The sequence below is a fragment of the Kitasatospora sp. NPDC048286 genome, assembly GCF_043201735.1.
Classification (GTDB): domain Bacteria; phylum Actinomycetota; class Actinomycetes; order Streptomycetales; family Streptomycetaceae; genus Kitasatospora.
Genome location: NZ_JBICZE010000009.1, coordinates 1 through 54,730, shown reverse-complemented (window position 1 = coordinate 54,730; position 54,730 = coordinate 1). Strand labels below are relative to the sequence as shown.

The window sequence follows — 54,730 nt, the reverse complement described above, 5'->3', positions numbered from 1 at the left end:
GTCGGGCGCCCGGTGGAGCCGGACGCGGTGGTCCGCGCTGAGCGGCACCAGCAGCGTGCCGAGGACACGCGCGAGGCGGGCGCGTTCCCGACGGTGCTGCCGGAAGGCATCGGCCGGGGAGTCGGGGGTGGATCGGGGCCGGCGCCGCTCGGCGCGGCGGCGCATGGCGTGCAGGAGGCGCAGTGCGCCGGGGTAGGTGCCCTGCCAGAGCAGGGCGGTGCCCTCGCACGCCAGGCTGTAGGCGGCCCCGGTGGACAGGGTGTCGTCGGCGACGATCAGGCGCCGCGGCGGGGGTGCTCCGTTCTCGCTGTGCCAGGGTGCGGGCAGGGCGGAAGAGGTGGGCAGGGTGACGATGCCGGGCCGGTGGGTGTCGGACACCGGGACTCCTCGTGGTCGATCGCGCAGGGGACACGAAGAGCGCTTCGACGAGGAGGTGAGCAGCAGGCGCGCCGGGCGATGGCGCCGCCGGGATGGCGGGCGCGGGGCGTCAGGCCGGGTGCGGCTCACGCGTCGAAGCGCGAGCCGAGGTGTCACCGAGTACGAGGCCCGGCACGACGGCGGGCCGTATACCACTGACCATCTGCGGGCCTCCCTTCCGAATGTCCGAACCAGCTGGTCCTGTGCGGATGTTCGTACGCTTTCACACAGAGTGGTTGGATCGCAACCGATTTATCACCGGCCCGACGGCCAGTCGTGCGGCACGCGCTCCAGCACGCCCGCGCCGAACAGCTCGTACAGCGGCAGGGTCTCCAGATGGACGTAGCCGATGTGGCAGTCGCAGACCGGCAGGGGGCAGGCGCGCGGCCGCAGTCGGGAGCGGTAGCTGCCGTCGTAGAGGTTGCCGAGGACGTCCCGGACGAAGTGGCAGCGGCGCACGGTGCCGTCGCCGTCGACCGACAGTACGGACTCCCCGGTGCGGCACGGCAGCCCGGCGCTGGGGTGGGCGTGCCGGCTGTAGCCGAAGTGCGGGTCCACCGCTGCCCACTGGGCGGCCTCGGCGTCGGTGTAGGCGAGGCCCTCGGCGGCGTTGACCCACAGGTAGACGCCGTCGGACAGTTCGGCGCGCAGCCGACGGGCCTCGGCGAGGTGCTCGGGTTGGCCGACCACGCCGACGCTGTAGCGCACGCCGAGTGCGTCCAGCTCGCGACACTTGGCGAGGAAGCGCTCGCGGGTGACCTGGCCGGGGTGGAAGGTGACCCAGAGGGCGAGGGCGTCGAGGTCCGCCTCGGCGAGCCAGCCCGTGCGGCAGCTGAGGTTGGTCTGGATCGCGACGCGGCGGACGTGCGGCAGGTGGCTCAGCTCGACCAGCGCGCGGCGGTACCAGGACCGCACCAGCCCCTCGCCCCAGGGGGTGAACAGCAGCGACAGGGTGTCGCCGGTGTCCGCGCGCCCGGCGGCCCAGCCGGTGAAGCGCTCCAACGCGGCCCGGTCGGCCCGAAGTTGCTCGGGGCTGTCGCGCCGCTTGGCGAACGGGCAGTACGGGCAGTCGTAGTCGCAGGAGGCGAGCGGACCGCGGTAGAGCAGCGTGAGGCTCCGCGCGCCGGCCTCCGGCAACGGTGGGGCGGAGGGCATGCCGAGGAAGGTCATTTCGCCTCGTAACCGGCCATCCGGGCCCGGACCTCGGGCGAGAACAGCATCGGCCCGACGGCGTCCGAGTGCGCCAGCCCCTCCGGACTGAGCCGCAGGCACGCCGGATCGCCCTCGGCGAGCCAGCCGCGCTCGGCGAACCCGGCCAGCTCCGCCGGGAAGTCCTCGGCCGGTGAACTGTCGAACCGGGCACGGTAGTCCGCCAGCGCCATGCCCTCGGCCTGGAGCAGCGACTGCACCAGGTGCCGCCGGCGGGGCTCCTCGCCGCCCATCCAGTGGCCGACCTCGGCCCGGTGGAAGTCCTCGGTGGCGACGTAGTCGTCGATGATGCCGCGCACCGCGGTGGCGTTCACCGCGTAGTCGAAGGAGTAGTGCAGCCGCGAGGTGTAGGAGCGGGCGCCGCAGCCCAGCCCGACCATGCCGTCGGTCTGGCAGGCGTACTCGCTCGCTCCGGCCTGCGGGGAGGCGGCGCGGCGGAACATCCGCATCGACACCTGCTGGTAGCCGTGGGCGAGCAGGTGGTCGCGGCCGGCCCGGTAGAGCGCGAGCCGGCGCGCGTCCCAGGCGGCCTGGCTCTCCTGCTCGCCGCGCCGGGCCAGGCCGGTCAGCGGGCGGACGTACAGCGGGTAGAGGTACAGCTCCTCGGGCTCCCAGGCGAGCGCGGTGTCCAGCGAGCGGAGCCAACTCGCCTCGGTCTGGCCGTCGATGCCGTAGATGAGGTCGATGTTGAGCACCGGGAAGCCGGCCGCGCGGATCCGGCCGAGGGCGGCCTCCACCTCGGCCCGCTTCTGCGGGCGGACCGCGGAGCGCGCCTCGGCGTCGTCGAAGGACTGCACGCCCAGGCTCAGCCGGGTGGTGCCCCGGGCGGCCAGCACCTCCAGCCGGTCGGCGGTCGCGGTGGCGGGTGAGGCCTCCACCGAGAGCGGTACCGCCCTCAGGTCGGCGCCCATCCGCTGCTCGGCTATGTCACACAGCCGCTCCAGCTCACCGGCCGTCAGATAGGTGGGGGTGCCGCCGCCGAACGCGGCCAGCGCGAACCGGGCCCCGTCGTCCAGTGCCGAGCGCACCGCCGTGGCCTGGCGTTCCAGGGCGTCCAGGTACGCCGTGGTCAGGCCCTCGGGGCTGCCGATCCGGGTGAACAGGTTGCAGAAGCCGCAACGGACCTCGCAGAACGGTATGTGGAGGTAGAGCGAGAGCGCGTGCTGTGCCTCGCCGGCCCACAGCTCGCGCAGCGGGGGACGCCCGGGCAGCGGGCGGTAGGCCGTCTTGTGCGGGTACGCGTAGACGTACGACTGGTACGGCGAGTCCGGGCGCGGGGGTGCGGTGGTCATGCGCGCTCCTCGGAGGTCGCGGTGGGGTGCGCCGCCCGGGCGGGGAGGGTGAAGTGCGCGTACGGGACCGTCCAGACCACCTCGTGGCCGATCCGGTGCCCGGTGTAGCCGTCCTCGCCGTAGGCGGTGCCGTGGTCGGAGCAGACCATCGCGAAGCAGGGGCGGCGGGCGCTCATCGCGGTGAACAGGCGGCCGATGTGCGCGTCCACGTACTCCAGGGCGGCGGCGTGGCTGTCCCGGGAGTCCCCGTGCTCGCGAGTGGCGCCGGGCAGGTGGAACCAGTTCGGCTGGTGCAGCGCCGAGACGTTCAGGAAGAGGAACAGCGGCTGGTCGGAGGGCTGTTCGGCGGCGACCCGCTCGGCCCGGGCGACCTGCTCCTCGAAGGACGTCGGCGACGCCACGCCCAACTCGGGTGCCCAGTGGCTCTCCTGGAAGAGGCCGGGCAGCACCGAGCCCAGCGGGCCCTGCTTGTTGAAGAATCCGACGCCGCCGATGCACACCGTGCGGTACCCGGAGGCGGCCAGGGCCGTCGGCAGGTCAGGGGCGTCGAACACCCAGGTGCGCGGGGCGGTGCTCTCCGAGCCGGCGAAGCGGGCGGCGAACAGGCGCGGGTGCGGGCCGTCTGGAGAGGCCGGTGTCGGCAGGAAGCCGGCCAGGATCGCCTGGTGGGAGGCGTAGGTGAAGCTGCCCGGCGCGTGCCGGCGCTCCCAGCGGCCGCCGGGGAGGACGGCGGCGAGGTTCGGGATGCGGCCGGCGGCGGCCAGCTCCTCGGCGACGTCGAAGCGGAGCGTGTCGAGGGTGACGAGCAGCAGGTCGTGGGTGCCCACGACGGCGTTCATGTCGGGAGCGGGAGCGGGAGCGGGAGCGGGGACGGGGGTGGTGTTCTGGTGGTTCATCGAGCGGGTTCCGTGATCTGGTGGTCCGTCGCCACGGGGGACGACGGGGAGGGGGCGGTGAGTGCGGCCAGCTGGGCGCCGTAGGTGTCCAGACCCTCGGCGGGGCCGCCGGGCAGGCCGGTGAGGTTGGGGAGCAGGTCGCCGAAGGCGTTCACCTCGCCGACCAGGGCGCGCCGCCAGCCGGCCGTGGGCAGGACGTCGACACCGACCATCGGTGAGCCGGGGAAGCAGGCCGCCGCGCGTTCGGCCGTCTCCAGCAGGGCCGGCCAGGCCGGCCCCGCCGTCTCCCGGACCTGCTCGATGCTGCCGCGGGCCCCGCCGAGGTGCAGGTTGGTCATCGGCTGGGTGCTGGTGCGCACCACGGCGTGGGTGGCCCGGCCGGCGACCACCACGACCCGCAGGTCCGCGGAGCGGCCGGACTGCGAGGCCTTCGGGATCCACTGCTCGACGTGCAGCCCGTCCGGTGCCAGGGCGTCGACGATCGCGGCGACCTCCCGCTCGTCGCGGTAGCGGCGCACCCGCAGCGAGTTGTGCAGCCGGCCGTCGGCCAGCTCCACCGAGGTGGTGGCCTGCAGTTGCCCGCGCGGCCCGAACTCCAGGGCCATCACCCCGGAGGCGGAGGAACCGTGCGCGGGCTTGACGAAGACCCGGCGCAGGCCGGCCTCGGCGAGGCGCTCGCGCAGGTGCTCCCAACCGGTGACCTCGCCGCCGAGCGCCCTGGGCACCGGCACCCCGCCCGCGGCGAGCAGGGCGTGCGCCCGGCGCTTGTCGAACATCACGGCGATCTCCTCCGGATCGCCGAGCAGCCGTACGCCGGGCCGGGCGGCCAGCCCGCGCAGCGCGGCCATGACGCCCTCGTACCAGACGGCCGTGCCCTCGACCCTGGTCGGCGCGTAGCCGGAGCCCAGCGCCGGGCCGCGCAGCAGCCGGTCGACCTCCGGCTCCTCGCCGGGTGACTCGACGCGCAGCAGACCGCCCTCGGGCAGCCGGTACCGGCCGCGCAGCACGTCCAGCCAGGGCAGGACGGCGGGCTCGGGCAGCCCGGCGGCCCGGGCGGCGGCCGCGAACAGCGTCACCCGTCGGTGCCCCGGATTGCCGAGGACGGTCAGCCACATGGTCATCGCCTCCGCACCCGCCTACTCGGCGACCGAGACGTAGCGGTCGTCCTCGTCGTCCATCTCGTCGCCCTCGGCCTCGCCGAGGTCGACCTCGACCCCGGGCAGGGCCTCCCGCAGGCGCTCCTGCAGCGCGTCGCTCAGGTAGTGGTGGTGCAGGTCGAGGGCGCGCAGGTGGGTGAGCGGCTGGCCCTCCAGCAGGGCCGTGGCACCGTCGTCGGAGAGCACACCCATGGAGAGGTCGAGCGACTCCAGCCGGGCGACCACGGGGGCGTGCGCCACCGCGGCGGCGATCTCGTCCTGGAACTCGCTGTTGGCCAGCCCGAGGTGGCGCAGCCTCGGCAGCCGGGTGCCGTCCAGGAACGGCGCCAGGTCGTCCGGCGTCGTGTCACCGCCGTACTCGTCCACACCGAGCCAGAGGTCCAGGCGCTCCAGCGCGGGCAGTTCGGAGCCGGCCACCGCGCGCACCACGGTGGCCGGAAGGCCGCCGGACTCGAATCGCAGGCTGGTCAGCCGGTCGTGCCGGACCGGCTCCAGGGTGAGGTCCATGCCGCCGCGCACGGCCAGCGACCGCAGCCCGGGGAAGGCGTTCAGCAGCGGGGTGACGTCGTCCATCTCGAGCCAGGAGATCTCGCACTCGTCGTACGTCACCTCACCGAGGAACAGCGCCTCCAGGGCGGGCAGGCGCCGAGCGTCGGCGGTGACGGCCTCGACCGCGGGGCCCACGGAGGTGTAGCCGTCCTGCCACCAGGCGCCGATCACCACGGCGCGCACACCGGCCGGATCGACCTTCTCCAGGAAGGACCGCCAGAGGTGGGCGAAGTCCTGCTTGGAACCGTATTCGAGGGACAGCCGCCAGGCGACGGCGCCGGCGGCGGGCCGCGGCCGGGCGTCGTCGGGCGTGAACTCGTGGATCGGCAGCTCGTGGAAGCGTTCGATGTGGCGGGAGACGGCCATGTCGGATCCTGGTGGGTCGAGTGGTCGGACGGATGGTCGGGCGCGTGCGGGAGGTCGGTCGGTGCGCGCGGGAGGTGACGGCTACTCGGCCACGGCCACGTAGCGCCACCGGTCATCGGGCTTGCCGGCCTCGGAGAGGTCGATCTCGACCCCGGCCAGGGCCTGGCGCAGGCGCTGCTGCATCTCCTCGGTGAGGTAGTGGTGGTGCAGGTCGAGGGCGCGCAGGTGGGTGAGCGGCTGGCCCTCCAGCAGGGCGGTGGCGCCCTGGTCCGTCAGCACGCCCATGGAGAGGTCGAGCGACTCCAGCCGGGCGACGACGGGCGCGTGCGCCACCGCGGCCGCGATGTCGTCCTGGAACTCGCTGTTCTGGAGGCCGAGGTGGCGCAGCGCCGGGAAGCGGGTGCCGTCCAGGAACGGAGCGAGGTCGTCCATCGTCGCGTCGCCGCCGTAGTTGTCCACGCCCAGCCAGAACTCCAGCCGCGCCAGGGCCGGGAAGTCGCAGCCGGCCACCGCGCGCACGACCGAGCCCGGCAGGCCGCCGGCCTCGAAGCGCAGCGCCTCGAGCGCCTCGTGCCGCAGCGGCTCCAGAGCCAGCCCGCCCTTGCCGTCCCAGTCCTGCGAGGCGCCGCGCACCACCAGCTCGGCCAGCCGCGGGAAGGCCGTCAGCAGCGGTGTGATGTCGCACTGCTGGATCCAGGAGATCTCGCACTCCTCGGCGGTGATGTCGCCGACGAACAGCGCGCGCAGGGCGGGCAGCCGGCCGGCGGCGGCGACGATCGCCTCCATCGGCTCCCGGAAGCCGTCCGGTTCGTCCGGCGACCACTGGCCGATCACCACCGCGGTGACCCGCTCGGTGTCGACGGTGGCGAGGAACTGCTCCCAGCGCTCGACGAACATCGCGTCGGACTCGTAGTCGAGCCTGATCCGCCAGGCAGCCGAGGCCGCGTCCGGCAGCCGGACGGCGCCGGAGCCGCCCTTCTCCTCGGCCTCCGCCAAGGCCTCCACGAAGTCGAAGACGGGGAGACCGTGGAACCGTTCGATGTGGTCGTTGACAGTCATGCGCCGCTCCTCGGGATCTGGGCCGAACAACTGTCTACCAGCCGGGACTGACAATCCGGCGGCCGGGTCACCGCCCGGGCGCGTTGTCAGACCCTTGCTCTATGTTCGGGTCCTGGCTCCGGAGAGTGACCGCGGCGGACGCGGCGGAGCCATGGCTTCCGGCGTCCGCCGGAGTCCGGCCGTACGGCGAGGGAGGACTGATGTACCGCCAGGGCGATGTGCTGATCGTGCCGGTCGAGGAGGATGCGGTGCCGCCGCGGGTGGCCGAGCTGGCCGTGCGGGCCCGGGACGCCCGGGGTCGGATGGTGCTCGCGCTCGGCGAGGTCACCGGGCACGCGCACGCCGTGGTCGGCCCCGGCGCGCTGCGGCGCGAGAGCGGGCCGTTCGGCGCGAGCTGGCTCCACCTGCCCGAGGGCGGCCGGGTGGTGCACGAGGAGCACGCGGCGATACCGCTACCCAAGGGGTGGTACCGGGTGGTCCGCCAGCGCGAGTACGTGCCGGGCGCCGTGCGGATGGTCGCGGACTGACGATCGCTCCGCCCGCCGCACGGGGGTCGGCGGGCGGGTGAGCGCGGGGCGGGGCACGAGGGCGGAGCGCGCGGCCGGGGCCGCGGCACGGAACGGGAACGGACGGCCGGGCGGGGAGCCCGGCCGGGAACGGAGCAGGGATGGACACGGTGATCCACGACGAGGTCCACGGCGGCGCCGCGCAGGTGGTGTCCGGGCCGGCCGAGGTGACGGCCCGCTGGCGGGCGGCCGCGGCGGCCACCGGGGCGGGCGACCGGGCGGCGGCCGAGCACGCCGTCCGGGCCGCCTACCGGGCGGCCGGGCTGCCCGAGCCCGAGGCGGTCCGCTGGTTCGGGTCGCCGCTCGCCGCGACGGAGGCGGCGCTGGAGCTGCGGGCCGCCGGCGCGCAGAGCGTGCGCGAGGCCGTGCGCACCCGGCCCTGGGAGGAGGCCCGGCGGCGGGCCGTCGAGCAGGTCGGCACCGCCGGGTGGGCGGGCCACTGGGCGCTCACCGGCGGTGAGCTCGGCCCGGTCACCACCCCGCTCGCCGACCGGCTGCGCAACGCCGTGCTCGACCGGCTCGCCCCCGAGGCCGACCGGGAGGCCGACGCCGCCGTGGCCGAGGAGGCCCGGGCCCGTCGCACCACCGTCCGGCTCGCCCTGCTGGACGCCGTGCGGGGCCAGCACGACGCGCCGTGGTTCGCCGCCTTCGAAGCCGCCGGGGCGGGCGCCGACGCCGTCGCCCCGCTCGCCGAGCTGGCCCGACGAACCGGCTGGTGGTGGCCGTACCGGGACGTGGCACTGATCAGCGAGCGGCCCACTGCCCTGCACCGCGACGAGGCCGGCCGGATCGACCGCGCGGACGGGCCCGCCCTGGAGTACGCCGACGGCTTCGCCCTGCACGCCTGGCGCGGCATGCCCGTCCCGCCGGAGTTCCTGGCCGGCCTGGCCGGGGTGACGGTCGAGCGGATCCGCACCGAGGAGAACGCCGAACTGCGCCGCGTCCTGCTGGAGCACTACGGCTACGAGCGTTACCTGGCCGACTCCGGGGCCGAGCCCGTCCACCGGGACGAGACCGGTGTGCTCTGGCGGATCGTCCTGCCCGACGACGAGCCGGTGGTGATGGTCGAGGTGGTCAACTCCACCCCCGAGCCGGACGGCACCCACCGCACCTACTGGCTGCGCGTCCCCCCGAGCACCCGCACCGCGCGCGCCGGGGTCGCCTGGACCTTCGGCATACCCGAGAGCGCCTACCACCCGCAGCGCGAGACCTGACTGAGGGCGCTTCCCGGCATCCGGAGCAGGCCCCTGAGCTGCGCGTGTTGACCCTTACCCCACGTCAGGCCGCACGGTGGGGGCGCAGCAGAACGCACGGATGATCGGAGGGACGCATGAGCTGGTCGGTGGGCCAGGTCTCCGGCTTCGCCGGGGTCACGATCCGGACCCTGCACTACTACGACCGGTCCGGGCTGCTCTCGCCCAGTGAGCGCAGCCCGGCCGGCTACCGGCTCTACAGCGGCGCGGACCTCGCCAGGCTCCAGCAGATCCTCTTCTACCGGGAACTCGGCTTCCCGCTCGACGAGATCGCCGACATCCTGGCGGACCCGCAGGCCAACGCGCTCGACCACCTGCTGGCGAGACGCCAGGCCCTCACCGAGCAGATCGGCCGCCTGCAGAAGCTGGTCGACGTCGCCGAGCGGGCCATCGAGGTCCAGCGCACCGGGGTCGAACTGACGCCCCAGGAGCGCTTCGAGGTCTTCGGGGACGTGGTCTTCGACCTCAGCTACGCGGCCGACGCCCACCTCAAGTGGGGCGAGCGGGACAGCCACCAGGAGGCCCTGGCCCGCGCCGCCACCCACTCCAAGGAGGACTGGCAGCAGCTGATGGCGGAGGCCGCCGAATGGCGCGGCCGGCTCCTGGACGCCTTCGACGAGGGGCTGCCGGTCGACCACCGGACGGTGCTGGACCTCGCCGAGCAGCACCGGCAGCACATCACCCGGTGGTTCACGCCCTGCCCGCCGGAGATGCACTGCCGGATCGCCGACGACTACGAGGCGGACGCCCGCGCCTTCGCCCTCGTCGTCCCGCCGGCCGAACAGCGCCCCGGCCTGGCCGGCTACCTCCGGTCGGCGATCGGCGCCAACGCCGAACGGCGCGACGGCAGCGGCCACCAGGAGGCGGCCCGATGAGGATCCTCGTGATGGCCGCCGGATCGTACGGCGACGTCGCCCCCTACACCGGTCTCGGGGCGCACCTGCGCGGCGCGGGGCACGAGGTCGTGCTCGCGGCGCCCGAAACCTTCCGCGAGCTGGTGGCCGGCAGCGGCCTCGACTTCCGCCCGCTCCCGGTCGATCCGCGCGGGGCCGGCACCGAGTCGCGCGGCGGGCGCTCCGAACTCCTCGCACGGGCCGCCGGGTTCATCGGGCAGCTGGGGGGAGCGCTCGCGGACGCCGCCGCGCCGGGCGCCGATCTGCTCCTGCTCGCCACCACCACCGCGCCACTGGGCTGGCACCTCGCGGAGGCGATGGGCGTCCCCAGCCTGGGGGTCTACCTCCAACCCACGCTGCCGACCCGAGAGTTCCCGCCGGTCGTCGGGGGCGGCCGCTCGCTGGGCGGTTGGGGCAACCGGGCGGCAGGGGCGCTCGGCCAGCGGGTCGTCGACCGCCTGCACACCGAGGCCGCACGCAGCCTGCGGTCGCGGCTGGGCCTCCCGGCGCTCTCCCAGACCGCGTGCCGACAGGTCATGGAGCGGGCGAACTGGCCGGTGCTGCACGGCTTCAGCCCGACCGTCATACCGCGCCCGGCCGACTGGCGGGAGGGGCTGCGGGTGGTCGGCAACTGGTGGCCGCACGTGGCGGAGGACTACCGCCTCCCGGCCGAGGTCGAGGACTTCCTGCGGGCCGGGCCGCCGCCGGTGTTCATCGGCTTCGGCAGCATGGCGGCGGGGCAGGGGGAGCGCCTGAGCACCCTCGCGGTGGAGGCCCTGCGGCGGGCGGGCGCCCGGGGCGTGGTGCAGGCCGGCTGGGCCGGGATCGCCGGGCACGGCGACGACGTGCTGACGGTCGGCGAACTCCCGCACGCGCGGCTGTTCCCGCACATGGCGGCCGTGGTGCACCACGCGGGTGCGGGCACGGCGGCCGCGACGCTGCGCGCGGGCGTGCCGAGCGTCCCCGTCCCGGTGACGGCGGACCAGCCGTTCTGGGCCGGCCGGCTCACCCGGCTCGGGGCCGCCACCCCTCCGATCCGGTTCGCCGACCTGACCGCCGACCGGCTGGCGGCGGCCATCCGCCGGGCCGTCGAGGAGCAGCGGCTGCGGGATCGGGCGCAGGAGGCGGCCCGCGCGATGGCGAAGGAGGACGGCGCGAGCCGGGTCGCGGAGGCGGTGGTGGCCTTGGGCCGGTAGCGGAGGCATGCGGCGGCGAGCTCGGGCCGGTCGCCCGCGGGTCGTGCCGGCCGGCGTACACGAGGTGGAACGCGAGCAACGGCGCGGCGAATCACCGGCCGGCTGAGGTTCATGGCCGCCGGGGCGGCATCGACGGGAAGGAGGTACGCGAAGGTCAGTCGGACGAGGGCGTCGAGCAGGCGGCCGCGCCCCGGACGGCGGTGGGCACCCGGACGCCACGACGGAACCACGGGGGTGGTTGGGTGTCGGGGCGTCAGGACCTCAGGAGGTCAGGGCGCCCGGGCGATCAGGACGGGCTGGAAGAAGCCGGTGTCGACGGGCTGCGCCCAGCGGACGCCGGCCAGGTCCGCCTCGGCGGCGAAGGTGCTCAACTGGTCCTGGGTGAGCGCCCAGTAGGTGGCGTGCCTGACGGCGACCTGCCACTGTCCGGCGTCGTCCGGCAGCAGCCGGAAGAGCTCCAGGTCGTACCGCTCGCCGTCCTCGTGCCACTGCCAGAGCTGGAAGACGACCGACCGCCGGCCGCCGTGTTCGGCGGTCTGCGGTGAGGTGGAGGCGGGCCGGGTGCGGCGCAGCTCGTCGTACGGGCGGGTGGTGACCAGCAGCAGTCCGCCCGGGCGCAGGACCCGGCGCAGCTCACCGAGCGCGGCGCGGACGTCCTCGGCTGTCAGTAGGTGGGGCAGTGCGTTGTCGGCGCAGATGACGACGTCGAACCGCCCATCCGGGAAGGGGAGTTCACGCATGTCCGCGGCCGCGGTGGGCAGCCGCAGGCCGCGCGAGGCGGCCTCGGCGGCGGCGCGGGCGGCGGAGACCGGACTGAGGTCGGTGCCGGTGACGCGGTGGCCGAGCGCGGCCAGGCCGATCGCCTGGGTGCCGATGCCGCAGGCGCAGTCCAGCACCTCGGCGGGGCTGTCGCCGAGGTCCGCGCGGATCAGGGCGTCCAGGGCGGCGCCCTGGCGGGCGAGCGAGGCGTTCCAGTCGGTGTAGAGGAGGTGGTAGTCGTCGGCGAAGTCGTCGTAGAAGCGGCCGAGGGAGGACTGGTTCATGGCGGCAGGGTCTCCACGGGGTCGTCGGTGCGAGCGGCAACGGGGCGGGAGAGCCCGGGGGTGTGGGAGCGGGCCGTCCGCCACGGCGCTATCCTCGCCCGGGCGTACCGGCGCGGAGTACCGGTTTTCGGGGCCGTCGAGGGGCGGGCGCATGGCATGGGAGCCGGACGGGGTCCGGCCGGCCGAGCAGGCGACCGGGGCGGTCGAGCTGCCGGAGAGTAGCTGGTGGGACGGGGACGGGCGGTCCTGGCGCCCCGGCGAGCTGCGGCTGGCCGTCGGGTCCGACCTCTGCTACCACCACGGCCTGGAGCCGGTGTTCGCCGACCCGCTGTACGTCCGCTGCCCGGCGTCCTTCCAGGACTCGGTGTTCCGCCCGCCCACGCCCGAGGAGCGGCGCCTGGTGGAGCGGCAGTGTGGGGAGGAGGTTGGCGCGCTGGTCGCCTTCGAGGCGGACGACGGCGGCGCGGAGCCGGTGAGCAGGCTGATCGCCGCGGTGAGCCTGGAGCTGCGGGTCGGCACCGTCCTCCGGTACCGGCCGGCCGGCTTCTCGGCCGGTCCCTCCGCCGCTTCCTCCGCCGCTTCCTCGGCCGGCGGACGACCCGGACGGGACATCCGCCGGCCGGACGGCACCCTCACCGCGATGATGCGGGCATGCGTACCTTCGAAGAGCTGATCGCCGAGGCCGAGGCCGAGACCGTGTCCGTGGACGGCTGGGACTTCTCCTGGCTGGAGGGCCGGGCCGCCGAGGAGCGGCCCTCCAGGGGCTACCAGCGGCTGCTGGCCGGGCGGTTGGCCGGGCGGTTGGGCGGGCGGTTGGGCGAGGCGACGGCGGACCTGGACATCCAGACCGGCGGCGGCGAGGTGCTCGCGGGCGCCGTCCGTCTGGACGGGTGCCCGCCCGTGCTCGCGGCAACCGAGTCCTGGCCGCCCAACCTGGCCCGCGCCACGCGGCTGCTGCACCCGCCGGGCGCGGTGGTGGTCGCGGACCCGGACGAGCCGCCGCTGCCGTTCGCCGACGGAGCCTTCGACCTGGTCGGCAGTCGCCACCCGGTGCGGGCCTGGTGGACGGAGATCGCCCGGGTGCTGCGCCCCGGCGGCACGCATGCCGTAGCCGGGAGAGCAGCCAGTACACCCAGAGCAGGTCGCGTCCTACTCGGGGGCCCGACTGGCGGCGCATCTCCATCTCGCCGTAGTGCAGTGATGGCGGCGGCTGCCGGATTATGGGCTGAGTAGCCGTCAGATGTCAGCCTCGCAGGATTTCATGTGCGGCCCAGGCGTCGAGCAGTGGCGGCACCACCGAGCGTCGCACGGATGTGCGGGCGGCGCTGCGGAGCACGGCCGCGCGGACCTCCTCCGGGGCGGCCCGGGGGAAGCAGGACAGCAGTAGGGCGAGGGTGCCGGCGACGAAGGGGACGGCCACGCTGGTGCCCGATAGCACGAGCGGGCGTTCGTCGGGGTTCAGTTGCACCACGGCCTGTCCCGGTGCGCCGACACCGCGGGCGCCGATCGAGCCGCCGAGGTTGGACAGGTCCATCGGGTGGCGCCGGTCGTCGTACCCGACGACCGGGATGGTCCAGGGGTGCCGGGTCAGCACGGAACTGCCCAGCAGGCCCTGGTTACCGGCCGCGACGACGGTGAGCACCCCGCGCGCCGCCGCGTGGTCCAGGGCGGCCGTCAGCTCGCGGTGCCCGTTGCCGGACGGCCGCTCGGGCGCGACGCTCAGGTTGAGCACCCGGGCTCCGGCATCGACGGCTTGTACGACGGCGGCGGCCAGCTCCTCGGCCGAGGTGGCCAGCGGGGAGGGACAACCGGCCGGTACGGCAACCAGGTCGACGCGGTGGCCGGCGAAGACGGGACGGATCAGCAGGGTGCAGTCGGGACAGATGCCCGGTGACGGCGAGGCGCGGTCGGCGCTCAACACGCCGGCGACGAAGCTGCCGTGCACGCAGGGGCCGTCGCCGGCGGTCGCGCAGACCGCCCCGGCTTCGGCCGACCTGCCGGTGGCGTCCGGTCGGCCGGGCAGAACGCGCAACTGCCGCCCGGCGAAGGCGGGTTGTCCGACGGCGACCAGGCCGTCGAGCAACCCGACGGCGACCTCCGGCCGTCCGGCACTGCGCGCCATCAGCGGCGCCAGCCCGACAAGGTCGAGCGGCCTCACACGCCCGGGAACGGTGGGCATTGGGCGTAGCAGTCGCTCAAGCAGTCGCGGCACCTCCGGCCGTAGGGGTCATGAATGCAGAACGGGTAACAGGCCCCGCGGCACTCGGGGATGCAGATCGGGTCGACCAGAGGCGATCCGCTGCCCGAACATCCGGACGGCGCCAGGACGTTCGCACGCGCCGACCCGCCCCGGGACGGGCTCGGGCGGTAGTGCCGCCGGCTCCGGTAGACCGCCGCGTCGGCGGTGAAGCCTGGCATCCTCATCGGTACACACCTCGTCTCAGAACGGGCCCGCAGCATCGTCGGAGCCCATACACGCATCAATGCAGGGGGAGTAACACGTGTCGCAATCCTCGCTGCGCGGGTTGTGGCAGAACGGTCGGCATTCGTTCCGGCACAGCCGGACGCACACGCCCGGCATGACGTCGCCACCGGCCCGTCGGCCGGTTCGGCCCTGTGGCAGCAGGCCCGGCCTCCGCCGTGCCGGGACGCCGTGCCCCGGCCGGTAGCCTCCACCGCTCTGGTAGGTCGCCGTGTCCGCGGTGAAACCCGGAATACTCATCGTCGCTCACCTCACCTCACCTCACCTCACCTCACCTCACCTCGGCCCGGCGGCCGATCAGCGGTCGTAGTAGGGCCCCAGCTTCGTCACCACGAAGGGGAACTCCTCGGTGCAGTCGAGCCGCACGAAGAACTTCTCGGTGACGTCGCTGTGGCGGTTCGTGTAGGAGAGCACCACGTCGAGGATCCGGCGGGCGCCGCTCAGCCTCGAGTCGCAGACCTCGACGGCGCTGAGCGCGGAGTTGGCCGCGAACGCCTCCACGGTCTTGTGGTAGATCCCCTGGTACCGAACGGCCAGGTAGTTGAGCGCCCGGTGCTCGTCGGTGTCGCCGGCGTTGTCACCCAAATACAGGATCCGGCTGAGGAGTTCGTAGGAGGCGGACTCGAACTGGTCGGCGGGGATCAGTTCGGGCCGCTCGATCGCGCTGATCAGCTCCGCGCTGTCGAAGGAGTAGAGCTGATCGAAGAAGACCACCGGGAGCGTCAGGCCGTTGCAGAGCGACGGAGGCGCCAACGGCCCTCGCAGGCCGACCACCACGTCCAGGTCCGTCGGACGCGGGTCGGGCCGGACGGCGTCCACCAACAGCGCGACGTCGGCCGGATCGCGGGGGCGCAGCAGGTAGGTGTCGATGCCCTGGATGTTCAGTACGTAGCACAACTGCCGTGCGAGGTAGCGGTTTTCGGGCTGCGAGATGACCGAGTACACGGTCTGGCGGTCGCTCAGTCCCGTGGTCTCCACCCGACCGACGGCTTGCGCCAGCTCCTTCTCGACCCCCAGGCTCGGGAAACGGAAGTCGACCTGGCCGATCGCGTAGACGAAGCCGGGCTGGTCCGATGCCGAACCCGAGGCCGCCGTCTGTCGCCCTTCAGCCGCGTCGGCGCCCGGACCGCCGCACCCGCAGGCCGGGGTGACAGGCGCGGACGCGGGTTCGAGGTGGCCGGCCGGGTCCGCCCAGGCTCCGCCATGGCCGGGGGCCGGTGCTGAGCGCCGACTGTCCGGTGGCGGTTCGGGCGCCGGCTGCTCCGCTCCTGGTGGTTCCGCCGCTCCCGTCGTGCGGGCCTGCACCGGTCCCCCGACGTCCTGGTCCTGTTCCATCGCTGGCTCCTCGGAGGTCAATTCCGCTGCCGACGGCTCGGCCGGCCGGACACGACCAGCCGGCGGTTCAGTGCGGCGGCGCGTCGCTCGCACCCGCCGCAGGGCCGGATGCCCAGCGTCGAGGTGACCCGCTTGACGGCCTCGCCGAGCCCGATGTCCTGGTCCGTGACGAAGCCCGGCAGCCGCACCCGCCGCGGCGCACTCCCGGCAGCCTGGTCGCGGCGATCACTCTTCTCGCCCGTCGTCATGTCGGACACTCCTCACCTGGTGCGGGCGTAGGACGGAACCCGCACGCCGAGGCCGTTCCGGAGACCGGGACCCGCCGCAGCGCACAAGCGCCCACCCACGGCGTCCCACACTTCCAGGCTGCCTCCGCGCCGCCGTCCGCGCACCTCGGCGGACGCTGTGCCGTAGCCTGGAAGGCGAGGTCGTCGGGTCGCCGGGGGTACGCCGTCGGACCGGCGGGTCCGGGCCCCACGAGGCCGAGACGGGAGGACCCACCATGACCATTCCCGGTTTCCGTGCCGAGGCCACCGTCCAGCCCGACACCGGGCCGTATCGGACACTCGGCCGATCCCGCGCCGCGCTCGCCGACCGCATCGCGCCGATGTTCACACAGGAGCAGCTCGACCTGATGGAGGAGTGCGAGCGGTACTACAGGATCTGCGAGGAGGGGTGCGATCCACTCAAGGACAACTACGACGCCTGGCAGCCGTGCAACAGCGACTGCCTGCAGTCCTGGAAGATCTGCATGAACCCCGATCCGGATCCGTATGCGCCGTAGTGGCTCCGTGCCCCCGGGAGCATCCGTCGCACGAACTCGTAGGGCTCGGACTCACACCGACGGCACGGCCGTGAGGGCATGGCGGCGGTGGTTCGGCTGATGCGGTCGGTCGAGCGTCGGGCGGGTCGTAGGAGTCGTCAGGCGGCGACCGGCGACCACGAGCGTTGGTCGGGCACCGCGTCGGGCAGGGCTCCCATCGCGTTGCCCTTCCAGCGGGAGTCTGCGCTCCATGACCGCGAAACTCCGGGGGTCCTGGCGCATCCGGACGTGACTGTCCGGCACGCCGTCCAGCGAGATGGCCAACACGTCGACGAGGCCCGCCAGTTCGGAGAGCCGGCGGCCGGTGAGCAGCATTCCGTTGCTGGTGACGGTGGTCCGCATGCCGTGCGAGCGCGCCGTTCGCAGCAGGTCGTCCAGCGGCCGGTAGAGCATCGGTTCACCGCCGGACACCCCGAGTACGTCGTATCCGAGGACCGCGGCGTCGGCCACCGCCTGCTGCAGGACGGGCGGCCCGGTGGTCTCCGCGACGTGCGGCCCGGAGGACGAGTAGTAGTGCAGGCAGCGGAGATTGCGGCGCCGGGTGGGGTGGACCCGCAGGACTGCCCAGCCGGGGAGGGTCATCGAGGTGCCGGTCGAGGGATCAGCGGGCGGGGTTGCCGACCCCGACGGACACCTCGATGGCCGTTCGTCGCCCACTCGGCGCGCTTCCTGATCGAGGCGAGCAGGCCGTGACCGGCGAACAGGTTGCGGTCGAAGCGGAGGTTCCCGCCCGCCCGCCGGGAGGAGCCCCGGTGGGCGGGCGGGCGGGCGGCGAACGAACGTCAGGACTGTGCGACGAGGTCCAGGTAGGCGTCGTGCCAGAGGTCCTCGTCGCCGTCCGGCAGGAGGAGCACGCGGTCGGGCCGGAGGGCCTCGATGGCGCCCGGGTCATGGGTGACCATCACGATCGCGCCCGGGTAGGTGCCGACCGCCGCCAGGACCTCCGTGCGGGAGGCCGGGTCGAGGTTGTTGGTCGGCTCGTCCAGCAGCAGGACGTTGGCGCCGGAGTGCACCAGGGCGGCGAGGGCGAGCCGGGTCTTCTCACCGCCGGAGAGCACCCCGGCCTGCTTGTCGGCGTCGTCGCCACGGAAGAGGAACGCGCCGAGCACGTGGCGCAGTTCGCCGTCGGTCAGGCCGGGTGCGGCCTCGGCGAGGTTGTCGCGGACGCTGAGCGCCGGGTCGAGGGTGTCGTGCTCCTGGGCGAAGTAGCCGAGCCGCAGTCCGGTGCCGGGGACGACGCGGCCGGAGTCCGGTGACTCCCGGCCAGCCAGGATGCGCAGCAGGGTGGTCTTGCCGGCCCCGTTCAGGCCGAGCACGACCAGCCGGCTGCCGCGGTCCACGGCGAGGTCCAGGCCGGTCAGCACCGGCCGGCCGCCGTAGGACTTGGCGAGGCTGATCGCGCCGAGCGGCATCCGGCCGCACGGGGCGGGTTCGGGCAGCCGGATCCGGGCGGTGCGCTCGGCCTGCCGGACGGGTTCGAGTCCGGCGAGCATCCGGTCGGCCCGGCGGGCCATGCTGCGGGCGGTGGTCGCGGTGGCGACGTTGGCCCGCATCCGGTCGGCCTGCGCGTGCAGGGAGGCGGCCTTGCGCTCGGCGTTGGCCCGTTCCCGGGTGCGGCGGCGCTCGTCGGCGGCACGCTGGGTCAGGTAGGCCTGCCAGCCGGTGTTGTGGACGTCGACCGTGGCGCGCTGCGGGTCGAGGTGGAAGACCCGGTTGACGGTCTCGGCGAGCAGCCCGAGGTCGTGGCTGATCAGCACCAGCCCGCCCTGGTGGCCGGCGAGGAAGCCGCGCAGCCAGGTGATGGCGTCGGCGTCCAGGTGGTTGGTCGGCTCGTCCAGCAGCAGGGTGCCGTGGTCGGCGAACAGGATACGGGCCAGCTCGACCCGGCGGCGCTGGCCGCCGGAGAGCGTGCCGACGGGGGAGTCCATCACCCGGGTGGGCAGGCCGAGTCCGGCCGCGACCCGGGCCGCTTCGGCCTCGGCGGCGTAGCCGCCCCGGGACTGGAACCCGGCCTCGGCCCGGGCGTACGCGTCCATCGCCCGGCACTCCTCGGCCGCCGACCCGGCCCGGGCCATCGCGGCCTCGGCGGCGCGCAGGGCGTGGACGGCGCCGTCCAGGCCGCGGGCGGACAGGATGCGGTCGGTGACGGTGACGGACGGGTCGGCGGCGCGGGAGTCCTGCGGGAGGTAGCCGACGGCCCCGGTCCGGGTGACGGTGCCGGCGGCGGGCGCCAGCTGTCCGGCGAGGGTGGCGAGCAGGGTGGTCTTGCCGGCGCCGTTGCGGCCGACCAGGCCGATCCGGTCGCCGGGGGCGATGTGCAGGGTGACGTCGGACAGCAGCAGGCGGGCGCCGACGCGCACGTCGACACCACGGGTGGTGATCATGGGATAACGCTCCGAAACGACTAGCGGACAGACGGGTGGCGTGGAAGCGGTCCGTCGGCTAGGAGATTCGGGGCGTAGACATGTGGGGCACGGTAACCGCTGGGGCGGAGCGGGCGCATCCGAATTAACGGGCGACGCATCCGGAGCGGGTGGTCGGCGCACGCTGCCCCCATCGACAGCGGGTCGTCGGTGCACGCTCCCCCCGCCCGCGGCGGGTTGGCGGGCGCACGCCGCCCCGCCCGCAGTGGCGACGTTTCGGCCATGCGGCTCGGCGGATGGCGCACGGGGCGTTCTTGTCGTGGTCACGGCGCAATCGCTTGCATGTCCGCATGGCCCGACGAGACCTCGTACTCCTGACCGATCACAGTTCGACCGAAGGCAGCCGGAAGGTGCTCGCCGCCGCCGCGCGGACGCTGACCGGCCGGGAGCCCGTACACCTGGACGCCCGGCACTTCATGACCGGCGGCAGCGGCCTGGTCGAGGCCGACGACGAGGGCGGGTTCCGGCTGGAGGCGGGCGGTCGGAGGGTGTCCGCCGACACGGTGATCGTGTACGAGATCCCGCCGCACCGGCGGCGCGCGTTCGAGGACTGCCAGCGGCGGCTGCGCGGATTCGGCGCCCGGTCGCTCGGAGTCGACGCCGAGGCGTGGCGGGTGGCCACCGAGAAGGACCTCACCGTCGCCCGCTTCCTCCGGGACGGCGTGCCGCACATGCCCAGCATCGCGCTCTCCAAGCCGAGCCCGGAGGCCGTCGCCGAGGCCTTCGCGGAGCTCGGCGGCGACGTCTGGGCCCGGCCCTGCGTCGGGATGGGCGGGGGCGACGTCTTCCACGTCACCACCCGTGCCCAGCTCGACGCTGCCGCGCGGCACTACGCGCGGGCGGGAGCGGACTGGCTGATCGCCCGTGACGCCCGGAACGTCCTCCCGGACGGGAGCCGCCACCAGTACCGGGTGGTGGTGCTGCACGGGCGGGTGGTCCGGGTGGTCGAGCACGTTCAGGCGGACCCGGACGTGCCCTGCAACGAGAGCCGGGGCGCCGTCTCCACCCTGCTCGACTACGGCGACCTGCCCGACGGGCTGGCGGAGGCGGCCATCGCGGCGGCCGCCTCCCTGGGGTTGGACCTCGCCGGGGTGGACCTCGCCGCCGAGAGCGGCGGCGTGGTCTTCGAGGTCAACGTCCACCCCGCGTTCGGCCGACGTGGCCTGGAACAGGTGGCGCTGCCGTACGTCGCGGCGCACCTCGGCGAGTAGCACCCGGGTGCCCCCGGCGCCGGGCCTGAGGCCCTCGGGCCCGCGGCCCGTGACCCGCTCGGGCCCACGGTCCGCGGCCTCCTCGGGTCAATGCCCCCTCGGGTCCATGCCGCCTCGGGTCCATGCCGCCTCGCCTGCTCAGGCCCGCAGGATCGCCGCGAGCACGGGCGGCCGGAACAGCAGTGACGGCGGCGCCACCAGCGACATCACCTCGTGGAACGCCGAAGTGACGGCCGGGTCCCGGGTGCTGGCGGCCAGCACCTTGTCGAAGAACCGGTGCTGGAGCCCGACCAGGCTGCCGGAGGGCGCGCCGGTGGTGGCGCGGAAGCGGGCGTCCTCGGCGCAGGAGATCATCCACGGGATCTTGGACGCCGCGGCGACGGCGTGCCGCGCGGCCCGGGCGGTGGCGTGCCCGATCCCGCCGTGCCGCTTCGCGGTGCGGCGCAGCTCCCGGGCGCAGAACAGGGCGACGGTGACGCCCTGCCCGTACACCGGGTTGAAGGTGCTCGCGGCGTCGCCGACCACCACCAGCCCGTCCGGGGAGCTGCGCTCGTAGTGCCGGCGCACGCCCGGGCCGGGGTGGAAGCCGCGTATCCCGCCCGCCGGTTCGGCGTCCCGCAGCAGCTCGTGCAGGAGCGGGTCGCGCAGCAGGCCCAGGTGCTCGGTGAACCCCTCCTCGCCGGGCCCCGGTTCGGCGCCGCGCATCCCGGCGAGGCTGACGACCCAGCGGTCGCCCTCGACCGGCAGCAGCACGCCCATGCGCGGCTCGTCCGGCGCCTTGGTCTGGAGGTAGGCCGCCCGGCCCGGCCCGAGCTCGGACCCGGTGGGGCGGTGGAAGATCCGGGAGGCGTACGCGACGCCCGCGTCCACCCGCTCCTCGGGTACCGGCGGGCAGCCCAGCTCGGCGAGCCACTTCGGCACCGAGGTCGAACGGCCCGCCGCGTCCACCACCAACTCGGCCGGGATCTCCCGGACTTCGCCGCGTTCGGAGCTGCGCACCGAGTCGTGCGCCGAGCCGTTCGCCGAGTCGTGCGCGGAGCCGTTCGCCGAGCCGTGCGTGGTGCCGTTCGCCGAGCCGCGCTCCGAGCCGTCCCCGGGCCGCTCCGAGTCGTGCGCCGACCCGCGCGAGCGGACCTTCACCCCGGTCACCACGCCCGCCGAGCCGAGCAGCCCGACCACGTCCGTCCCCTCCAGGATCTCGATCGCGGGGTGGGCGCGGATCCGGTCCAGCACCAGCTTGTCCAGCAGCGGCCGGGTGCAGGAGAGGAAGCTCACCTGTGCCGGGTACTCGGCCAGCCACCCCGCGGCGCACAGCCACTGGACGTCCGAGGCGGCCACCCGCTGCGCGCCCGCGGCCGTCAGCTCCTGCCGGATGCCGGGCATCATCTCCTCCAGCAGCCGGTGCCCGGCCTCCAGCACCAGGTGGGCGTGCCGGCCCTGCGGCACCCCGGCCCGGAACTCCGCCCCCGCCGGGTACCGGTCCCGCTCCACCACGACGATCCGCTCGGCGAACCCGCGCAGCGCCCACGCGGCCGCCAGTCCCGCGAGCCCGCCGCCCATCACCACTGCCGTTCCCCGCCCCGGGGCCCTCTCCGAAGAAGTCATGGCACGTAGCGTAGTGGCGCCGTCTCCTCCCCGTGATCACTTCGCTCCGGACGAACACGCCTGCCCGGCGTGGCCGTTGACACAGCGTGAGGAACGATCCCGGGCGGTCCGTGGTGTGCGGGCGTGAGCGGTGGGCGTGGTGGGAGCGGTCCGCGGCAGGGCCCCGGTCGGAGCCCGGGGCGTGCGGGTACTAGACTCGGCGGGGTTGTGCTGGCACCCCTCCCGGTGCGCAGGCGCGCGGAGGCGAGGAGGTGAGAGCCGTGGAGTGCAGTAGTACGGGCCGAAGTCGGCCCCGCCCCCGGTTGTCCCGCACCACTCGCGGCCCCCGGCACACCTCCTCCCGTACGGCTCCCGCGCGGCGCTGACCTCGTCCTCCCGACGAGGCGCCACCGGTCGCGCCGTGCGCGTGGCGGCCGGCCGGGCGCCTCCGGTCCGCCGTGTTCCCGTACGGCGGCCGGGTATCCACCGTGGAGGTCCCCGCCATGTCCGACTGGCGTGTGCGCGCCGTGCGCGCGAGCAAGCGTCCGTTCTCCCGTTCCGTCGTCCGGTCCACGGACACCCAGCCGGCGCCCGAGCACTCGATGGACCCGCGCCCCGACCAGCCCGTCGAACCGGTGACGCTGGAACGTTCCGTCGTGGACGCGGCGGTGTACCGGGACGGCCGCCGGACGGAGGCGCCCGCCGACCTCGCCGACATCTACCGCGAGCTGCCCGGCCGGCCCGGCACCATGGCCTGGATCGGCCTGTTCCGCCCCGCCGAGGCGCAGCTGCTGGAGGCCGCCGACCGGTTCAACCTGCACGAGCTGGCCGTCGAGGACGCCATCGTCGCCCACCAGCGGCCGAAGCTGGAGCGCTACGGCGACACCCTGTTCGTGGTGCTGCGCGCCGCCCGCTACCTGGACGAGGCGGAGGAGGTCGACTTCGGCGAGATCCACCTCTTCGTCGGCCCCGACTTCGTGCTCACCGTCCGCCACTCCCAGGCCCCGGACCTCTCGGCGGTGCGCCGCCGCCTGGAGGACGACCCGGAGCTGCTGGCACTCGGCCCGGAGGCGGTGCTGTACGCGGTGCTGGACGCCGTGGTGGACGGCTACGCGCCGGTGATCGCCGGCCTCCAACACGACATCGACGAGATCGAGACCGAGGTGTTCGGCGGCGACCCGCAGGTCTCCCGCCGCATCTACGAGCTGTCCCGCGAGGTGATCGAGTTCCAGCGGGCCACCCGTCCGCTGCTGGAGATCATGAAGAGCCTGGAGGCGGGCTTCGGCAAGTACGGCACCGACGACGAGCTCCAGCGCTACCTGCGCGATGTCGCCGACCACGCCACCTACGCCGCCGAGCGGGTGGACGGCTTCCGGCAGATGCTCCAGAACATCCTGACCGTCAACGCGACGCTGGTCTCGCAGCGACAGAACGAGGAGATGAAGCAACTCGCCGAGGCGGGGCACGCGCAGAACGACGAGATCAAGAAGATCTCCTCCTGGGCGGCCATCCTCTTCGCGCCGACCTTGATCGGCACCGTCTACGGGATGAACTTCGAGACGATGCCGGAGCTCAAGTGGGTCTTCGGCTACCCGTTCGCGATCGGGCTGATGGCGCTGGTGTGCACCGGGCTGTACCTGGTGTTCAAGAAGCGGGACTGGCTGTAGGTCCGAGGGGAGCGAGGCCGGAGCCTTCCGCTGGTTCCTCGGCACGCCCTGGCGGCCGGCTCCTCGGCACGCCCTGGCGGCCGGCTCCTCGGCACGCCCTGACCACCGAACGCCCTAGCCGGGCAGCAGCCGCTCGTACTCGGCCACCGGGTCCGTCTGGCGCCGGTACTCGAGGTGCAGCCGGACGGCGCCGTCCGCTCCGGCCAGGTGCTCGAGCGGGCCCCGGCCGGCCGGGAGCGGGCGGGGCTGCGGCCACTGCTGGGCGAGGACGGCGAGCGGGCTGCCGTCCGCGCCGCGCACCACCCAGGTGGCGCGGCCGCCGCCGATCAGCGGGAGCCGGGGTCTGGGGAGTCCGAGGGCGGCGAGTGCCGCCGGGGTGTCCAGGCCGTCGGGGAGCGTGACGGCCTCGGCGTGCGGGGCGTCGGCGTCGTCGCCGGCCGAGACGCTGTCCCGGGTGAGGAGAATGCGCATGACGGGAGGATAGGCGGGACCGGCGGGGGTGACCCGCAGGGGTGGCGGCCGAGACCTCACCCGTGTGCCGGATTGACAATCGACCTTGCCGTGCTGGCAAATGGCAGGCATGGCCGACGAAGAGCTCGAGAACGTCCTCACCACGGTGGGCCCGCGGCTGCGGGCGCTGCGCCGGGAGCGCGGCACCACCCTCGCCAAACTGGCGGCCACCACCGGCATCTCGCTCAGCACGCTGTCCCGGCTGGAGTCCGGGCAGCGCAAGCCGACGCTGGAGCTGCTGCTGCCGCTGGCCCGGGAGTACCGGGTGCCGCTGGACGAACTGGTCGGCGCCCCGGCCACCGGGGACCCGAGGATCCACCCGCGCCCGGTGACCAGGAACGGCCAGACCATCGTCCCACTCACCCGCCACCTGGGCGGGCTGCATGCCTACAAGCACATCGTGCCACCGGGCAGGAACGCCGGGCCCGAGCTGGAGCTGAAGGTCCACGAGGGGTACGAGTGGCTGTACGTGCTGTCCGGACGGCTGCGGCTGGTGCTCGGCACCCACGACCTGGTGCTGACGGCCGGTGAGGCCGCCGAGTTCGACACGCGCACCCCGCACGCCTTCGGCAACGCGGGCCCGCAGCCGGTGGAGTTCCTCAGCCTGTTCGGTCCGCAGGGTGAGCGCATCCACGTCAGGGCGCGCCCGGGAACCTCTGTTCGGTAGGTTCGTTCCTGACAGGGGGTCTTCCTACCGGCTCCCGCCAGGCCGCGGGAGGGGCCGAGGAAATGAGTGTGCAGCGGAGCGCGGAGTCCGGTGAGAGCGGCGGCGGAGCCGGGGAACGCGAGGACGCCCGGGACGGCCGGGCGCAGGCGGGTACGGGCACCACGGCGACGGAGGGCGCGGACGTGGGCGCCGGCGGGGCGGGGAGGGTACCCGGGACGCCCGACGGGGAGGCCGAGGAGAAGGCCGAACGCCCCCGGAAGAAGCGGCCGTTCTGGCAGGAGCTGCCGATCCTGCTGGTGGTCGCGCTGCTGCTCTCGCTCGGCATCAAGACCTTCTTCGTCCAGGCCTTCTCCATCCCCTCCGGGTCGATGGAACAGACCCTCGCGATCGGCGACCGGGTCCTGGTCGACAAGTTCACCCCGTGGTTCGGCGCCAAGCCCGAGCGCGGCGAGGTGGTGGTGTTCCGCGATCCGGGCGGCTGGCTGGAGGGCACGCCGACCACCTCCGGTGACTCCGTGACGGGCACCGTCCAGAAGGTGCTGAGCACCGTCGGCCTGATGCCCTCGGCGGACGAGAAGGACCTGATCAAGCGGGTGATCGCGGTCGGCGGGGACACCGTCGACTGCGAGGCCGGCGCGCCGCTGAAGGTCAACGGCGTCGCGCTGGACGAGCCGTACCTGTTCCCCGGCTCGACGCCCTGCGACGACGATCCGGTCGGCACCGTGACCGTGCCCAAGGGCAAGCTGTGGGTGATGGGCGACCACCGCAACAACTCGCGCGACTCCCGCTGGCACCACAACCAGACCGGCGACGGCTTCGTGCCGGTGGACAACGTGGTCGGCCGGGCCTTCGTGGTCGCCTGGCCGCTGTCCGACTGGTCGACCCTGCCGGTCCCGGACACCTTCGACAAGGTGCCGGCCGGGGCGGCGGGCGCGGCCGGTGCGCCGTTCGAGGAGCTGCCGGCGCCGGAGGCTGCCGCGCTGGCCGGGATCGTGCCGCTCGCCCTGTGGCGACGGCGGTCCTCGCGCAAGGAAAGCTGAGGCCGGTCCACCCCGGACCACACCGCCCCGGACCACCCCGGCCCACCACGCCCAGGCCCACCACACCCAGGCCCACCACACCCCGGCGCTCGGCCGACGGGCCACGGGTCGATCGTCTTCGACGGAACTCCTCCCGCCGATCTCTACACGCCTGTAGAGTTCAGGAGGTGAGCTGCACCCCCGGCCGCCGGCCGCCCCGAGCGGGCGTCCGGCGGCCGGGGCCGGGTCGGGAGGCGGAGCCGTGATGGAGAGTCAGTGCAGTCCCGGGGGCGCCGAGGGCGCCGGGGGCCCGGCGGAAGCGGAGCCCGAGGACCGCGACGTCCGGTGGGTCTACCAGCCGGTCGAGGTGGACCTCGGGGACGGCGCCTGGGCACTCGGCCGGATCAGCGCGTGGTGGCAGGACGCGGCCGGGCAGCGCTGGTGCCGGCTGCGGATCGGCCGCAGCGGACAGCCCGCGCTCTGGCAGCGGTTCGATCCGGTGCGGGTGCTGCTGCTGCCGGTTTCCGGGCTCTGAGCAGGCGGGACGCGAGTTCCTGGCGGAACCGTTCGGTGAGCCCCTATCGTCCCTGGGAGCGACCGCTGACAGGCCACTTAGCGACCGGGGACGACGTGACTTCGGAGATCTACTTCAGCAACAACTACCGCGACCTGTGCGAGCAGCACGGCACCGGCGCGGGCTTCCAGTTCGAGTTCTACTGCTACCGCTGCTCGGACACCTGGCGCTCGACGTTCGAGCCGTTCCGGACCGGTCAGGTGGCCGGCTGGATAGGCAAGGGCGTCAGTGCGGCCTGGAACCTCATCGGCGGCAACGCCAACACCATCGGCAACGCCGCCGACGGGCTGGCCGGTCAGACCTGGGGCACCTCGCGGGACGCCGCCTTCCAGCGGTCCATCGCCAACGCCCAGTCCCACTTCAACCGTTGCGCCCGGTGCACCCACTACGTCTGCGGGCGCTGCTTCAACCCGGCCCAGGGCCTGTGCCACAACTGCGCCCCGGACACCGCCGCCGAGGCGATGGCGGCGCAGCACCGCGGCCTCAACGACACGGTCAGCGAGCGGGCGTACAAGTCCGGGCAGCAGTCCGGGGCCGAGTTCGACGTGAACGCGCCGCGCCAGCTGGTCTGCCCGCAGTGTCACACCGAGACCCACGGCACGCCGTTCTGCCCGGGCTGCGGCTTCCGGCTGGCGCAGCCCGTCCAGTGCCCGAGCTGCAACCAGAACGTCCCGGACGGCGCCGCGTTCTGCCCGTCCTGCGGGACGAGGCGCTGACACCCCCTCGGATGAGCCATGGCCCCTCGGGCGAGCCGCGGCTGGGTGCCCCACCGCGGTTCGTCCGAGGTGTGCGGCCGGGCTCAGCCGTACGAGAGGTTGGCGCAGGGGTCGTCGTCGGCCGAGCGGGCGGCGCCGCTGACGCTGGTGGGCAGCGGGGCCGGGGCGGTGGCCGTGCCGCCGGGGGCCGGCGCGGTGGCGCTCGCCGGGTTGGCGGCGGCGAAGTCGTGGCCGAGGACGAGGCTGACGCCCCGGCCGCCGGGCTGCACGGTGGCGCCGGGGAAGAGCTTGGCGACCGCCTCGGCCGCGGTGCGCTCGCCGGTGCCGTACTCGACGACGGTGGTGCTGCGCGGCTTGCCGACCGCGTTGCCGACGCCGGTGACGGTGTAGCCGGCGCCCTTGACGGTCTCCGCGGCCCGGCCGCCGAGCCCGGTCTCACCGGTGCTGTTGAGCACGGAGACCTTCACCTCGGCCGCCTTGGCGTCCGAGGCGGGGGCCGGGGCGGAAGCCGGGGCCGGCGCGGCGGTGGGAGCGGTGGTGACGGCGGCGGCAGGGCCCGGGTCGGCCGGGGCGCTCGCGTCCTGTCCGTCGATGGTGCGGTCGGCCTTGAGCGCGGCCCACAGCTGGTCCACGTCGGGGTGTACGAGGGCGACCCGCGGGCCCTCGTAACGCCATGGCACGGTCAGGAACTTGATGTCGTGCAGGTCGACGTCCTTGAGCTCCATGACGAAGGAGAGCAGCTTCGCGGCCGAGCCGAGGCCGGGGTCGACGGTCAGCGACTTGGTGGCCGCGTCGGCGAGCGGCAGCAGCGTGGTCGGGTCCATGCCGCGGGACTTGACCTCCTTGATGAGGGAGGAGAGGAAGGCCTGCTGGCGCTTGGTGCGGCCGATGTCGGAGCCGTCGCCGATGCCGTGCCGCACCCGGACGTAGTCCAGCGCGGCCTGGCCCTCGACCTTCTGCTTGCCCTTGGGGAAGATCAGCTTGCCCTTGTGGCCGAGGTTGGGGTTGAGGTCCCCCTCGTGGATGTCGGTCGGCAGGCAGACCTCGACGCCGCCGACCGCCTTGGTCATCGACGCGAAGCCGTTGAAGTCCACCACGACGGTGTGGTCGACGCGCAGGTTGGTCAGCTTCTCGACGGCGTTCTGGGTGCAGGCCGGGTTGCCCTGATCGCTGTCGCCGACCGAGAAGGCGCTGTTGAACATCACATTGGTCTGCTCCTTGGTCCACTTGCCGTTGGGGAGCTTGCACGGCGGGATGGTGACCAGGGAGTCGCGGGGGATGGAGATGCCGACGGCGTGCTTGTGGTCGGCGTAGACGTGCAGCAGGATCGCGGTGTCCGAGCGGGCGCCGCCGTCCCCGCCGCCGCCCAGGTCGCTGTTGCCGTTGCCGCGGCTGTCCGAGCCGATCAGCAGCACGTTGACCGGGGTGCGGCCCTGGGCGTCCGGGGCCGCGGCCTCCGGGCGGTCCTTGCTGAGGGCGTCGCCGTCGAAGGTGTTGATGTTGCTGTTCAGCCGGTAGTAGAGGGCGCCGCCGCCGAGGACGGCGAGGGCGGTGCAGCCGGCGGTCGCCCAGAGCACCTTCTCCTTGGTGCTGCGCTTGGGTTTCTTTCGGGTGCGGCCCGTCGCTCGGCCGTCCGGTATGTTCGCACCGTCCGGGCTCCGGTCGCCCGCCGGGTCGTCTCTGCGGCCGTTCCGCTGGTCGTCCCTCCGGCCGGCCGCCCGGCGCCCGGTTGCCCGGTGCGGCGAATTCTCGGCTTCGGGGGAACCCTTGCGGCCAGACACGTCGTCATCCTCCACAGTTGCCACGCAAGCCCCCGTCGAAGCGGTGGGTTCGCGTGGCCCGGGGCCGGAGCCGATCCGGGCGCCGCCCGTCGCTAAACTTTTACACCGCTGTAGAACTTCAGTGGAGCATACTAGGCGCGGATGGGAAAACCAGCTGGTCAGACCATGAGAAATTGGTCAGATCAGCTGATCCGCGCTGCTCCGGACTCGCAAGAGGAGCACGATGACTGATCGGATCGCACGTTCGATAGCCGGCGCCCTGGTGGCCCTGCTGGCCGCCGTCGGCCTCACCGCCGCGGCATCGGGAGCGGCGGCCGTGGCCGCGCCCCGCACCGTCGCGGCCGCCGCCGCGAACCCGGGGGCCACCGTGGGGGCCGCTGCCGCTGCCTCCGGTTCGGAGGTCCGTACCGAGGCGCGCGCCGCCTCCGCCGATGCCACGCACCTGGCCAAGGACGAGAAGAAGAAAAAGGGCTTCTTCGCCAAGCTGGGCAAGTTCCTGCTGGTCGTGGTCATCCTGATCATCCTGTTCGTGGTGCTGCTCATCGTCGGGATCGTCTACGCCGTCAAGCGGATCTTCAGCCGGCGCAAGTAGCCGCTGGTGAGCCGCGCGGGCCGTCCGCAGCCGTGACCCGGGCGTCGCCGCCGCCCTCCGGGCGGTGGAGCCGGAACGACCGCCCGGGGCGGGCCACTTGGCGGTGATTGGCCCTGGCCCGGATGCCGGGACCGCCCGAGGATGACCGCCATGAGCGACTTCCACTCCCACACGGCCCCCGGCTCCCACGAAGTCTCCGACGTCTCGGAGGCGTACGAGGCACCCCGCGCGTACGAAGCCCCTGACGAGCTGCGCCCCGAGAGCCGGGTCGTCCACCCGCCGCTCGCCGAGGCCACCGGCAGCCGTCCGCTCGGCGTCCCGCTGCACCAGGGCCACCTGTTCGCCTTCGACACCGGCGACGCGCTCGCCGAGGCCCACGGAGGACCGGACGGCGCCTTCTTCTACAACCGCTTCGGCAACCCCACCGTCCGCTCGCTGGAGCAGGCCGTCGCCGGACTGGAGGGCGGCACCGGCGCCCTCGCCACCGCCTCCGGTATGGGCGCGATCACCACCGTTCTGCTCGCCCTGCTGCGCGCCGGGGACCACGTGGTCGCCCAGCGCAACCTGTACGGCGGCACCATCGGCGCGCTGACCGACCTCACCGAGCGCTGGGGCGTCGAGGTCAGCTACGTGAGCGGCGACGACCCCGCCGGGGTGGCGGCCGCGCTGCGGCCCCGCACCCGGGTGCTGCTCCTGGAGACCGTCTCCAACCCCACCACCAGGGTCACCGACCTGCCCGGGCTGATCGCCGTCGCCGGGCGGGCCGGGGTGGTGAGCGTGGTGGACAACACCTTCGCGACGCCGTTGCTGTGTCGGCCGCTCGAGCACGGCGCGGACATCGTGATCCACTCCGTGACCAAGTACCTCGGCGGACACTCCGACGTCCTCGGCGGGATCGCCGTCTTCGCCGACCCGGAGCTGCACCGGCGGGTCTGGCGGCGCTCGCTCGAACTCGGTGCCAGCGCCGACCCGTTCGCCGCCTGGCTGACCCTGCGCGGCATGCAGACCCTTGCCCTGCGGGTCCGCCGCCACTGCGAGACCGCGCTCGACCTGGCCGGCTGGCTCGCCGCCCACCCCGCCGTCACCGCCGTCCACTACCCGGGCCTGCCCACCCACCCCGACCACGAACTCGCCCGCCGCCTGCTGCCCGACGGCCACGGCGGCGTCCTGGCCTTCGACCTGGCCGGCGGCCGCGAAGCCGCCGCGACGTTCACCGAGTCCGTCCGGCTCGCCTCGCTGGCCCCCTCCCTGGGCGACGTGCACACCCTGGTGCTGCACCCGGCCAGCACCTCCCACCGGCAGTTGTCGGACCCGGAGTTGGCGGCGACGGGCATCGGTCCGGGAACGGTGCGGGTGTCGGTGGGCATCGAGCACCCGGAGGACATCTGGGCGGACGTGCGGCGGGCACTGGCGAAGGTGTGAGCCCGGGAGGCCGTCGGGGTGGGGCCCGCCCCGAACAGTCTCGGTCGGTTCAAGCTCGGTCGGCACAAGGAAGGTCGGCACAAGGACGGTCGGAGCGAGGACGGTCGGAGCGAGGATGGGCGAGCGGCCCCGGGCCCGGAACCCGGCGGGCCGTCAGCGTCGTCGGGGGCGGGCCACCAGGAGGGCGATGTCGTCCTCGGCGGTCGGGGCCGGGGGCGGGGCGAGGGCGTGGAGGACGGCGTCGAGAAGGTCGTCGAGGTCTCCGGCGGCGGGCAGGCGCAGGGCCGCGAGCCGTTCCAGGGAGACGTCGATGTCCTCGCCCCGGCGCTCGACCAGGCCGTCGGTGTAGAGGAGCAGGGTCTGGTCCGGCAGGAGCGGGTGGGCGGTCTGCTCGTAGCCGCCGAGGCCGGTGCCCAGCGGCGGGCCGGTGGGGATGCGCAGCAGATCGGTCGGATGGCCGGGGGCGATCAGGGCGGGCGGCAGGTGGCCCGCGCTGGAGAGGGTCCAGCGGCCGCGGCCCGGGTCGGCGAGGGCCAGCAGGCAGGTCGCCGGGCGGGCGGAGTCGTCGGCGGAGATGACGTGGTCGAGCTGGCGCAGGATCCGGTGCGGGGGCAGGTCCGTTCCGGCGAGGTCGCGCAGTGCGGAGCGGTAGTGGCTCATGTCGACGGCGGCCTCGACGCCGTGGCCCATGACGTCGCCCATGGCCAGCAGGGTGCGCCCGAACGGCAGCCGGACCGTCTCGTACCAGTCGCCGCCGACCACCGAGGTGCTCCCGGAGGGCAGGTAGCGGGAGGCCAGGGTGAGGTTCTGGTGCGGGCTGCCGGGCTCGCTGAGCAGGGCCCGCTGGAGTTCCAGGGCGATGCCCTGGGAGCGGGCGAAGCGGCGGGCGTTGTCGAGGGCGACGGCGGCCCGGGCGGCGAGGTCGCCGAGCAGGGCGGCCTCGTCCGGGGTGAAGGCCGGGCCGGCGGTGGTGCGGCCGAGGGTGAGCAGCCCGATCAGCCGGCCCCGGGCGGCCAGCGGCAGGACCAGCAGTGAGGCCGTCCCGGCCGGGCAGGCGTCCTCGGGCCCGGGCTCGGTCAGCACGGCGACGCCGCCGGCCAGGCTGCGGGCGGCGGCCGACCCCTCCCGGTGGCGGATCGATTCGCCCGGCCGGGGCAGCTCGGCGAGGCCGGCGGCCAGCGCGGGTACGGCCCGGGCGCCGGCCCGGTGCAGCCGCTGGGACGCGCCGTGGCCGCCCCGGGCGGGTTCGGCCGCGGGCGGCAGCACGTCCACGACGGCGAGTTCGGCGAGCCTGGGCACGGCGAAGACGGCGAGCTCGGTGCCGGTGGTCCCGACGTCGAGGGTGGTGCCGATCCGTTCGGTGGCGGCGTCCAGGAGGGCGAGTCGGGCCCGGGCCTGTTCCAGCTCGCGCAGCTGGTCGCGGGCCGGGTCGGGGTCGTCCAGCACGACGACGATCACACCGGTGGTCCGCCCGGACTTCCGCAGGGCCCGATAGCGCACCCGCAGGCCGGGCGGCACGGGGGCGCCGGCGCCGTCCGGGCCCCCGGTGGCGTGTTCGCGGGCGAGCCCGTCGTCGAGGACCCGGCGCAGGATGCCGAGGGCCCCGGCGAAGACGGTGGTCCCGGCGGCACGGCCGAGCAGGTCCGCCCGGCGCAGCCCGGTGGCGGTGGTGAAGGCCGCGTTCAGGTACTGCCAGCGCAGCCGCTCGTCGAGCAGCGCGACCCCGACCGGGGCGGCCGCGAGGACCTCGCGGAGCCGCTCAGGATCGTCGCCGCCGTCACCGCCGGTGATCGCTCCGAGCCGCGCGGCGAGGGCCGCCGCGGCTGCCGCCAGGGACCGGGAGTCCGGTGTCGCGGGCCGCGGACCCTCTGCTCGGTTGCCGTGCCGGAAGTGCATACGCCCATGATCACGCGCCCGGGCGCGGCACGCCCACAAGTGGGTGAAACGTTGACTGGCCGGGGACGGTGTTGTAACGGAGTGCGTCGTGTGTCCACGAGGCTGCGGGTACGTCCACGAGGCCGGCGGGTCCGCGGGTATGTCGACGAGGTCGCCGGCGGGGCCGTACGGATACGGCGGGCGAACGCGGGATGATCACCGGTCATACTGGGCGGCGGCGCCCGACCCCGGACGCCCCGGGCCGGGCCCACCCGGCCGTACCGACCCGACCCACGCCCGAAGACCCACACCGGAGGAACCCGATGAGCCCCCACCAGCCGACCAGTCGCCCGGCGGCCGGGGCCCCAGGGGTGCCGTGGAACCGGCAGCGGCTGCGCAGCAACAACGAGTGGCTGCTGCTGGAACTGCTGCGCACCGGCGGCGGCTCCTCGCGCGCCCAGCTGGCCCGGGACACCGGTCTGTCCAAGCCGACGGTGTCGGCCGCGCTGGCCGAACTGGAGCGGGCCGGCCTGGTCCGCGAGGCCGGTCGGCTGGCCCCCGAACGCGGCCGCACGGCCGTGCTGTACGAGGTCGACCCGACGGCCGGGCACGTGCTCGGCGTGGACATCGGCCGGGCCCGGCTGCGGGTGGCGGTGGCGGACCTGGCCGGGACGGTGGTCGCCCGCCGGGACGTGGCCAACCGGGGCCGCTCGGCGAACGCCGTCGCGGACGCGGTGGTCGAGGCCGCGCACGAGGCGATCGCCGAGGCCGGCCTGGCCGCCCCGGACATCGTGCACGCGGTGATCGGCACCCCGGGGGTGTGGGACGAGCGGCTGCGCGGGGTGCGCTACGCCAACAGCCTGCCCGGCTGGGGCAGGCCGGGACTGTTCGACCGGATAGGCGAGGGCCTGGGGACGGGCGTCTCGGTGGCCAACGACGCCAATCTGGCGGCGCTCGGCGAGTACACCCTGGGCGCCGGGCGGGGCAGCCGGATGTTCGCCTACCTGCTGGTCGGCACCGGGCTCGGGCTGGGCGTGGTGAAGGACGGTGAGCTGCTGCTCGGCGCGCACGGCGCGCTGGGCGAGATCGGCCTGGTCCCGCTGCCCGGGCGGGTCGACGAGCCGACCGCGACCATCGAGCAGGAGGCCGCCGCGGACGCCGTGGTGCGTACGGCCCGGGACTTCGGGCTGGACGGGGACTCGGCGGCGCGGCAGCTGACGGCGAAGCAGGTGTTCGAGCGGGCCCGGGCCGGGGAGACGGCGGCGGTCCGGGCGGTGGAGCGGGAGGCCGAGCGGCTCGCCTACGCGGTGGCCGTGCTGTCGGCCGTCCTGGACCCGGACCTGGTGGTGCTGGGCGGCGGGATCGGCAGCAGCGCGGATCTGCTCCTGGAACCGCTGGAGCAGGCCCTGCACCGGCTCGCCCCGATGCGTCCGACGCTCGCGCCGAGCCTGCTGGGGGAGGAGGCGGTGCTCCTCGGCGCGGTCTCCACGGCGCTGGAGACCGCCCGCCCCGTGGTGTTCGAGCGCCGGACCGCAGGGCTGCGCTGAGAGCCGGCCTGGCGCTGATGGCCGGCCTGGGCGCTGACGGCCGGTCGGTGCTGATGGCGGGCGTGTGCGGGTGGGACGGCCGGGGCTCGGGCGGGTCGGCGACGCTCGGTGGTCGGAAGGTCTCGATCTGCCAACGAGTGGGGATTCGGTGGACGGTGCGTGTGCGGTTCCTGCTTGAATCGCACGACTCATCCAAACGGAACGGAGCGTTCTCCACCCATGCCTTCACGGATACCCGGTCGCCGCCGGGCCGGCCTGGCCGGATTCGCCGGACTCGTCCTCACCGTCGGCCTGGCGCTGACCGGTTGCGACCCGTCGGCGGCCGACAGCGCCGCCACGGCCTCGGCCTCGGCCACGCCGACTGCGGCCGCCACCACGGCCGCGGTGACCACTCCGCCGGCGGCGCCCGCGGCGCCGGCCCCGGTCAGCACCCCGCCGGCCGAGCCGGCGCCCGCCGCCCCGGTGGCCACGCCCCCGCCCGCGGCGCCTTCGGCCCAGCCCGGTGCCCACTCGCAGGCGCCCGCCACCAAGGCGCCGCAGCCGAAGGTGACCACCGCCCAGCCGCCGACCGACCCCGAGCCCCCCGCGGCGGCCGGGGCCGGCGCCGGGTGCGAGATCCGCTCGAACGCGGGCAACTGCTACGAGGCCGGGCAGTTCTGCCGCAACGCGGACCTGGGCAAGAGCACCCACGAGGCCGGCGGCCGGGTGATCTACTGCCGGATGGTCAGCGGGAAGCCGCACTGGCAGGCCTGAGGCCCCTCGGCCCCGGGGCGGTCCGCGCTCAGGCGTCGATGACGCCCAGGGTGTCCCAGAACAGGTACTCGTAGCCCTGGAGCAGCAGCCCGTACTCGCGCGCGGTGTCCAGGGTCGGCTCGTCCAGCCGGCCCGGGCCCAGCGCGTCGGCGGCCTGCTGCTCCAGCTCGGGTGCGGGCCGGGCGAAGAAGTCGAAGAACGCGCAGGCCCCGTCGGAGAACCCGTACTGGTGGCGCAGGGCCTGCGCGATGGTGGCGCAGTAGCCGCCCCAGGCGGCGAAGTTGGCGACCAGGGCGACGGCCGTGGCGTCGGGCTCGCCGTTCAGGGCGAGCCAGGCGAGGTAGTGGGGGTAGGCCTGGCAGCCGGGCAGCGGCGGGTGGGACTTTAGTGCGCGGCGGTCGAGGCCGACGGCGGCGCCGAGGTCGGGCAGGGTTCGTAGTGCGGCGCTCTCGCCCTCGGCCATGGTGGCGAACCAGGCGCTGACCGGCCGGTCCGCGCAGCGGCCGGCGAGCAGCAGCAGGCTGCGGCGGTCGGAGCGGATGATCCGGTGCTGCTGGGCGGCGAGTTCGGCCAGTGCCGAGCGCGGCGCGGTGCCGTCGGCGAGCGCGGTGACCAGCGCGGGGGCGGTGTCGCCGGGCGCCAGTTCGGCGCGCAGGGCGTGGATCTGGTCGAGGATCGGGTGGTTCACCGGTGCCTCCGGGGTGCGGTTCGGTCCGGTGCCATTCCTACCGTCCGGCGGTGCCCGTGCGGCGGCGACAGGCCGGGCCCGGGGCAGGGACGCGCTCCCGGCCGGTGCGGTGCGCCCGGGCCGGGAGCCGGTCGAGTGGGCGGCGGTGAGTCGGTGGCGGCGGGTGGGTGGCGGTGGGTGCTCCGGTCCGTCAGGAGTCCGCGCAGGCCTTGCCGATGTCGCCGGCGGCGTCGGTGATCGGCTTGAAGTCGGGCTGCTTGCCCTTGGAGACCCGGTCGATGGCGTCGTTGACGGCCTTGGAGAGCCGGTCGGCGGCCGCGTCGGCCTTGCCCCCGTTGTCCTGGCGGATCTTCTTCGCATCGTCGGCGACCTTCTTCAGGGCCTCGACGGTGTGGGTGCGACGGCTGTCGTCGGTGATCTGCCCGACGTTGACCGCCGAATCCGCGAGGTCCTGGACGTCGCCGGTGAGGCTGATCGCCCGCTTTCCGCAGTCCAGGGCCTGGTCGGCGTCGCACGCGGTGAACAGCGGGGCCGCGAGGAGCAGCGCGAGCGTGGTGGCGGCCAGGCGGTACGGCTTCCTTGTCATGTCTGTATCCCTCCCACCGGGTCAACGCCGGTATGCCGTGCGGCGGTTCCGGGTGGCTGTGTGAACTGTTGGGAAAGTCCTTGCTCTCGGGGGAGGTGGTGCCCCGTCGGTTGGTCCGGACAGGGCAGGACAGGGCAGGACAGGGCAGGACAGGACAGGACGGGCTGGGCCGGGTGCCGGGTGTTCACCCCGGGGAGGCGTCCGTGGGGTGAACACCCGGGCTGGTGCTACCGGTCGGCGGAGTCGGACAGGTCACGCACCAGGCCGGCGATGGTCGGGGCGGCCACCGCGTGCGCGTCGGCCGCCCGCAGCACGGCGCCGCCGATGGCGTCCAGTTCGGTCGGTCGGCCTGCCTCCACGTCGCGCTGCATCGAGGACTTCATCGCCTCGGGGAGGCGGTCGAAGGAGGCGAGCAGGGTCTGCGCGTCCGCCGGCGCGCCGACCGCCCGGGTGACGGCCGCGATCTCGTCCAGCACGGCGAGGAGTTCGGCCCGGTGCTCGGTGCGCACGGTGCCGATCCCGCTCGCGTGGCGGGTGGTGAGCAGGGCGAACGGGGCGAGGAAGGAGAGCTTGCTCCACAGCATCGCCGTCTCGTCCTCGCGCAGCGCGACGTCCAGCCCGCTGTGCCGCAGCTGCTCGGCGAACTCGGCCACGGGGGAGTCGGGTTCGGCGGTCGCGCCGAGCTCGACGGTGGCGAACGGGCTGGTGTGCTCGATCCGCCCGGGCGCCGTCCGGGTGGCCTCGACCCGGATGGTGCCGGCCACCACCCGTCCGGCCGGGTAGCGCTCGCGCAGCAGCGCCATGTGGTCCAGGCCGTTGAGCAGCGGCACCATGATCCCGGTGCCGAGCACCTGCGCGGGCATCCGGTCGAGCGCGGCGGCCAGCGCCGTCTCCTTGACCGTCACGAAGGCCGCGTCGACCGGCTCGCGCAGCTCGGTCGCGGCCTCCACCCGGGCGGTGAACTCGCCGAACCGGGCGCTGCGGACGTGCAGTCCGTCCCGCTCGATGGCGGCTGCGGTCTGCTCGCCGGCCAGGCAGACGACCCGGTGGCCGTCGCGGGCGAGCAGCCCGCCGATCAGTCCGCCGACGCCGCCCGGTCCGAGGACGGCGACGGTCAGGGGGGTGGTGGTCATGGTGGCTCCCGTGGATGGGTGGGTGGGGTGGCGTGGGTGGATGGGGGTGGCGGAGGCCGGGCGCGGCTACGGGGCCTCCCAGAAGAACCGTCCCTCCAGACCGTCCGGGCTGAGGAAGCCGAAGCCGTCGCCGTAACCGAAGTTGAGGAAGTACGGGGCGCCCTCGTCCGGGGCGTCCGAGAGGGAGAAGAGGTACCGCCAGGGCGCCGCGACCCGGGCCCGGCCGGCCGGGTAGGACGGGTCCCCGCCGAGGTGGTCGTGCACGTGGTCGCCGTCCGGGAAGGGGACCTCGGGGCCCTCGTGGCGCAGGTAGCGCTGGAAGTCGGCCCGTCGGTCCATCGCCCGGTCGACGCCGTCCGGCAGCGGCACCACGTCCAGGTGGTACTCGACCGGGGTCCGTTCGCCGTCGGGTTCGCAGCGCCAGAGCGTACGGCCCCGGGTGTCGGGCGGCCCGATCACCGCGAACGGCGGTATGCGCCCGCCGGGTTGGACCAGCAGCAGGCCGTCGCCCCGCTCCGGGTCGAGGCCGCCCATGAGCTCGTCCGCCTCCTCCAGGAAGAGGTACGCCAGCCGGCTCGGCTCGCCCGGGACGGGGAACTGCCCGATGAACACCAGGGGTTCACCGGTGGTGGGGGAGAGCGGCCAGGTGGGCTCGGCCAACCAGCAGGGCTCGCCGCCGAGTTTGGGGACGGGTGCGGTGATCGGCCGCTCGGCCGGGCGCGGGGACAGCTGCCTGCGGGGGAGGAAGGCGGCGTCGTGCGGACCGGTGGCGGTACCGGTCGGGTGGGGGATCATTCGGCGGCCTCGGCGGGGGCATGGTGCCCGGTGGGGGCGTCGTGTTCTGCGGGTGCTTCGTGCCCGGTGGGTGAGCCCTGCCCGGTGGGTGCGTCCTGCTCGGCGGGGGCGGACAGGGAGGCGTAGTCGAAGGCGAACGGCTTCTCGCGGCGCGGCTTGCGGCCCGGGGCGGGTGGTAGGCGCCGGGGGCCGGGCGCCCGGTGGAGGAAGAGCGCTCCATGGCGGAGGTTGCCGCCGCCGGGATCGGGCACCGGGAGGCCCTCGGCGCGCAGCGCCTCGACCAGCTCGTGCGCCGGCCGGCCCAGCAGGTCGATCCCGTGGTAGCCGACCGGGCAGGCGGGGCGGTCGTCGCTCGGGTTCCGGCCGACCGAGACGGAGTGGAGGCGGTCGTGGTCGTCGGCGCCGAGGGTGACGCTCACCCCGGGCAGCTCGAAGGCCAGCGCCCAGGAGCAGCCGCAGACGAAGGTGCTCCGCACCCCGTCGGGCAGCAGGCCGGCGTGCGGGGCCAGCAGTGCGCGCACCTCCGCCTCGGTGAGGCCGAAGCGGAGCTCGGGCAGCGGGGCGGGCAGGCCGACGCCGCGACCGGGCAGCAGGTCGATGGTCACCTGATCATGATCGCCCGTCGGGCGGACGGTGGAGGAGCCGGGGGTGGAAGAGCCGGGGGGTGGAAGCGGCGGGCACGGGAAAGCCGAGCCTTCCGGGGGCGGCATGACCAGGGTGCGGACGGGGACGGCTGTGCGGCGAGGGGGAGCGCGCGGATGACGGCGGACGAACGACTGACGGCGGACGAACAACTGGCGGCGGACGCACGCCTCGTGGCGGCGGTCCGGGCACGGGATGTCGACGCGGTGTGGGAGGCGCTCTGCGCCGGTGCGGACCCGGACGCCCGCACCGCGGACGGGCTGCCCCTGCTGTGGGCGGCTGTGGACGGCATCGACCACGAGGTCGCCGCCGTCCTGGTCAAGCACGGCGCCGACCCGGACCGTCCGCTGCCCGACGGGACGACCCCGTTGCTGCGCGCCGTGGACCTCGGCTCCCCGGCGCTGGTCGGGGCGGTCCTCGGCAAGGACCCGGCGCTGCGGCTGCCCGCCGCGGCCCGTGCACGGCTGCTCGCGCTGGCCAGGTCCTGGTACGAGACCGGTGCGGAGGAGGAACTGCGGCGACGGACCGGGGCCGGCGGGCCGGCGGAGCGGGTGCCGGTGAGGGAGGACCACGCGGACGTCGAACAGGTCTCCCTCGGCGGGCTGACCGTCCGTGCCGGACACGGGGCCGTGCCGACCGAACTGGAGTGGAGGTTCCGCGTCCTCACCCCCGTCGACGAACTGGTGGCCCGGGCCGTCCGGCACCGGGACGGGCTCCACGTCGGGCGGTCCGCCTGCCTGTTCGTGCTCGGGGAACGCCGCAGCCGGCAGGCCTGGTCGGCGCTGATGGCCCACCACCGGCACCCGGACCCCGCGCACCGCCGCTTCGTCGCCGGCTTCCTGCTCGACGCCCCGTTCCTGCGGCAGGGCGGACCGGTCGAGTACGAGGGGGAGGAGACGGAGCTGATCGCCGCCCGGACGTCGACCGAACCGGACGACGAGGTGCTCGCCACGCTCCTCGGAGCCCTGGACGGCCGGGAGCACCCCGACGCGGAGGCCATCGGACTGCGCCACGCCGGACACCCCGATCCCCGGGTGCGCCGCACGGTGCCGAACCTCCTCGGCGCCCCGCTGACCGGGGCGGGGCACGACTGCGTCCTCCGGCTGACCCGGGACCCGGACGCATCGGTCCGGTCCGCCGCGGCCAGATCGCTCGGCGACGCACGGCGCACCCCGGAGACCAGGGCCGCGCTGCTCGCCCTGACCGGGGACGAGTCGCCGGACGTCCAGGGCACCGCCGTCTGCGTCCTCGCCGGCTCCGCGGACCGGACGCCCGAGCTCGCCGACGCCCTGGCCGCACTGCTGGGCGCGGACGACCGGCAGGTGCGCCTGGAGGCCGGGTACGGACTCGCCCTGCGGGACGCCCCGTGCACGGCGGCCGCGGTCGGACTGCTGGGGCCGCTGACCGGGCCCGAGTTCGAGCACGACCACCGGGTGAGCACGCTCCGGGGGTGGGCCCGGCGGCGTCGCGATGTCTCCCGCGATGTCTCCCGCGATGTCTCCCGCGATGTCTCCGAGGGGGTGTAGCACCACCTGTGGGGTTCGGTTTCCCGAACCCCGGATTCGGGTGCCAGCACAATCGATCTCCCGGCCCCGGACGCCCACGATGGAGGGCATGAACGGGATGACGACAGCCGCCGCCACGGTGGCGTACGACGGAGTGACGGGCTCCGCCCTGAGCGCGGCCGGGCTGCACCGGGAGTACGGGCGCGGCGCGGCGGCGGTACGGGCGCTGCGCGGGGTCTCGGTGGCCTTCGCACCGGGGACGTTCACGGCGGTGATGGGGCCGTCGGGCTCCGGCAAGACCACCCTGCTGCACTGCCTGGCCGGCATGGACCGCCCCACCAGGGGCACCGTGCGGTGGGGCGACACCGAGGTGTCCGGGCTGCCCGAGCGGCGGCTGGCGGAGCTGCGCCGCACCCGGGTGGGGTTCGTGTTCCAGGCCTTCAACCTGATGTCCGCGATGACGGTCGCGCAGAACGTCGAACTGCCGGGGCGGCTGGCCGGGCGGCCGCCGGAGCGGGCCCGGGTGCGCGAGGCGCTGGCCCGGGTCGGGCTGGCCGGGCGCGAGCGGCAGCGGCCCGGGCAGCTGTCGGGCGGTCAGCAGCAGCGGGTGGCGATCGCCAGGGCGTTGGTCTCCCGGCCGGAGGTGCTGTTCGCCGACGAGCCGACCGGCGCGCTGGACCGTGCCACCGGGCAGGAGGTCCTGGCCCTGCTGCGCGCGGGCGTCGACGCCGACGGGCAGACGTGTGTGATGGTCACCCACGACCCGGTCGCCGCCGGGTACGCGGACCGGGTGCTGCTGCTGGCCGACGGCCTGCTGGTGGACGAGCTGGCCAGGCCGACGGCCGCACAGGTCGGCGAGCGGCTGAGCCGGTTGGGAGGGTGAGCGCGATGAACGGTCCCGTACTGAGTCTCTCGGCGGGGCAGATCCGTCGCCGCCCGGCCTCCTTCGCCGGGCTGGGGACGGCGCTGTTCCTGGCGGTGGCGGCGGTGACGCTGTTCGGTTCGCTGGTCGCCGCACAGGTCACGGCGCCGGACGCGGCGAAGCGGGCGGCGGTCCCCGGGCCGGGGCTGGTGCTGATCGCCGGGGCGTTCGGCGAGATCGCCGTCCTGGTCGCGCTGTTCGTCGTCGTCAACGCGCTCGGCTTCACCCTGCGCCAGCAGCACCGCGACCTCGCGCTGCTGCGCACCGTCGCGGCGACACCCCGTCAGGTGCGCAGGGTGGTCCGCGTGCAGGTGGCGGTGACGGTCCTGCTGGTGGCCGCGCCCGGCGGCCTGGTGGGATTCCTCGCCGCCCGGGCGTTCCTCGCCGCACTCCAGGAGCGCGGCATGGCCGCACCAGGGCTGCGGATACCCGGGGCGCCGGTGCCGGCGCTGATCGGGATCGGGGTGGCGCTGCTGGTCGGCCTGGCGGCCACCGCTGTGGCGGCCCGACGGATCACCGGGCCGGCCCCGGCCGTCGCGCTGGGCGAGGGCGGGGGCGGGCCACGGCGGACGGGACTGCCGCGGCTGCTCGCCGGGGTGGCGGTGCTCGCGGGCGGTGGGCTGCTGCTGCGACTGGCGGCGAGCCGACCGGCCGGAGAGCTGGACAAGGCGGGGCAGGCCTCGCTGCTCGGCTCGCTGGTGCTGCTGGTCGCGGTCGGACTGCTGGCGCCGGTCGCGGCGCGGGGCCTGGCAGCCGTGCTCGGCGCCCCGGTGCGGGTGCTGGCGCCCAGGGCAGGCTGGCTGGCGGACGCCAACCTGCGCGGCTACGCGGCCCGGCTCTCCTCGGCGGTGGTGCCGGTCGCGCTGCTGGTCGGGCTCTCCGGCACCATGCTGGTGCTCACCAGCACGGCCGAGCACGTCGCCCGGGAGACGGGTGCCGCGACCAGCGTCACCAAGGCGAGCGACATCTGGCTGCGTGAGATGGAACTCGGGCTGCTGGTCTGCTTCGCGGCGGTCTCCACGGTCAACACCCTGGTGGCGCTCACCGCCGACCGGCGCCGTGAGTTCGCGCTGCTGCGCCTGGTCGGGGCGACGAGGCGGCAGCTGCTGCGGATGCTCTCCGTGGAGGCGGTCCTGACCACGGCGATCGGTGTGCTGCTGGGGGCGGCGGTGGCGGCCGCGGCCTCGGGGGCGTTCAGCCTGGCGGTGACGGGCTCGGTGGCGCCGGTCGTGCCGGGAGCGGCGTGCGCCCGGGTGGTGCTGGGGGCGGCGGTGCTCACGGTTCCGGGGATCGTCGGCACGGGGCTGTGGGCGGTCGGCGGCTCGGCGGTGGAGGCGACGGGCGGGGAACGAGGGTGAGGCGGGGGAGGTAGCAGGCGGCGTCGACGGCGGGCCGCGCACGGTGGGCCGGGGCGGTGGGCCGGGGCAGTGGGCCGGGCACGGTGTCGGTGGACCGGCTGTCCGGTGGGTCGTGAGCGAGGAAGGGCAGGTGAGTGGGTGGTTCCCGTGGTTCCTGGTGGATGCTGGGGGCCGGTCGGCGGGTGAGTGGTGAGGTGGATGGTGGCTGAGCGGCAGCGGCAGCGGTACGGGTCGGTGCGCGGCGGTGAACTGGCCTTCGCGGTGCTCGGGTTGCCGCTCGGGGTGCTCGGCGGGGTGTACGCGGTCGCCGTCCTCTACGCCGGTGCGCTGCTCTCGCTCACCGTGCTGGGCCTGCCCTTCGTGGTCGCCGCGCTGCTCGGGGCGACGCGGCTCGGCGGGCTGCACCGGTGGCTGGTCGGGCGGCTGCTCGGGGAGGTAGTGCCCGCACCGCCGCCGCTGCCGCGTCCGTCCGGGGCGTTCGCCCGGGGCCGGGCGGTGCTGACCGATCCGGCGGCCTGGCGGACTCTGCTCTACCTGTTCCTGCGGCTGCCGCTGGGCGTGCTCGGCTTCCTCGCCGTGGTCGGACTGCCGCTCGGCAGCGTCTGGCTGGTGGGCTTCCCGCTCTGGGCGCGGATGATGGAGCCGGGCCCGAGGTCGATCGGTCTACTGGACCTCAGCGCGATCCCGGCCGGCCTCGCGGTGCTGGCCGTCGTCCCCGCCGTGGTGCGAACGCTCGCCGGGGCGGACCGTACGCTGGCCCGCACCCTGCTCGGGCCGGTGCGCTCGCAGCAGCGGGTGCGTCAGCTGGAGGAGGCCCGGGCCACCCTGCTGGCCGACAGCACCGATCGGCTGCGCCGCCTGGAACGCGACCTGCACGACGGCACCCAGGCGCAACTGGTCGCGCTCGCCATCACACTGTCCCTGGCCGACGACGCGCTGGGGGAGGGCCCGGTGGGCGAGACTACGGTGGGCCGGGCCGCGGTGGGTGAGGGGGCGGCGGGCCGGGCCGGCCCCGTGAGGAGCGGCCCGCTCGGCGCGGCCGGGCCCGACCTCGGGCGGCTGCGCACCCTGGTCGACCGGGCTCGCGGGCAGACCGACGACACCATCACCGGCCTGCGCCGGCTGACCCGGGGCATCCACCCGGTGGCGCTGGACGGCGGACTGGCCGAGGCTCTGCCGGGGCTGACCGCCACCTCGCCGGTGCCGGTCGACGTCCGGTTGGACCTGCGGGAGCGTCCCGAGGAGGTGATCGAGCGGGCCGTCTACTTCTGCGTGGCCGAGTTGCTGACCAACGTGGCCAAGCACAGCGGCGCGCGGTCGGCGGAGCTGAGCGTGACGGCGGCCGACGGGAGGGTCCGGCTGACCGTGCGCGACGACGGGCACGGCGGGGCCGCGATCGGGACGGGCACCGGGCTGGCCGGCTTGGCCGAGCGGCTCGCGGCCGTGGACGGAACGCTGCGGGTGGACAGCCCGGCCGGCGGGCCGACGGTGGTCAGCGCCGAACTGCCCGGCCGGCTCTGACGGGCGGTCACGGGCCCGAGCCCTCGGGGCCGCGTCCGATTCAGGCGCCGCTCTCCGCGAGGTAGGCGAGCACGGCCTTGACCCGCCGGTTGTCCGCGTCGGTCGCGGGCAGCTCGAACTTGCCGAACACGGCGGCGACGTGTTTCTCCACCGCCCGCTCCGAGACCACCAGCAGCGTGGCGATGGAGCGGTTGGAGTGCCCCTGCGCCATCAACTCCAGCACCTCCCGCTCGCGCGGGGTGAGCGCGTCCACCCGGCTGCGCCGCCCGCCGTGCATCAGGCCGTCGACGATCTCCGGGTCGAGGGCCGTGCCGCCCGCGGCGACCCGGTGCAGGGCGTCCACGAACTCGGAGGTGCGGGCCACGCGTTCCTTGAGCAGGTAGCCGATGCCGGCGGCGCCGTCGGCCAGCAGCCGGGCCGCCCAGGCGGTCTCGACGTGCTGGGAGAAGACCAGGATGCCGACCTCGGGCAGCGCGGCCCGGATCTCGACCGCGGCCCGGATGCCCTCGTCGGTGTGGGTGGGCGGCATCCGGACGTCCACCACGGCCACGTCGGGCCGGTGCCCGGTGACGGCGGCGATCAGCTCGGGCGCCGTCCCTGCGGTGGCGACCACGGCGCACCCCCGGGCGGTGAGGAGTTCGACCATGCCGTCCCGGAGGATCACCGAGTCCTCGGCGAGGACGACGCGGAGCTGCTTGTCGATCATGCCGTCATTATCCGGTCCGGGGCTCCGGGCGGTCTGGGCGGCCCGGGTTTCGGGCGGTCCGGGGCTCCGGGAAATCCTTCAGTTCAGACTGGACAGTCCAGACTGATGAAATTACCGTGGAGCCGTGACCGAGAAGCGAACCGCCCGCGCCGCCACCGCGGCCCGCAACGCCCCGCCCGGGCCCGCCGGGCCTGCCGAGTCCGCTGAGTTCACGGGATCCGCCGAGTCCGCCGAGTCCGCGGAGGCCGCCCGGGCCGGCGCCTCCGTGGTTCCCGACACGGCGGCGTCGGCCGCCCGTGAGCTGCGCGCCGTGTTCAGCCGGTTGCGCCGCACCCTCCGGGAGACCGGTGGCTCCAGTGACCTGACCCCCTCCCAGACCGCCGTGCTCAGTCGGCTGATCGGTGACGGTCCGGCCTCCGCCAGTGCGCTGGCCGCCGCCGAGCGGGTCCGTCCGCAGTCGATGGCCGCCACCCTCGCCGCGCTCGAACAGCACGGACTGGTCGGACGGCGCCCCGACCCCGAGGACGGGCGCCGTCAGTTGGTCAGCCTCACCGAGGCGGGCCTGGCGTATGTTGCGGACAGCCGCCAGGCCCGCCAGGAGTGGCTGACCCTGGCCATGGCGGAGCACTACACCGAGGCCGAGCGTGCCACCATGCTGGAGGCGCTGGCCCTGATGGACCGGTTGAACCGGCGATGACCGGCCCGGCCGCTCTGCTGGCCCGGCTCCTTCCCCGCCGTCAGCAGCCCGCTCCGGACGGTGGGTTCGACCGCCGACTGATCGCACCGATGGTGCTCGGCTCGGTGCTCAACCCGATCAACTCGTCGATGATCGCGGTGGCCCTGGTGCCCGTGGGCGCCGCCTTCGGTGCGCCGCCCGCCGAGACCGCCTGGCTGGTCACCGCGCTCTACCTGGCCACCGCCGTCGGTCAGCCGGTGATCGGGCGGCTGGTGGACACCCACGGCCCGCGCCGGCTCTACCTCGCCGGGACGGCGCTGGTCGGCCTCGCCGGGCTGCTCGGCGCGCTCGCCCCGTCGCTCGGGCTGCTGATCGCCGCCCGGGTGCTGCTCGGGCTGGGCACCTCCGCGGCCTACCCCGCCGCGATGCACCTGACCCGCGGCGAGGCCGAGCGGACCGGGCGGTCCAGCCCCACCGGGCTGCTGACGGTCCTGGCCGTCGCCAACCAGACCGTCGCGGTGGTCGGCCCCACACTCGGCGGGCTGTTGATCGGCGCGGGCGGCTGGCGGACGGTCTTCGCCGTCAACGTCCCGCTGTCGCTGGCCTGTCTGGCGCTCGGCGCCGCCCGGCTGCCCGTCACCGAGCGCCACCCCGACGGCGGCGACGGCTCCCGTCCCGCCCGTGCCGCCCGTGCCGACCGTCATGATCGCCCCGACGGCTCCGACCGCCCGGAGCGCCTCGACCACGCCGGGATCGCACTGTTCGCCGTCCTCCTGCTCGCCCTGATGCTGTTCCTGATGAAGCCCGACCCGGCGCGCTGGTACCTGCCGGCGCTCGCCGTCCTGGCCGCCGTCGCCTTCACCGTCCGCGAGCGGCGGGCCCGTACCCCCTTCATCGACCTGCGGGCGCTCGCCGCCAACCGCCCGCTGATCGCCACCTACCTGCGCCAGGTCCTCGGCTACACCGCCGTCTACGCCTTCCTCTACGGCTACACCCAGTGGCTGGAGGAGGGGCGCGGCCTGTCGGCCGCCAACGCCGGACTGGTGCTGCTGCCGCTCTCGCTGACCGCGCTCACGGCCGCCGGCCTCAGCGGCCGCAGCCCGGGCGTGCGCGGCAAGCTGCTGGTCGGTTCCGCCTGCCAAATCGCCTCCTGCACCGCCCTGTTGCTGGTGCACGCGAGCAGCCCGGGCGCCCTGCTGATCGCGGTCGGGGTACTGGCTGGAGTCTCCCAGGGGCTGATCGGGCTCGGCACCCAGACCGCTCTCTACCACCAGGCCGACCCGGCCGCCATCGCCTCGGCGGCCGGGCTGCTGCGCACCTTCATGTACCTCGGGGCCATGGCGGCCTCGGCCGCGAACGCCGCCTTCTTCCCGCACGGCGCCACCACGGGCGGGCTGCACCACCTCGCGCTGTTCATGCTCGGCGGAGCGGCTCTGCTCCTTCTCCTCACGGTGCCGGACCGTTCCCTCGGCCGATTGGGAAAGCCGCCGACGGAACAGTGACGACGGCCCGGCTGGCTCTGGTCACGAGGCCTGACGGCAGATGTACACCAACTCGGGAGGTGCCTCGCCCGGGCCGTGGTCGATGTTCATGAGAACGGGTTCTGGTCCGGCTCCTGTGGAGCGGTGATGCTCCGTAAATTCTCGGGACCGGCCGATCCTGCCTTCCGCCTCCCCTTCGGGCCCCTACGATGGCCGACCCGGCACACCACACCGGCATGAGGAGCGGAACATCATGAGTCGCGAACCAGAGCCAGCCGTCCTCTACCCGGAGGTGGCCGCCCACGGCAGCCTCGCCGCAGCGCTCCAAGCCGAAGCCGCGGCCCAAGGCATGTCCCTTCCCCTGGCCGTCACCCCGTCCGATCCACTGCGCCATGCCACGATCACCAGTGTCGTCCCGCATCGCCACTCGTCCTACGTCACGGCGCGGCATTACGAGCGAAACTGGACCTTCTGGGGCTCGTCCAACGACCGGCTCGTGATCTGCGCCAGCACCAAGGACCTGCGCGACCTTTCCCAGGTGATCCACGGCTGGGCAGAGGGGGCCAGCCTCGACGAGATCGGGCAGGCCGCGACCTTCGACCTCCTGACGGGACGTTTCGAGGTCCCCGACCACAACCCTGCCGACGTCATCGCCTCAGAGTGGCAGTGGCTGCTCAAGGACGCCGATCACGCGGACTGGCCGCAGTACCAGGCGCTCATCGAGTCCGCCTACGCCGAACCGAAGCTCCGCAGGCTTTACCCCTACACCAACCACTGGGCACTGGGTTTCGCCGAGAAGCCTGACACCCCGTACTCCACCCCGTCCTTCGTTTCGATCGGGTCACCCCAGGGAGCTGGCGACTACGCCATCAGAGAGTGGTGGAACGGCCCCGTCCTGCACCACGTCGCCACAGCCGCCGAAGCGATCACCCTCGCCGTCGACCGGATCCCCGCCGATCTGCTTCAGACACCTTCTGAGTACCCTGCACAAGACTTCTGAAAGCGACACCAGTGGCCAAGAGGTGGTCAGGACGCCAGCAGGACTCGCTTCCGCAACAGGCCGAAGCCGGCCCGGCCATACATCTGGCGCTTGATCATTTTGATCCAATTGACGTGGCCTTCGACGACGCCCGAGCTCCACGGCAGTGTCAGGCCGGCAGTGACGGCGGCGAGATCGCGTTCGAGGTCGTTGACGAAAGCGTGGAGGCTAGGCAGGTCGTCGGCGCGGACCGCCTTGATCCACTGTGGGAGCTGGTCGCCTTGGAGCTGGGTCAGCATCTGCCGGAACGCGCGGACGTACCCGGTGAGGGCATCCAGTTCGGGGCAGCCTGCGAGGACGGCTTTGAGCTTCAGGCGCTCGCTCTCCGGCAGGGTGTTGGGGTGAGTCAGGATCCAGCCGGTGACCGTGCGCGGGGACGGCGGGCGGGCAGCCGGCTCAGTCGGGGATGTGCGGAGCGGCTGTAGGTAGGCGCGGACGGCTCCGTATCCGCCTGTGTAGTCGTGTGTCTTGATCTCTTCCCAGAGGGTCCAGGCGTTCGTGCAGCCTTCGGTCCATCGTTCGTGCAGGTGGGCCTTGAAGTCGTCGAGCTTGGTCCTGCGGTTCTGCCACTGTCCCTGGAACAGGTCTTCCGGCCTCGGGGCGTCGGCCAGCCGTTGGACGGTGCGATAGGTCATGCCGAGCTGTCGCTGGATGGAGCGTCGGCTGTGGCCGGCGGCCAGTAACGCGTGGACGGTGGCGTGCTTGGCGCGGGTGCGGTCGGCGAACCGGTGCCCGGTGGGCCATGGCGACCCGCTCTCGGCCGATGCCGGCGCCTTCTCCGGCACCGACTCTGCGAAGGTTGCGCGGAGGCACGGGCGGTGGCGGGAGACGCACCGTTCGGCCGCTTCGCGGAGGTTGCGCCAGAGGTGGAACCGGTCTGCGACCTGGACCGCGGTGGGTGCCCCGATCCTGGCGTCTTCGGCGAAGAACGGGGCACGGCCGCGGCAGACGACCTCGATCCCCGGGCGCTCGGCCAGCCAGGCCGCAACAGTGCCTGCCTCGCGATCCGGCAGTAGATCCACCGGCCTGCGGTCTCGACGTCGACCAGCACCGTCCCGCAGACACGGCCCTTGAGCATCGCGTACTCGTCGACGCCGACCACCCGCGGGACCTGTGGCTGGGGTTCGGGGAGGGCGTCGACCAGCCGCAGGATCGTGTTCCGGCTGGCCCTCGCGCCGACGACGTCGGCCAGCCGGGCACCGGCGCGACCGGCCAGGGCGAGGCCGACTTCGGCCAGCACCGATCGCAGTCGTTCGGTCCGTTGACTGTACCGCCGGGTCAGGCCCGCGATCTGTTCGACGAATGTCCGACGCCCGCAGGAGACGTCTTCGCACGTGAAGTGCCGGACACGAAGTCCCAGCACCACCTGCCGTCCCGCCACGGGGAGGTCAGCGGGAAACCGCTGGTAAGAGCCGTGCAACCGCCCCGACCAGCTCCCGCAGCCCGGGCACCGAGCCCCAGCTGTCCGGCATCTGACACCGACTCGGATCACCTTGTCATCGTCCTGGACCGACTCCACCCTGATCCCCGGATCAGCCAGGAAGAGCAGCTCTTCCAATCCGAGCAGTACCTCGCGCACAGCCCAGAGCCCATCAGCCCGGAAGCGGTCGGCACCGGCAGGTTCCGGACGAATTCACAAGGCTTACCAGCAAAACCAACAGTCACAGGGAGTAGGCGCACCAAAGGAGTTGGCTCTGTCGCTGATTGAGGGGTGCGTGCCGACCGTGATCGGGTGGTGGGCATGACCTGGGCGTGATGGATGCGGTGCGTGTGGCGGACCTTCTCTTTCCGGGGATCGGTGTGGAGGTCGAGGAGGTGGTTCTTGGGGATGGCGAGGTTCGTCTCGCCGTGCGGTCGGTGGCGGCGGCGGCCGTCTGCCCGGGGTGCGGGCGGAGGTCGTCGCGGCTGCACTGCCGTGCAACGCTCACCGTCGGGGCCACCCCCGCGCGGGCGGGGCCGACGTCGACACCGTGCCGCGCCGCCCCGACCCACACCCCCGACGAGGTCACCGCCCACCTGCGCGCCGCCGCCCCCACGGGGTGGGGCTGCCGGCCGGCCCGGCTCGTATCGGCCCGACACCTCGACGGAACGGTCCGCTGGTACGAGGAGGACGGCGTCCTGGTGCACGCCGACGCCTGGCTGCTGCCCGCGATCGGGGCCACCGCCCTCGCCTCCGGCCGGCGCCGCTACGTCGTCACCCACCTACCGCGTTGTTCACCAGGATGTCGACCCGGCCGCCCAGGTCCACGGCCTGCTGCGCGAGCCGCCGCACCGCCTGCGCCTCGCGCAGGTCGGCGGCGACGAAGTCGGCCTTGCCGCCGCGGGAGCCGTCGCGGCCGGCCACCAGGACGTGCGCTCCGCGCCGGGCCAGCAGCACCGCGGTGGCGGCGCCGACGCCGCTGGTTGCTCCGGTCACCAGGGCCACGCGGCCGGTCAGATCGAACGGGTTCATGACGTCGTTCTCCGTGTCGGGTCGTGAGGGGCGCGGTTGTGCGGCGGATGATGCCGCGACCGCCCGCCGCGTGGTGGGTCGCGTCGCGGCAGGGCGGCCGACGATCACCCGGACGGACGGTCACGCGGGCAGACGGTCACGCGGACGGACGGTCACGCGGACAGCTCGACGGGAAGGTGCCGGGGTCCGCGCAGCACGGCGCTGTACCGGTAGGGCGGCGGGTCCTCCAGGAGGGTCGCGGTGCCGAGGAGCGGGAGCAGCGCGCCCAGGGCGATCTGGGCCTCGATCCGGGCGAGGGGCGCGCCGTAGCAGATGTGGACGCCGCTGCCGAAGCCGAGGTGCTGGTTGTCCGTGCGGGTGAGGTCGAACCGGTCGGGGTCGCGGAAGCGCTTCGGGTCGCGGTTGCCCGAGGCGAGCGCGAGGACCACCGGGACGCCTTGGGGAATGGTGGTGCCGGCGACCTCCAGGTCGGCCAGCGGGGTGCGCTGCGGCAACAGGTGGACCGGGGGCTCGTAGCGCAGCAGTTCCTCCACCGCGGACGGCAGCAGGGCGGGTTCGCGGCGCAGCAGGTCCAGTTGGTCGGGGTGGCGCAGCAGGGTGAGGACCCCGTTGGTGATCAGGTTGACGGTGGTCTCGTGTCCGGCGATGAGGAGGAGTACGGCGGTGCCCTCCAGCTCGTCGCGGGTGAGTGCGGCCGGGTCCGGGTCGTTGACGAAGGCGGAGAGCAGGTCGTCGCCGGGCCGGCCGCGACGCTGCTCGGCGAGGTCCATCAGGTACCGTCCCATCTCCTCGCGGGCCTGTTCGGCGGCTCGTCCCCGCTCCTTGTCGGCCGCGCCCGGGGTGAGGTCGATGCCCTCGATGATCGCGGTCGTCCATGCGTGGAAGACCGGTTCGTCCTCGCGCGGGACGCCGAGCAGTCGGCAGATGACGGTGACGGGCAGCGGGTAGGCGAGGTCGTCGACGATGTCGATCCGGGTACGGCCGTGGAGCGCGGTGATCAGCTGCTCGGTGATCTCGGTGATCTCGCCGCGCATCCCGTCGACGCGGCCGGGGCTGTGCGGGGGGCCGAAGGGCCGGGTCGCCAGGGCACGCAGCCGGTGGTGTTCGGGATCGTCGAACTGGATGAAGGAGGGCTGCCGCAGTGGGGGCGTGGCGAACTCTGGGGAGCGGTTGCGGCGGTCGGAGCTGAGCCGTGGGTCGTGGAGCAGGGCGGTGATGTCGTAGTACCCGCCGACCAGGTAGCTGCCGTCGGTCTGACGCGCGACTCCCACCTCGCGCAGTTCCGCGTACAGCGGGTAGGGGTCGGGGCGGTTGGCGTAGTCGTTGATCCGTGCCAGCAGGGTGTCGACGGCCATACGGGGCTCCTCGCGGTGGGGAAGGACAGGACGGTCAGCCGCCGGGCCGCACCACGGTCAGGCGGCGGTCCGGCAGGTGCCCGGTGAGTGCGACGGTGGGGCCGTGCGACAGCACCTTCGGGTTTGGTACGTCGGAGGGGAGCGGGAACTCGGTCACCAGCGGGTGGCCGTCGGCCGCTCCGGGGGCGGGCGGGAACGGGGCGGCGGTCTCGATCAGGCGCTGGTAGTGCTCCAGCCACTTGGCCATGTTGATGGTGACGGCGGCGGTGATCCGTCCCCGGTAGCCGTAGACCGCCACCAGGCGGCGTGCGGTGAGCGATCCCTGGGCGATGACCACCTGGTCGGAGAAGGTGGGGACGCCCACGGACTTGATGTTGAACCCGAACTGGCTCGACCAGAAGACCGGGACGGCGAGGTGCGGGCGGCGCAGTGGTTCCGGACTGACCATGTTGTGGGCCGCGACCTCGGCCTGCGCGACCGCGTTGCCCCAGTGCTCCAGCGAGAGCATCTGGTACTCGAAGAGCGGGTGCGGAAAGCGGGAGACGTCGCCGGCCACGAAGACGTTGTCGGTGACGATCCCGTACATGGTGAAGGCGCGGCATCCCGCGTCGCAGGCGACCCCCTGCGGGCCGGCCGCCAGCCCGGCGTCCGCGAGCCACTCGACGTTGCGGACCGCGCCCATGGCGACCACGCACACGTCCGCGTCGACGCGGCTGCCGTCGGACAGGTCCGCGCCGGTGAAGCGGCCGTCGCCGCGCAGTCTGGTGACGGTGACACCGCAGCGCAGGTCCACCCCGTGGGCCCGCTGCATGCCGGCCGCCAGCTTGGACAAGGTGCCGCCGAGCGCGCCGACCAGCGGCGCGGGACCGCGTTCGGCGACCGTGACCTCGATGCCCCGTTCCCGGCAGGCCGAGGCGATCTCCGAGCCGGCGAAGCCCGCGCCGATCACCAGCACCCGGCGCGGCCCGGCGGCCAGCCGCTCGGCCAGCAGCCCGGCGTCGTCGCTGGTGCGCAGGGTGAACACGCCGTCGAGGGCGGCCTCCCGCGGGTTGGGCCAGGGCCGTGCCCGGGTGCCGGTAGCGATCAGCAGCCGGTCGAAGGGCAGTGACCCGCCATCGGCCAGCAGGACCCGCTTGCCGACCGGGTCGAGGCCGGTGGCCCGCACCCCGAGCCGCCAGTCGGCCTCCGGGTCCCGGCGCATCGGCAGCTCGGTGGAGTCCGCCGAGGCCTTGCCGAGCAGCACCTGCTTGGACAGCGGCGGGCGGTCGTAGGGCGGATGGGGTTCGTCGCCCACCACGGTCAGGGAGCCGGTGAAGCCCTTCTCGCGCAGCGTCTCGGCGGCCCGCAGGCCGGCCAGCGACGCTCCGACGACGACGATCCGTCCCTCCCGGAGGTCACCGGGCACCGACGCTCACCGCCTCGCCCACGAGGATGGCCTGGACCGGGCACGCCGCCGCGGCCCGCCGTACGTGGTCGAGCTGCCCGTCGGGGACGACCGGGTCGTACATCAACGACTCCTCCCCGTGCAGCTCGAACACGCGCGGCGCGAGGAACACGCACTGCGCGTACGCCTGGCAGCGGGTGAGATCCACGACGATCCGCACCACGGGCCACTCCCTCCGTCGCCTCGGCTCGCCATCCCTTTCTAGGCGCGGGCGGGACGGGGCGCTCGCCCGGCTACTCCGGCGGAGCGCTGCACGGGCCGGTTCGGGTGTTGGCTGACCCCCGCGCTGGCGGAGCGCTCCTCAGCGTGCGTCGGCTTCGTCGATCAGGTACTGGAGCTCGTCGAAGACCTGGAGCACGACGACGACCAGCACGTGGTCGGCGACCATGAACTCCACCACGACACCAGGCGCCACGTAGGCCTTCCGCAGGTGTTCGTCCGGGCCGATCGGTGCCGTCGCGGTCTTGTGATAGGGGTCGCGGCAAGAAATCCCAGCGCCCGTTCCAGAAGATCACGGCGCTCGGCAGGCAGGGCGTCGATGGTCGTCTTCGCCTCGACGGTGTACTGCGCGCGGTAGCGCAGGCTGCGCTGGGTGGCACCTCTCTCGGGGCGACGGAGGTGCCACATCGGGTGATTCCTACTCGTCCTCCTCGTCGTCCTCGGACTCGGCGGTCCACCACAGGTCGATCCGATAGGTTTCTAGAGTCTCGTGGTGGGTCGCGAAGACGGCGTCCGAGTTGAGTTGACCTTCCGGAGTGGCCAGTTGGGCACGCAGTCTGCTCTGTTGGTCCTCGGCGGCCCCGCGTCCCTTCCAGGAGACACGGCCCTCGTACAGGCCTGGGCGTGGCAGGTCGAAGCAGCCGGCGATGTCGGGTGAGAACGCGCGGATGACCACGCATCCTGTCGGTGTGTCGAGTTCAACCTCGCGTTCGCCCTCGGCTCCCCAGTCGCTGCCGGTCGCTGCCGGGCCGTCCCACACGCGAACCAGGATCGCAGCGGGGGCAGTGCCCTGGAGGCTGTGGACGTAGATCTGGGAACCGGTCCCGGCGACCACATCCCGCCGGCTCCTGACGAGGGCTTCGTTGCTCGGCACGGTGGCATCGGAGTCGTACACCACGATCTTGCCGTTGTCGGGCCACGCTTCGGTGCGGAACTCGAAGAGGACGGGCACCACTTTCTCCTCGCTGCTCTGACCAGTAGTCGGCTACGGAATGATCTTCACGTAGAAGGGGTCGCCGTCCTCCGGATCAACGCCCGCGTCTGCGAGCAACCTGCGCGCCCAGAAGCCGTGTACCGTCCCAGTCCCAAGCGTCATGGCTCGCAGGCTACAGCTGAGGGACATTTCGAGATCGTCCAGCAGGATGAAGTCCGCCGGCAGCACCGGCTCGCTCATGGCCCACATCTTCATGTAGAAGTCGTGCTCGAACCGGAGCCTGCCATCCAAGGACTGAATGTCCTAGTACTCCGGCTGTAGATCGTGATCTTCATGGTTGCTCGGCCTCTTGTCGTTGGTAGTGGCTGGCACGAGTGCGTGCTTGGTGACGGCGACG

The 54,730-nt window shown here is 74.1% G+C and carries 53 protein-coding genes and 2 pseudogenes (1 of these 55 cut by a window edge); 24 read left to right on the top strand and 31 right to left on the bottom strand.

What is annotated here, in order from left to right:
- The 7 genes from ACGF13_RS22310 to ACGF13_RS22280 all read right to left on the bottom strand — a co-directional run.
- Window positions 1-378: the beginning of a methyltransferase gene (locus tag ACGF13_RS22310; RefSeq protein WP_392877710.1), read on the bottom strand. Its footprint begins 786 nt before the window's first position; the window shows 378 of its 1,164 coding nt (coding positions 1-378); it begins with the start codon at window positions 376-378; its stop codon lies off the left edge, out of view.
- Window positions 379-672: 294 nt separating this feature from the next.
- Window positions 673-1,572, bottom strand: coding sequence for an STM4011 family radical SAM protein (locus ACGF13_RS22305; protein ID WP_392877708.1), 900 nt, complete (start codon window positions 1,570-1,572; stop codon window positions 673-675).
- A gap of 11 nt (window positions 1,573-1,583) precedes the next feature.
- Complete coding sequence (locus ACGF13_RS22300) at window positions 1,584-2,918, bottom strand: STM4012 family radical SAM protein (RefSeq protein WP_392877706.1); 1,335 nt, start codon at window positions 2,916-2,918, stop codon at window positions 1,584-1,586.
- Window positions 2,915-3,757 carry an STM4013/SEN3800 family hydrolase gene (locus ACGF13_RS22295; RefSeq protein WP_392878195.1) on the bottom strand — a complete coding sequence of 281 codons (843 nt, stop codon included), beginning with the start codon at window positions 3,755-3,757 and terminating at the stop codon, window positions 2,915-2,917. Before ACGF13_RS22295 ends, ACGF13_RS22300 begins: the two co-directional genes overlap by 4 nt.
- 53 nt (window positions 3,758-3,810) lie before the next feature.
- Window positions 3,811-4,935: an STM4014 family protein gene (locus tag ACGF13_RS22290; protein ID WP_392877704.1), complete on the bottom strand. Its 1,125-nt coding sequence runs from the start codon at window positions 4,933-4,935 to the stop codon at window positions 3,811-3,813.
- Between the two features lie 15 nt (window positions 4,936-4,950).
- A complete protein-coding gene (locus ACGF13_RS22285) occupies window positions 4,951-5,886 on the bottom strand; it encodes an STM4015 family protein (RefSeq protein ID WP_392877702.1) in 936 nt (311 codons plus the stop codon).
- 81 nt (window positions 5,887-5,967) lie between these two features.
- Window positions 5,968-6,945 carry an STM4015 family protein gene (locus tag ACGF13_RS22280; protein ID WP_392877700.1) on the bottom strand — a complete coding sequence of 326 codons (978 nt, stop codon included), beginning with the start codon at window positions 6,943-6,945 and terminating at the stop codon, window positions 5,968-5,970.
- Between the two features lie 200 nt (window positions 6,946-7,145).
- Here ACGF13_RS22280 and ACGF13_RS22275 point away from each other — a divergent pair, with 200 nt between their 5' ends.
- From ACGF13_RS22275 to ACGF13_RS22260, 4 genes are all read left to right on the top strand, one after another.
- Window positions 7,146-7,472, top strand: a complete 327-nt coding sequence (locus ACGF13_RS22275) for a hypothetical protein (protein ID WP_392877698.1) — start codon at window positions 7,146-7,148, stop codon at window positions 7,470-7,472.
- Window positions 7,473-7,612: 140 nt separating this feature from the next.
- On the top strand, window positions 7,613-8,725 hold the full coding sequence (locus ACGF13_RS22270) for a DUF6745 domain-containing protein (RefSeq protein WP_392877696.1): 1,113 nt from the start codon (window positions 7,613-7,615) through the stop codon (window positions 8,723-8,725).
- A gap of 116 nt (window positions 8,726-8,841) precedes the next feature.
- The gene (locus ACGF13_RS22265; protein ID WP_392877695.1) at window positions 8,842-9,639 is read left to right on the top strand and encodes a MerR family transcriptional regulator; all 798 of its coding nucleotides are present in this window, start codon (window positions 8,842-8,844) and stop codon (window positions 9,637-9,639) included.
- On the top strand, window positions 9,636-10,853 hold the full coding sequence (locus ACGF13_RS22260; RefSeq protein ID WP_392877693.1) for a glycosyltransferase: 1,218 nt from the start codon (window positions 9,636-9,638) through the stop codon (window positions 10,851-10,853). Before ACGF13_RS22265 ends, ACGF13_RS22260 begins: the two co-directional genes overlap by 4 nt.
- 269 nt (window positions 10,854-11,122) lie before the next feature.
- Here the strand turns inward: ACGF13_RS22260 and ACGF13_RS22255 are convergent, their stop codons facing one another.
- Window positions 11,123-11,896 carry a class I SAM-dependent methyltransferase gene (locus ACGF13_RS22255; RefSeq protein WP_392877691.1) on the bottom strand — a complete coding sequence of 258 codons (774 nt, stop codon included), beginning with the start codon at window positions 11,894-11,896 and terminating at the stop codon, window positions 11,123-11,125.
- A gap of 151 nt (window positions 11,897-12,047) precedes the next feature.
- On the opposite strand from ACGF13_RS22255, the gene ACGF13_RS22250 reads away from it, so the two are divergent.
- Both ACGF13_RS22250 and ACGF13_RS22245 read left to right on the top strand, forming a co-directional pair.
- Window positions 12,048-12,569 (top strand): hypothetical protein, encoded by a 522-nt coding sequence (locus ACGF13_RS22250; protein WP_392877689.1) that lies wholly within the window; start codon window positions 12,048-12,050, stop codon window positions 12,567-12,569.
- A pseudogene (locus ACGF13_RS22245) lies at window positions 12,548-13,000 on the top strand (methyltransferase domain-containing protein); the annotation flags it as partial. The gene ACGF13_RS22250 and the pseudogene ACGF13_RS22245, both read left to right, overlap by 22 nt.
- A 139-nt stretch (window positions 13,001-13,139) precedes the next feature.
- Here ACGF13_RS22245 and ACGF13_RS22240 read toward each other — a convergent pair.
- From ACGF13_RS22240 to ACGF13_RS22230, 3 genes are all read right to left on the bottom strand, one after another.
- Complete coding sequence (locus ACGF13_RS22240) at window positions 13,140-14,054, bottom strand: S8 family serine peptidase (RefSeq protein ID WP_392877687.1); 915 nt, start codon at window positions 14,052-14,054, stop codon at window positions 13,140-13,142.
- Window positions 14,055-14,675: 621 nt separating this feature from the next.
- Entirely contained in the window at window positions 14,676-15,713 is a 1,038-nt protein-coding gene (locus tag ACGF13_RS22235) for a hypothetical protein (RefSeq protein ID WP_392877685.1), read from the bottom strand.
- Window positions 15,714-15,730: 17 nt separating this feature from the next.
- A complete protein-coding gene (locus ACGF13_RS22230) occupies window positions 15,731-15,961 on the bottom strand; it encodes a hypothetical protein (RefSeq protein WP_392877683.1) in 231 nt (76 codons plus the stop codon).
- A 254-nt stretch (window positions 15,962-16,215) separates the two neighbouring features.
- Between ACGF13_RS22230 and ACGF13_RS22225 the strand changes: the two genes are divergently transcribed.
- Entirely contained in the window at window positions 16,216-16,497 is a 282-nt protein-coding gene (locus ACGF13_RS22225) for a hypothetical protein (RefSeq protein ID WP_392877681.1), read from the top strand.
- Between the two features lie 51 nt (window positions 16,498-16,548).
- On the opposite strand, the gene ACGF13_RS22220 is transcribed toward ACGF13_RS22225, so the two are convergent.
- Entirely contained in the window at window positions 16,549-17,118 is a 570-nt protein-coding gene (locus tag ACGF13_RS22220; RefSeq protein WP_392877679.1) for a radical SAM protein, read from the bottom strand.
- Window positions 17,119-17,318: 200 nt separating this feature from the next.
- Window positions 17,319-18,920, bottom strand: a complete 1,602-nt coding sequence (locus tag ACGF13_RS22215; protein WP_392877677.1) for an ABC-F family ATP-binding cassette domain-containing protein — start codon at window positions 18,918-18,920, stop codon at window positions 17,319-17,321.
- 329 nt (window positions 18,921-19,249) lie between these two features.
- Between ACGF13_RS22215 and ACGF13_RS22210 the strand changes: the two genes are divergently transcribed.
- Window positions 19,250-20,170 carry a RimK family alpha-L-glutamate ligase gene (locus ACGF13_RS22210; protein WP_392877675.1) on the top strand — a complete coding sequence of 307 codons (921 nt, stop codon included), beginning with the start codon at window positions 19,250-19,252 and terminating at the stop codon, window positions 20,168-20,170.
- 138 nt (window positions 20,171-20,308) lie between these two features.
- On the opposite strand, the gene ACGF13_RS22205 is transcribed toward ACGF13_RS22210, so the two are convergent.
- Window positions 20,309-21,775: an FAD-dependent oxidoreductase gene (locus tag ACGF13_RS22205; RefSeq protein WP_392877673.1), complete on the bottom strand. Its 1,467-nt coding sequence runs from the start codon at window positions 21,773-21,775 to the stop codon at window positions 20,309-20,311.
- Window positions 21,776-22,257: 482 nt separating this feature from the next.
- Between ACGF13_RS22205 and ACGF13_RS22200 the strand changes: the two genes are divergently transcribed.
- Entirely contained in the window at window positions 22,258-23,421 is a 1,164-nt protein-coding gene (locus ACGF13_RS22200; protein ID WP_392877671.1) for a magnesium and cobalt transport protein CorA, read from the top strand.
- A 114-nt stretch (window positions 23,422-23,535) separates the two neighbouring features.
- Here the strand turns inward: ACGF13_RS22200 and ACGF13_RS22195 are convergent, their stop codons facing one another.
- A complete protein-coding gene (locus tag ACGF13_RS22195; RefSeq protein ID WP_392877669.1) occupies window positions 23,536-23,892 on the bottom strand; it encodes a hypothetical protein in 357 nt (118 codons plus the stop codon).
- Between the two features lie 109 nt (window positions 23,893-24,001).
- Between ACGF13_RS22195 and ACGF13_RS22190 the strand changes: the two genes are divergently transcribed.
- The 4 genes from ACGF13_RS22190 to ACGF13_RS22175 all read left to right on the top strand — a co-directional run bounded on the left by ACGF13_RS22190 (window position 24,002) and on the right by ACGF13_RS22175 (window position 26,907).
- On the top strand, window positions 24,002-24,598 hold the full coding sequence (locus ACGF13_RS22190; RefSeq protein ID WP_392877667.1) for a helix-turn-helix domain-containing protein: 597 nt from the start codon (window positions 24,002-24,004) through the stop codon (window positions 24,596-24,598).
- Between the two features lie 62 nt (window positions 24,599-24,660).
- Window positions 24,661-25,638 (top strand): signal peptidase I, encoded by a 978-nt coding sequence (gene lepB / locus ACGF13_RS22185; RefSeq protein WP_392877665.1) that lies wholly within the window; start codon window positions 24,661-24,663, stop codon window positions 25,636-25,638.
- 241 nt (window positions 25,639-25,879) lie between these two features.
- On the top strand, window positions 25,880-26,152 hold the full coding sequence (locus ACGF13_RS22180; RefSeq protein ID WP_392877663.1) for a hypothetical protein: 273 nt from the start codon (window positions 25,880-25,882) through the stop codon (window positions 26,150-26,152).
- A gap of 95 nt (window positions 26,153-26,247) precedes the next feature.
- Complete coding sequence (locus ACGF13_RS22175; RefSeq protein WP_392877661.1) at window positions 26,248-26,907, top strand: zinc ribbon domain-containing protein; 660 nt, start codon at window positions 26,248-26,250, stop codon at window positions 26,905-26,907.
- An 83-nt stretch (window positions 26,908-26,990) separates the two neighbouring features.
- On the opposite strand, the gene ACGF13_RS22170 is transcribed toward ACGF13_RS22175, so the two are convergent.
- Complete coding sequence (locus ACGF13_RS22170; RefSeq protein ID WP_392877659.1) at window positions 26,991-28,484, bottom strand: LCP family protein; 1,494 nt, start codon at window positions 28,482-28,484, stop codon at window positions 26,991-26,993.
- Between the two features lie 427 nt (window positions 28,485-28,911).
- Here ACGF13_RS22170 and ACGF13_RS22165 point away from each other — a divergent pair, with 427 nt between their 5' ends.
- Together ACGF13_RS22165 and ACGF13_RS22160 are read left to right on the top strand one after the other, a co-directional pair.
- Window positions 28,912-29,280: a hypothetical protein gene (locus ACGF13_RS22165; RefSeq protein WP_392877658.1), complete on the top strand. Its 369-nt coding sequence runs from the start codon at window positions 28,912-28,914 to the stop codon at window positions 29,278-29,280.
- A gap of 150 nt (window positions 29,281-29,430) precedes the next feature.
- Window positions 29,431-30,702, top strand: coding sequence for a trans-sulfuration enzyme family protein (locus ACGF13_RS22160; protein ID WP_392877656.1), 1,272 nt, complete (start codon window positions 29,431-29,433; stop codon window positions 30,700-30,702).
- Between the two features lie 153 nt (window positions 30,703-30,855).
- Here ACGF13_RS22160 and ACGF13_RS22155 read toward each other — a convergent pair whose 3' ends face one another.
- A complete protein-coding gene (locus ACGF13_RS22155; RefSeq protein ID WP_392877654.1) occupies window positions 30,856-32,598 on the bottom strand; it encodes a SpoIIE family protein phosphatase in 1,743 nt (580 codons plus the stop codon).
- A gap of 302 nt (window positions 32,599-32,900) precedes the next feature.
- Here ACGF13_RS22155 and ACGF13_RS22150 point away from each other — a divergent pair, with 302 nt between their 5' ends.
- Together ACGF13_RS22150 and ACGF13_RS22145 are read left to right on the top strand one after the other, a co-directional pair.
- Entirely contained in the window at window positions 32,901-34,124 is a 1,224-nt protein-coding gene (locus ACGF13_RS22150; protein ID WP_392877652.1) for an ROK family protein, read from the top strand.
- Between the two features lie 219 nt (window positions 34,125-34,343).
- Window positions 34,344-34,877 (top strand): hypothetical protein, encoded by a 534-nt coding sequence (locus ACGF13_RS22145; protein ID WP_392877650.1) that lies wholly within the window; start codon window positions 34,344-34,346, stop codon window positions 34,875-34,877.
- Between the two features lie 28 nt (window positions 34,878-34,905).
- On the opposite strand, the gene ACGF13_RS22140 is transcribed toward ACGF13_RS22145, so the two are convergent.
- The 5 genes from ACGF13_RS22140 to ACGF13_RS22120 all read right to left on the bottom strand — a co-directional run bounded on the left by ACGF13_RS22140 (window position 34,906) and on the right by ACGF13_RS22120 (window position 38,684).
- Window positions 34,906-35,565 carry a transcriptional regulator gene (locus ACGF13_RS22140; protein WP_392877648.1) on the bottom strand — a complete coding sequence of 220 codons (660 nt, stop codon included), beginning with the start codon at window positions 35,563-35,565 and terminating at the stop codon, window positions 34,906-34,908.
- Between the two features lie 190 nt (window positions 35,566-35,755).
- Entirely contained in the window at window positions 35,756-36,151 is a 396-nt protein-coding gene (locus ACGF13_RS22135; RefSeq protein WP_392877646.1) for a hypothetical protein, read from the bottom strand.
- Between the two features lie 227 nt (window positions 36,152-36,378).
- Window positions 36,379-37,284 (bottom strand): ketopantoate reductase family protein, encoded by a 906-nt coding sequence (locus tag ACGF13_RS22130; RefSeq protein WP_392877644.1) that lies wholly within the window; start codon window positions 37,282-37,284, stop codon window positions 36,379-36,381.
- Between the two features lie 66 nt (window positions 37,285-37,350).
- Window positions 37,351-38,079, bottom strand: a complete 729-nt coding sequence (locus ACGF13_RS22125; RefSeq protein WP_392877642.1) for a hypothetical protein — start codon at window positions 38,077-38,079, stop codon at window positions 37,351-37,353.
- Complete coding sequence (locus ACGF13_RS22120; protein ID WP_392877640.1) at window positions 38,076-38,684, bottom strand: hypothetical protein; 609 nt, start codon at window positions 38,682-38,684, stop codon at window positions 38,076-38,078. The genes ACGF13_RS22125 and ACGF13_RS22120 overlap by 4 nt, the downstream gene beginning before the upstream one ends.
- A 153-nt stretch (window positions 38,685-38,837) precedes the next feature.
- On the opposite strand from ACGF13_RS22120, the gene ACGF13_RS22115 reads away from it, so the two are divergent.
- The 4 genes from ACGF13_RS22115 (at window position 38,838) to ACGF13_RS22100 (ending at window position 44,027) form a co-directional block, all read left to right on the top strand.
- On the top strand, window positions 38,838-40,247 hold the full coding sequence (locus ACGF13_RS22115) for a HEAT repeat domain-containing protein (protein WP_392877638.1): 1,410 nt from the start codon (window positions 38,838-38,840) through the stop codon (window positions 40,245-40,247).
- A 97-nt stretch (window positions 40,248-40,344) separates the two neighbouring features.
- Complete coding sequence (locus tag ACGF13_RS22110) at window positions 40,345-41,109, top strand: ABC transporter ATP-binding protein (RefSeq protein ID WP_392878194.1); 765 nt, start codon at window positions 40,345-40,347, stop codon at window positions 41,107-41,109.
- Window positions 41,110-41,114: 5 nt separating this feature from the next.
- A complete protein-coding gene (locus ACGF13_RS22105; protein ID WP_392877636.1) occupies window positions 41,115-42,506 on the top strand; it encodes an FtsX-like permease family protein in 1,392 nt (463 codons plus the stop codon).
- Window positions 42,507-42,704: 198 nt separating this feature from the next.
- A complete protein-coding gene (locus ACGF13_RS22100) occupies window positions 42,705-44,027 on the top strand; it encodes a sensor histidine kinase (protein ID WP_392877634.1) in 1,323 nt (440 codons plus the stop codon).
- A 40-nt stretch (window positions 44,028-44,067) separates the two neighbouring features.
- Here ACGF13_RS22100 and ACGF13_RS22095 read toward each other — a convergent pair whose 3' ends face one another.
- On the bottom strand, window positions 44,068-44,733 hold the full coding sequence (locus tag ACGF13_RS22095) for a response regulator (protein ID WP_392877632.1): 666 nt from the start codon (window positions 44,731-44,733) through the stop codon (window positions 44,068-44,070).
- Window positions 44,734-44,857: 124 nt separating this feature from the next.
- On the opposite strand from ACGF13_RS22095, the gene ACGF13_RS22090 reads away from it, so the two are divergent.
- The 3 genes from ACGF13_RS22090 (at window position 44,858) to ACGF13_RS22080 (ending at window position 47,890) form a co-directional block, all read left to right on the top strand.
- A complete protein-coding gene (locus ACGF13_RS22090) occupies window positions 44,858-45,430 on the top strand; it encodes a MarR family winged helix-turn-helix transcriptional regulator (RefSeq protein ID WP_392877630.1) in 573 nt (190 codons plus the stop codon).
- Window positions 45,427-46,911: an MFS transporter gene (locus ACGF13_RS22085; protein WP_392877628.1), complete on the top strand. Its 1,485-nt coding sequence runs from the start codon at window positions 45,427-45,429 to the stop codon at window positions 46,909-46,911. The genes ACGF13_RS22090 and ACGF13_RS22085 overlap by 4 nt, the downstream gene beginning before the upstream one ends.
- 232 nt (window positions 46,912-47,143) lie before the next feature.
- The gene (locus ACGF13_RS22080) at window positions 47,144-47,890 is read left to right on the top strand and encodes a DUF6193 family natural product biosynthesis protein (RefSeq protein WP_392877626.1); all 747 of its coding nucleotides are present in this window, start codon (window positions 47,144-47,146) and stop codon (window positions 47,888-47,890) included.
- A gap of 26 nt (window positions 47,891-47,916) precedes the next feature.
- Here the strand turns inward: ACGF13_RS22080 and ACGF13_RS22075 are convergent, their stop codons facing one another.
- From ACGF13_RS22075 to ACGF13_RS22040, 8 genes and pseudogenes are all read right to left on the bottom strand, one after another.
- The gene (locus ACGF13_RS22075; protein WP_392877624.1) at window positions 47,917-48,951 is read right to left on the bottom strand and encodes a transposase; all 1,035 of its coding nucleotides are present in this window, start codon (window positions 48,949-48,951) and stop codon (window positions 47,917-47,919) included.
- Between the two features lie 362 nt (window positions 48,952-49,313).
- A pseudogene (locus ACGF13_RS22070) lies at window positions 49,314-49,421 on the bottom strand (hypothetical protein); the annotation flags it as partial.
- 702 nt (window positions 49,422-50,123) lie between these two features.
- Window positions 50,124-50,381 (bottom strand): SDR family NAD(P)-dependent oxidoreductase, encoded by a 258-nt coding sequence (locus ACGF13_RS22065; protein ID WP_392877622.1) that lies wholly within the window; start codon window positions 50,379-50,381, stop codon window positions 50,124-50,126.
- A 152-nt stretch (window positions 50,382-50,533) separates the two neighbouring features.
- On the bottom strand, window positions 50,534-51,736 hold the full coding sequence (locus ACGF13_RS22060; protein ID WP_392877620.1) for a cytochrome P450: 1,203 nt from the start codon (window positions 51,734-51,736) through the stop codon (window positions 50,534-50,536).
- A gap of 34 nt (window positions 51,737-51,770) precedes the next feature.
- Window positions 51,771-53,141, bottom strand: coding sequence for an NAD(P)/FAD-dependent oxidoreductase (locus ACGF13_RS22055; protein WP_392877618.1), 1,371 nt, complete (start codon window positions 53,139-53,141; stop codon window positions 51,771-51,773).
- Window positions 53,131-53,340, bottom strand: coding sequence for a ferredoxin (locus ACGF13_RS22050; RefSeq protein ID WP_392878192.1), 210 nt, complete (start codon window positions 53,338-53,340; stop codon window positions 53,131-53,133). The genes ACGF13_RS22055 and ACGF13_RS22050 overlap by 11 nt, the downstream gene beginning before the upstream one ends.
- Window positions 53,341-53,817: 477 nt before the next feature.
- On the bottom strand, window positions 53,818-54,351 hold the full coding sequence (locus ACGF13_RS22045; RefSeq protein ID WP_392877616.1) for a hypothetical protein: 534 nt from the start codon (window positions 54,349-54,351) through the stop codon (window positions 53,818-53,820).
- 33 nt (window positions 54,352-54,384) lie between these two features.
- Entirely contained in the window at window positions 54,385-54,624 is a 240-nt protein-coding gene (locus ACGF13_RS22040) for a hypothetical protein (protein ID WP_392877614.1), read from the bottom strand.
- Between the last annotated feature and the right edge of the window lie 106 nt (window positions 54,625-54,730).

Coding starts and splice junctions, on each gene's coding strand:
- ACGF13_RS22150 (WP_392877652.1), top strand. CDS start 32,901: ATGAGCCCCCACCAGCCGACCAGTCGCCCGGCGGCCGGGGCCCCAGGG.
- ACGF13_RS22105 (WP_392877636.1), top strand. CDS start 41,115: ATGAACGGTCCCGTACTGAGTCTCTCGGCGGGGCAGATCCGTCGCCGC.
- ACGF13_RS22080 (WP_392877626.1), top strand. CDS start 47,144: ATGAGTCGCGAACCAGAGCCAGCCGTCCTCTACCCGGAGGTGGCCGCC.
- ACGF13_RS22290 (WP_392877704.1), bottom strand. CDS start 4,935: ATGACCATGTGGCTGACCGTCCTCGGCAATCCGGGGCACCGACGGGTG.
- ACGF13_RS22200 (WP_392877671.1), top strand. CDS start 22,258: ATGTCCGACTGGCGTGTGCGCGCCGTGCGCGCGAGCAAGCGTCCGTTC.
- ACGF13_RS22230 (WP_392877683.1), bottom strand. CDS start 15,961: ATGACGACGGGCGAGAAGAGTGATCGCCGCGACCAGGCTGCCGGGAGT.
- ACGF13_RS22085 (WP_392877628.1), top strand. CDS start 45,427: ATGACCGGCCCGGCCGCTCTGCTGGCCCGGCTCCTTCCCCGCCGTCAG.
- ACGF13_RS22215 (WP_392877677.1), bottom strand. CDS start 18,920: ATGATCACCACCCGTGGTGTCGACGTGCGCGTCGGCGCCCGCCTGCTG.
- ACGF13_RS22295 (WP_392878195.1), bottom strand. CDS start 3,757: ATGAACGCCGTCGTGGGCACCCACGACCTGCTGCTCGTCACCCTCGAC.
- ACGF13_RS22210 (WP_392877675.1), top strand. CDS start 19,250: ATGGCCCGACGAGACCTCGTACTCCTGACCGATCACAGTTCGACCGAA.
- ACGF13_RS22125 (WP_392877642.1), bottom strand. CDS start 38,079: ATGATCCCCCACCCGACCGGTACCGCCACCGGTCCGCACGACGCCGCC.
- ACGF13_RS22130 (WP_392877644.1), bottom strand. CDS start 37,284: ATGACCACCACCCCCCTGACCGTCGCCGTCCTCGGACCGGGCGGCGTC.
- ACGF13_RS22255 (WP_392877691.1), bottom strand. CDS start 11,896: ATGAACCAGTCCTCCCTCGGCCGCTTCTACGACGACTTCGCCGACGAC.
- ACGF13_RS22275 (WP_392877698.1), top strand. CDS start 7,146: ATGTACCGCCAGGGCGATGTGCTGATCGTGCCGGTCGAGGAGGATGCG.
- ACGF13_RS22065 (WP_392877622.1), bottom strand. CDS start 50,381: ATGAACCCGTTCGATCTGACCGGCCGCGTGGCCCTGGTGACCGGAGCA.
- ACGF13_RS22285 (WP_392877702.1), bottom strand. CDS start 5,886: ATGGCCGTCTCCCGCCACATCGAACGCTTCCACGAGCTGCCGATCCAC.
- ACGF13_RS22155 (WP_392877654.1), bottom strand. CDS start 32,598: ATGCACTTCCGGCACGGCAACCGAGCAGAGGGTCCGCGGCCCGCGACA.
- ACGF13_RS22260 (WP_392877693.1), top strand. CDS start 9,636: ATGAGGATCCTCGTGATGGCCGCCGGATCGTACGGCGACGTCGCCCCC.
- ACGF13_RS22280 (WP_392877700.1), bottom strand. CDS start 6,945: ATGACTGTCAACGACCACATCGAACGGTTCCACGGTCTCCCCGTCTTC.
- ACGF13_RS22115 (WP_392877638.1), top strand. CDS start 38,838: ATGACGGCGGACGAACGACTGACGGCGGACGAACAACTGGCGGCGGAC.
- ACGF13_RS22165 (WP_392877658.1), top strand. CDS start 28,912: ATGACTGATCGGATCGCACGTTCGATAGCCGGCGCCCTGGTGGCCCTG.
- ACGF13_RS22135 (WP_392877646.1), bottom strand. CDS start 36,151: ATGACAAGGAAGCCGTACCGCCTGGCCGCCACCACGCTCGCGCTGCTC.
- ACGF13_RS22265 (WP_392877695.1), top strand. CDS start 8,842: ATGAGCTGGTCGGTGGGCCAGGTCTCCGGCTTCGCCGGGGTCACGATC.
- ACGF13_RS22100 (WP_392877634.1), top strand. CDS start 42,705: ATGGTGGCTGAGCGGCAGCGGCAGCGGTACGGGTCGGTGCGCGGCGGT.
- ACGF13_RS22160 (WP_392877656.1), top strand. CDS start 29,431: ATGAGCGACTTCCACTCCCACACGGCCCCCGGCTCCCACGAAGTCTCC.
- ACGF13_RS22060 (WP_392877620.1), bottom strand. CDS start 51,736: ATGGCCGTCGACACCCTGCTGGCACGGATCAACGACTACGCCAACCGC.
- ACGF13_RS22305 (WP_392877708.1), bottom strand. CDS start 1,572: ATGCCCTCCGCCCCACCGTTGCCGGAGGCCGGCGCGCGGAGCCTCACG.
- ACGF13_RS22195 (WP_392877669.1), bottom strand. CDS start 23,892: ATGCGCATTCTCCTCACCCGGGACAGCGTCTCGGCCGGCGACGACGCC.
- lepB (WP_392877665.1), top strand. CDS start 24,661: ATGAGTGTGCAGCGGAGCGCGGAGTCCGGTGAGAGCGGCGGCGGAGCC.
- ACGF13_RS22110 (WP_392878194.1), top strand. CDS start 40,345: ATGACGACAGCCGCCGCCACGGTGGCGTACGACGGAGTGACGGGCTCC.
- ACGF13_RS22190 (WP_392877667.1), top strand. CDS start 24,002: ATGGCCGACGAAGAGCTCGAGAACGTCCTCACCACGGTGGGCCCGCGG.
- ACGF13_RS22145 (WP_392877650.1), top strand. CDS start 34,344: ATGCCTTCACGGATACCCGGTCGCCGCCGGGCCGGCCTGGCCGGATTC.
- ACGF13_RS22095 (WP_392877632.1), bottom strand. CDS start 44,733: ATGATCGACAAGCAGCTCCGCGTCGTCCTCGCCGAGGACTCGGTGATC.
- ACGF13_RS22225 (WP_392877681.1), top strand. CDS start 16,216: ATGACCATTCCCGGTTTCCGTGCCGAGGCCACCGTCCAGCCCGACACC.
- ACGF13_RS22205 (WP_392877673.1), bottom strand. CDS start 21,775: ATGACTTCTTCGGAGAGGGCCCCGGGGCGGGGAACGGCAGTGGTGATG.
- ACGF13_RS22300 (WP_392877706.1), bottom strand. CDS start 2,918: ATGACCACCGCACCCCCGCGCCCGGACTCGCCGTACCAGTCGTACGTC.
- ACGF13_RS22250 (WP_392877689.1), top strand. CDS start 12,048: ATGGCATGGGAGCCGGACGGGGTCCGGCCGGCCGAGCAGGCGACCGGG.
- ACGF13_RS22235 (WP_392877685.1), bottom strand. CDS start 15,713: ATGGAACAGGACCAGGACGTCGGGGGACCGGTGCAGGCCCGCACGACG.
- ACGF13_RS22220 (WP_392877679.1), bottom strand. CDS start 17,118: ATGACCCTCCCCGGCTGGGCAGTCCTGCGGGTCCACCCCACCCGGCGC.
- ACGF13_RS22270 (WP_392877696.1), top strand. CDS start 7,613: ATGGACACGGTGATCCACGACGAGGTCCACGGCGGCGCCGCGCAGGTG.